This window comes from Streptomyces humicola (assembly GCF_024436035.1).
Lineage (GTDB): Bacteria > Actinomycetota > Actinomycetes > Streptomycetales > Streptomycetaceae > Streptantibioticus_B > Streptantibioticus_B humicola.
This window is the reverse complement of sequence record NZ_JANFNG010000016.1, coordinates 1-55,908: the sequence shown is the minus strand read 5'-3', so window position 1 is coordinate 55,908 and position 55,908 is coordinate 1. Positions and strand designations below refer to the sequence as shown.

52 protein-coding genes and 7 pseudogenes (1 of these 59 only partly in view) are annotated in these 55,908 nt (G+C 68.8%); 31 read left to right on the top strand and 28 right to left on the bottom strand.

Translation table 11 applies throughout. The features are described from left to right. Positions 1–326, top strand: the 3' end of a protein-coding gene (locus NGB36_RS20165) for a dihydrodipicolinate synthase family protein (RefSeq protein WP_269470380.1). The gene continues 868 nt to the left of window position 1, outside the view; the window shows 326 of its 1,194 coding nt (coding positions 869–1,194); its start codon lies beyond the left edge, outside the window; its stop codon occupies positions 324–326. Between the two features lie 74 nt (positions 327–400). Further along, positions 401–1,213: a sugar phosphate isomerase/epimerase family protein gene (locus NGB36_RS20160; protein ID WP_255921822.1), complete on the top strand. Its 813-nt coding sequence runs from the start codon at positions 401–403 to the stop codon at positions 1,211–1,213. A 237-nt stretch (positions 1,214–1,450) separates the two neighbouring features. On the opposite strand, the pseudogene NGB36_RS20155 reads toward NGB36_RS20160, so the two are convergent. The 3 genes and pseudogenes from NGB36_RS20155 to rbsK all read right to left on the bottom strand — a co-directional run. Continuing rightward, positions 1,451–1,600: pseudogene (locus NGB36_RS20155) on the bottom strand (MFS transporter); the annotation flags it as partial. An 11-nt stretch (positions 1,601–1,611) separates the two neighbouring features. Further along, positions 1,612–2,262, bottom strand: a complete 651-nt coding sequence (locus NGB36_RS20150; protein ID WP_255921745.1) for a class F sortase — start codon at positions 2,260–2,262, stop codon at positions 1,612–1,614. A gap of 199 nt (positions 2,263–2,461) precedes the next feature. Continuing rightward, entirely contained in the window at positions 2,462–3,373 is a 912-nt protein-coding gene (gene rbsK, locus NGB36_RS20145) for a ribokinase (RefSeq protein ID WP_255921744.1), read from the bottom strand. Positions 3,374–3,509: 136 nt separating this feature from the next. Between rbsK and recD2 the strand changes: the two genes are divergently transcribed. The 3 genes from recD2 to NGB36_RS20130 all read left to right on the top strand — a co-directional run bounded on the left by recD2 (position 3,510) and on the right by NGB36_RS20130 (position 8,435). Continuing rightward, positions 3,510–5,765, top strand: coding sequence for an SF1B family DNA helicase RecD2 (gene recD2, locus NGB36_RS20140; RefSeq protein WP_255921743.1), 2,256 nt, complete (start codon positions 3,510–3,512; stop codon positions 5,763–5,765). Between the two features lie 174 nt (positions 5,766–5,939). Next, positions 5,940–7,229, top strand: coding sequence for a citrate synthase (locus tag NGB36_RS20135; RefSeq protein WP_255921742.1), 1,290 nt, complete (start codon positions 5,940–5,942; stop codon positions 7,227–7,229). Positions 7,230–7,646: 417 nt separating this feature from the next. Next, positions 7,647–8,435 (top strand): SDR family NAD(P)-dependent oxidoreductase, encoded by a 789-nt coding sequence (locus NGB36_RS20130; RefSeq protein WP_255921741.1) that lies wholly within the window; start codon positions 7,647–7,649, stop codon positions 8,433–8,435. 14 nt (positions 8,436–8,449) lie between these two features. Here the strand turns inward: NGB36_RS20130 and NGB36_RS20125 are convergent, their stop codons facing one another. The 6 genes from NGB36_RS20125 to NGB36_RS20100 form a co-directional block, all read right to left on the bottom strand. After that, the gene (locus NGB36_RS20125; RefSeq protein WP_255921740.1) at positions 8,450–8,695 is read right to left on the bottom strand and encodes a heavy-metal-associated domain-containing protein; all 246 of its coding nucleotides are present in this window, start codon (positions 8,693–8,695) and stop codon (positions 8,450–8,452) included. 160 nt (positions 8,696–8,855) lie between these two features. Further along, complete coding sequence (locus NGB36_RS20120) at positions 8,856–9,062, bottom strand: MarR family transcriptional regulator (protein WP_255921739.1); 207 nt, start codon at positions 9,060–9,062, stop codon at positions 8,856–8,858. 98 nt (positions 9,063–9,160) lie between these two features. Then, entirely contained in the window at positions 9,161–9,808 is a 648-nt protein-coding gene (locus NGB36_RS20115) for a DUF4865 family protein (protein WP_255921738.1), read from the bottom strand. A gap of 15 nt (positions 9,809–9,823) precedes the next feature. Next, positions 9,824–10,387 carry a TetR/AcrR family transcriptional regulator gene (locus NGB36_RS20110; protein WP_255921737.1) on the bottom strand — a complete coding sequence of 188 codons (564 nt, stop codon included), beginning with the start codon at positions 10,385–10,387 and terminating at the stop codon, positions 9,824–9,826. An 88-nt stretch (positions 10,388–10,475) separates the two neighbouring features. Next, positions 10,476–10,883, bottom strand: coding sequence for a peptidase M23 (locus tag NGB36_RS20105; protein WP_255921736.1), 408 nt, complete (start codon positions 10,881–10,883; stop codon positions 10,476–10,478). Positions 10,884–11,161: 278 nt separating this feature from the next. Beyond that, positions 11,162–12,118: a helix-turn-helix domain-containing protein gene (locus NGB36_RS20100; protein WP_308288887.1), complete on the bottom strand. Its 957-nt coding sequence runs from the start codon at positions 12,116–12,118 to the stop codon at positions 11,162–11,164. A 477-nt stretch (positions 12,119–12,595) separates the two neighbouring features. Between NGB36_RS20100 and NGB36_RS33195 the strand changes: the two are divergent. Beyond that, positions 12,596–12,817: pseudogene (locus NGB36_RS33195) on the top strand (protein kinase domain-containing protein); the annotation flags it as partial. Between the two features lie 143 nt (positions 12,818–12,960). Here NGB36_RS33195 and NGB36_RS20090 read toward each other — a convergent pair. The 3 genes from NGB36_RS20090 to NGB36_RS20080 all read right to left on the bottom strand — a co-directional run bounded on the left by NGB36_RS20090 (position 12,961) and on the right by NGB36_RS20080 (position 16,746). After that, the gene (locus NGB36_RS20090) at positions 12,961–13,932 is read right to left on the bottom strand and encodes a 2-hydroxyacid dehydrogenase (protein WP_255921734.1); all 972 of its coding nucleotides are present in this window, start codon (positions 13,930–13,932) and stop codon (positions 12,961–12,963) included. Positions 13,933–13,961: 29 nt separating this feature from the next. After that, entirely contained in the window at positions 13,962–15,140 is a 1,179-nt protein-coding gene (locus NGB36_RS20085; RefSeq protein ID WP_255921733.1) for a lactate 2-monooxygenase, read from the bottom strand. A gap of 85 nt (positions 15,141–15,225) precedes the next feature. Beyond that, positions 15,226–16,746 (bottom strand): glutamate synthase subunit beta, encoded by a 1,521-nt coding sequence (locus NGB36_RS20080; protein WP_255921732.1) that lies wholly within the window; start codon positions 16,744–16,746, stop codon positions 15,226–15,228. 339 nt (positions 16,747–17,085) lie between these two features. On the opposite strand from NGB36_RS20080, the gene NGB36_RS20075 reads away from it, so the two are divergent. Together NGB36_RS20075 and NGB36_RS20070 are read left to right on the top strand one after the other, a co-directional pair. Next, on the top strand, positions 17,086–17,421 hold the full coding sequence (locus tag NGB36_RS20075; RefSeq protein ID WP_255921731.1) for an archease: 336 nt from the start codon (positions 17,086–17,088) through the stop codon (positions 17,419–17,421). 631 nt (positions 17,422–18,052) lie between these two features. Continuing rightward, entirely contained in the window at positions 18,053–19,516 is a 1,464-nt protein-coding gene (locus NGB36_RS20070; RefSeq protein WP_255921730.1) for an extracellular catalytic domain type 1 short-chain-length polyhydroxyalkanoate depolymerase, read from the top strand. Here NGB36_RS20070 and ftsH read toward each other — a convergent pair. Next, positions 19,483–21,429 (bottom strand): ATP-dependent zinc metalloprotease FtsH, encoded by a 1,947-nt coding sequence (ftsH, locus tag NGB36_RS20065; protein ID WP_255921729.1) that lies wholly within the window; start codon positions 21,427–21,429, stop codon positions 19,483–19,485. The genes NGB36_RS20070 and ftsH overlap by 34 nt on opposite strands. Before the next feature lie 489 nt (positions 21,430–21,918). Between ftsH and NGB36_RS20060 the strand changes: the two genes are divergently transcribed. The 3 genes from NGB36_RS20060 (at position 21,919) to NGB36_RS20050 (ending at position 23,377) form a co-directional block, all read left to right on the top strand. Further along, positions 21,919–22,293: a hypothetical protein gene (locus tag NGB36_RS20060; RefSeq protein ID WP_255921728.1), complete on the top strand. Its 375-nt coding sequence runs from the start codon at positions 21,919–21,921 to the stop codon at positions 22,291–22,293. After that, positions 22,293–22,868, top strand: coding sequence for a hypothetical protein (locus tag NGB36_RS20055; protein WP_255921727.1), 576 nt, complete (start codon positions 22,293–22,295; stop codon positions 22,866–22,868). Before NGB36_RS20060 ends, NGB36_RS20055 begins: the two co-directional genes overlap by 1 nt. A gap of 107 nt (positions 22,869–22,975) precedes the next feature. Next, on the top strand, positions 22,976–23,377 hold the full coding sequence (locus tag NGB36_RS20050; protein WP_255921726.1) for a VOC family protein: 402 nt from the start codon (positions 22,976–22,978) through the stop codon (positions 23,375–23,377). Between the two features lie 57 nt (positions 23,378–23,434). Here NGB36_RS20050 and NGB36_RS20045 read toward each other — a convergent pair whose 3' ends face one another. From NGB36_RS20045 to NGB36_RS20030, 4 genes and pseudogenes are all read right to left on the bottom strand, one after another. Then, positions 23,435–24,367, bottom strand: coding sequence for a glycoside hydrolase family 18 protein (locus NGB36_RS20045; RefSeq protein ID WP_255921725.1), 933 nt, complete (start codon positions 24,365–24,367; stop codon positions 23,435–23,437). 228 nt (positions 24,368–24,595) lie between these two features. Continuing rightward, positions 24,596–25,099 carry an LURP-one-related/scramblase family protein gene (locus tag NGB36_RS20040; protein ID WP_255921724.1) on the bottom strand — a complete coding sequence of 168 codons (504 nt, stop codon included), beginning with the start codon at positions 25,097–25,099 and terminating at the stop codon, positions 24,596–24,598. A gap of 146 nt (positions 25,100–25,245) precedes the next feature. Continuing rightward, positions 25,246–25,443: pseudogene (locus tag NGB36_RS20035) on the bottom strand (hypothetical protein); the annotation flags it as partial. Continuing rightward, positions 25,440–26,210, bottom strand: coding sequence for an alpha/beta hydrolase (locus NGB36_RS20030; protein ID WP_255921723.1), 771 nt, complete (start codon positions 26,208–26,210; stop codon positions 25,440–25,442). The gene NGB36_RS20030 and the pseudogene NGB36_RS20035, both read right to left, overlap by 4 nt. 183 nt (positions 26,211–26,393) lie before the next feature. On the opposite strand from NGB36_RS20030, the gene NGB36_RS20025 reads away from it, so the two are divergent. Beyond that, positions 26,394–27,926: a class I adenylate-forming enzyme family protein gene (locus tag NGB36_RS20025; protein ID WP_255921722.1), complete on the top strand. Its 1,533-nt coding sequence runs from the start codon at positions 26,394–26,396 to the stop codon at positions 27,924–27,926. On the opposite strand, the gene NGB36_RS20020 is transcribed toward NGB36_RS20025, so the two are convergent. Continuing rightward, on the bottom strand, positions 27,927–28,469 hold the full coding sequence (locus NGB36_RS20020) for a M23 family metallopeptidase (RefSeq protein WP_255921721.1): 543 nt from the start codon (positions 28,467–28,469) through the stop codon (positions 27,927–27,929). 393 nt (positions 28,470–28,862) lie between these two features. Between NGB36_RS20020 and NGB36_RS20015 the strand changes: the two genes are divergently transcribed. After that, on the top strand, positions 28,863–29,567 hold the full coding sequence (locus NGB36_RS20015; RefSeq protein ID WP_255921720.1) for a TetR/AcrR family transcriptional regulator: 705 nt from the start codon (positions 28,863–28,865) through the stop codon (positions 29,565–29,567). 55 nt (positions 29,568–29,622) lie between these two features. Next, a pseudogene (locus tag NGB36_RS20010) lies at positions 29,623–29,835 on the top strand (SUMF1/EgtB/PvdO family nonheme iron enzyme); the annotation flags it as partial. Positions 29,836–30,088: 253 nt separating this feature from the next. Here NGB36_RS20010 and NGB36_RS20005 read toward each other — a convergent pair. Further along, the gene (locus NGB36_RS20005) at positions 30,089–30,337 is read right to left on the bottom strand and encodes a hypothetical protein (RefSeq protein ID WP_255921719.1); all 249 of its coding nucleotides are present in this window, start codon (positions 30,335–30,337) and stop codon (positions 30,089–30,091) included. A 705-nt stretch (positions 30,338–31,042) separates the two neighbouring features. Here NGB36_RS20005 and NGB36_RS20000 point away from each other — a divergent pair. The 5 genes and pseudogenes from NGB36_RS20000 to NGB36_RS34065 all read left to right on the top strand — a co-directional run. Next, on the top strand, positions 31,043–31,924 hold the full coding sequence (locus NGB36_RS20000) for a COG4705 family protein (RefSeq protein WP_255921718.1): 882 nt from the start codon (positions 31,043–31,045) through the stop codon (positions 31,922–31,924). 755 nt (positions 31,925–32,679) lie between these two features. Continuing rightward, the gene (locus NGB36_RS19995; RefSeq protein ID WP_255921717.1) at positions 32,680–33,651 is read left to right on the top strand and encodes a potassium channel family protein; all 972 of its coding nucleotides are present in this window, start codon (positions 32,680–32,682) and stop codon (positions 33,649–33,651) included. A 527-nt stretch (positions 33,652–34,178) separates the two neighbouring features. After that, positions 34,179–34,715, top strand: coding sequence for a tetratricopeptide repeat protein (locus tag NGB36_RS19990; RefSeq protein ID WP_255921716.1), 537 nt, complete (start codon positions 34,179–34,181; stop codon positions 34,713–34,715). Positions 34,716–34,784: 69 nt separating this feature from the next. After that, positions 34,785–34,901 (top strand): annotated as a pseudogene (locus NGB36_RS34070) (IS982 family transposase); the annotation flags it as partial. A 49-nt stretch (positions 34,902–34,950) separates the two neighbouring features. Further along, positions 34,951–35,058: pseudogene (locus NGB36_RS34065) on the top strand (IS982 family transposase); the annotation flags it as partial. A gap of 83 nt (positions 35,059–35,141) precedes the next feature. On the opposite strand, the gene NGB36_RS19980 reads toward NGB36_RS34065, so the two are convergent. From NGB36_RS19980 to NGB36_RS19965, 4 genes are all read right to left on the bottom strand, one after another. Then, the gene (locus tag NGB36_RS19980) at positions 35,142–35,492 is read right to left on the bottom strand and encodes a DUF202 domain-containing protein (protein ID WP_255921715.1); all 351 of its coding nucleotides are present in this window, start codon (positions 35,490–35,492) and stop codon (positions 35,142–35,144) included. Next, a complete protein-coding gene (locus tag NGB36_RS19975; protein WP_255921714.1) occupies positions 35,489–35,905 on the bottom strand; it encodes a YidH family protein in 417 nt (138 codons plus the stop codon). The genes NGB36_RS19980 and NGB36_RS19975 overlap by 4 nt, the downstream gene beginning before the upstream one ends. Positions 35,906–36,152: 247 nt before the next feature. After that, complete coding sequence (locus NGB36_RS19970; RefSeq protein WP_255921713.1) at positions 36,153–36,380, bottom strand: hypothetical protein; 228 nt, start codon at positions 36,378–36,380, stop codon at positions 36,153–36,155. Continuing rightward, entirely contained in the window at positions 36,377–37,171 is a 795-nt protein-coding gene (locus tag NGB36_RS19965; protein WP_255921712.1) for a multicopper oxidase domain-containing protein, read from the bottom strand. Before NGB36_RS19965 ends, NGB36_RS19970 begins: the two co-directional genes overlap by 4 nt. Before the next feature lie 477 nt (positions 37,172–37,648). Here NGB36_RS19965 and NGB36_RS19960 point away from each other — a divergent pair, with 477 nt between their 5' ends. Further along, positions 37,649–39,112 carry an MmgE/PrpD family protein gene (locus NGB36_RS19960; protein ID WP_255921711.1) on the top strand — a complete coding sequence of 488 codons (1,464 nt, stop codon included), beginning with the start codon at positions 37,649–37,651 and terminating at the stop codon, positions 39,110–39,112. Positions 39,113–39,198: 86 nt separating this feature from the next. Here NGB36_RS19960 and NGB36_RS19955 read toward each other — a convergent pair whose 3' ends face one another. Beyond that, positions 39,199–41,583 carry an FUSC family protein gene (locus tag NGB36_RS19955; protein ID WP_255921710.1) on the bottom strand — a complete coding sequence of 795 codons (2,385 nt, stop codon included), beginning with the start codon at positions 41,581–41,583 and terminating at the stop codon, positions 39,199–39,201. Between the two features lie 956 nt (positions 41,584–42,539). Here NGB36_RS19955 and NGB36_RS33845 point away from each other — a divergent pair. Further along, positions 42,540–42,749, top strand: a pseudogene (locus NGB36_RS33845) (helix-turn-helix domain-containing protein); the annotation flags it as partial. 186 nt (positions 42,750–42,935) lie between these two features. Next, a complete protein-coding gene (locus NGB36_RS19950; RefSeq protein WP_255921709.1) occupies positions 42,936–43,673 on the top strand; it encodes an alpha/beta hydrolase in 738 nt (245 codons plus the stop codon). Positions 43,674–43,787: 114 nt separating this feature from the next. On the opposite strand, the gene NGB36_RS19945 is transcribed toward NGB36_RS19950, so the two are convergent. Next, positions 43,788–44,369, bottom strand: coding sequence for a TetR/AcrR family transcriptional regulator (locus NGB36_RS19945; protein WP_255921708.1), 582 nt, complete (start codon positions 44,367–44,369; stop codon positions 43,788–43,790). Then, positions 44,366–44,755, bottom strand: a complete 390-nt coding sequence (locus NGB36_RS19940) for a hypothetical protein (protein ID WP_255921707.1) — start codon at positions 44,753–44,755, stop codon at positions 44,366–44,368. Before NGB36_RS19940 ends, NGB36_RS19945 begins: the two co-directional genes overlap by 4 nt. Positions 44,756–45,225: 470 nt before the next feature. Here NGB36_RS19940 and NGB36_RS19935 point away from each other — a divergent pair, with 470 nt between their 5' ends. Next, positions 45,226–45,549 (top strand): thioesterase II family protein, encoded by a 324-nt coding sequence (locus tag NGB36_RS19935; RefSeq protein WP_255921706.1) that lies wholly within the window; start codon positions 45,226–45,228, stop codon positions 45,547–45,549. A gap of 145 nt (positions 45,550–45,694) precedes the next feature. On the opposite strand, the gene NGB36_RS19930 is transcribed toward NGB36_RS19935, so the two are convergent. After that, complete coding sequence (locus tag NGB36_RS19930) at positions 45,695–46,066, bottom strand: cupin domain-containing protein (RefSeq protein ID WP_255921705.1); 372 nt, start codon at positions 46,064–46,066, stop codon at positions 45,695–45,697. 232 nt (positions 46,067–46,298) lie between these two features. Beyond that, positions 46,299–47,780, bottom strand: a complete 1,482-nt coding sequence (locus NGB36_RS19925) for an MFS transporter (protein ID WP_255921704.1) — start codon at positions 47,778–47,780, stop codon at positions 46,299–46,301. Positions 47,781–47,878: 98 nt separating this feature from the next. Here NGB36_RS19925 and NGB36_RS19920 point away from each other — a divergent pair, with 98 nt between their 5' ends. The 8 genes from NGB36_RS19920 to NGB36_RS19885 all read left to right on the top strand — a co-directional run bounded on the left by NGB36_RS19920 (position 47,879) and on the right by NGB36_RS19885 (position 55,439). After that, positions 47,879–48,736 carry a helix-turn-helix transcriptional regulator gene (locus NGB36_RS19920; RefSeq protein ID WP_255921703.1) on the top strand — a complete coding sequence of 286 codons (858 nt, stop codon included), beginning with the start codon at positions 47,879–47,881 and terminating at the stop codon, positions 48,734–48,736. Positions 48,737–49,097: 361 nt separating this feature from the next. Beyond that, on the top strand, positions 49,098–49,601 hold the full coding sequence (locus tag NGB36_RS19915; RefSeq protein ID WP_255921702.1) for an FAS1-like dehydratase domain-containing protein: 504 nt from the start codon (positions 49,098–49,100) through the stop codon (positions 49,599–49,601). Further along, positions 49,598–50,035 carry a MaoC/PaaZ C-terminal domain-containing protein gene (locus NGB36_RS19910; protein ID WP_255921701.1) on the top strand — a complete coding sequence of 146 codons (438 nt, stop codon included), beginning with the start codon at positions 49,598–49,600 and terminating at the stop codon, positions 50,033–50,035. Before NGB36_RS19915 ends, NGB36_RS19910 begins: the two co-directional genes overlap by 4 nt. A 31-nt stretch (positions 50,036–50,066) precedes the next feature. Next, complete coding sequence (gene pabB, locus NGB36_RS19905) at positions 50,067–52,160, top strand: aminodeoxychorismate synthase component I (RefSeq protein ID WP_255921700.1); 2,094 nt, start codon at positions 50,067–50,069, stop codon at positions 52,158–52,160. After that, positions 52,157–52,960, top strand: a complete 804-nt coding sequence (locus tag NGB36_RS33470) for an aminotransferase class IV (protein ID WP_255921699.1) — start codon at positions 52,157–52,159, stop codon at positions 52,958–52,960. Before pabB ends, NGB36_RS33470 begins: the two co-directional genes overlap by 4 nt. Further along, the gene (locus tag NGB36_RS19895) at positions 52,960–53,934 is read left to right on the top strand and encodes an AurF N-oxygenase family protein (RefSeq protein ID WP_255921698.1); all 975 of its coding nucleotides are present in this window, start codon (positions 52,960–52,962) and stop codon (positions 53,932–53,934) included. Before NGB36_RS33470 ends, NGB36_RS19895 begins: the two co-directional genes overlap by 1 nt. A gap of 14 nt (positions 53,935–53,948) precedes the next feature. Then, positions 53,949–55,079: an acyl-CoA dehydrogenase family protein gene (locus NGB36_RS19890; RefSeq protein ID WP_255921820.1), complete on the top strand. Its 1,131-nt coding sequence runs from the start codon at positions 53,949–53,951 to the stop codon at positions 55,077–55,079. Between the two features lie 6 nt (positions 55,080–55,085). Next, positions 55,086–55,439, top strand: a complete 354-nt coding sequence (locus NGB36_RS19885) for a hypothetical protein (protein WP_255921697.1) — start codon at positions 55,086–55,088, stop codon at positions 55,437–55,439. Positions 55,440–55,908: the final 469 nt, after the last annotated feature.

The window sequence follows — 55,908 nt, the reverse complement described above, 5'->3', positions numbered from 1 at the left end:
TGGCGGCCATCGCCTCAGCGGCCGTCCGCACCCTGGACACCGGCGATATCGAAGGCTTCCGTGCGCTGCTCGACCCGACCGTGGAACTCTCCCGTCACCTCTTCTCCACCCCGACCCGCTTCTACAAGACGGGAGTCGTCTTCCTCGCCTGGCTCTCCGGCCACCAGTCGCACTTCACCATGGTGGGCGGCCTGCAGTCCGCCCGCTCCTTGCCCCACCTCGCGCGTGCGTACGAACTCGCCGACACCCTCGGGCTCTTCCCCGATCCCAGCCTCGCAGCCTTCCGAATGGCATCCCTCCTCTCTCTCCACGGAGTGTCTCAGTGACCACTGACAACTGCGGCGACTCCGACACCGGCTCCGGCTCCGGCTCCGACGCCGGACGGGCGGTCCTCGCGCGGCTGAGCATCAACCAGGAGACCGTCAGGCAGCTGCCGATCCCCGAACTCGCCCGGCACTGCGCCGAGCTGGGGATCGGCGGCGTCGGCCTGTGGCGCGCCCCCGTCCAGGACTACGGGGTCGAGCGCGCCGCGAAGACCGTGCACGATGCCGGACTCACCGTCACCTCGCTGTGCCGCGGGGGGTTCTTCACGGTTGCCGACCCCGATGCCCGGGCGGCAGCCCTCGCCGACAACCGGGCCGCGATCAACGAAGCAGCAGCCCTGTCCACCGGCACTCTCGTCCTGGTCTCCGGTGGCCTCCCGGCCGGCAGCCGCGATCTGCACGGCGCCCGGGAGCGGATCGCCGACGCCCTCGCCGAGCTCGCCCCCTACGCGGCGGAGCGGGGGGTGCGCCTGGCGATCGAGCCGCTGCACCCGATGTACGCCTCCGACCGCTGCGTTGTCTCCACCCTCGGCCAGGCGCTCGACCTCGCCGAGCGCTTCCCGGCCGACCAGGTCGGCGTGGTGGTGGACACTTATCACGTGTGGTGGGACGACACGGTGTCCGCCGGGATCGCACGGGCCGGGGCAGGGGGACGGATCGCGGCCTTCCAACTCGCCGACTGGGTCACACCGTTGCCCGAAGGCGTGCTGCTCGGCCGCGGCCAGCTCGGCGACGGCTGTGTGGAGCTGCGCTGGTTCCGGCAACGCGTCGATGCGGTGGGCTACCCGGGAGCCGTGGAGGTGGAGATCTTCAACCCGGCGCTGTGGGCGCGAGACGGCCGTGAGGTGATCGCCGAGGTCGCCGACCGTTATCGCACTCACGTCGCCTAGTCCCGCCATCGAGCTAATTACGGCTCCCGACTGCAACCATCCGGCCGCGTACGGTGTCGTACTCGGCATCAGGTTCCCAAGGGGGGCTCGGGGAACCGGAGGGGGCAGGGGGGATATGAGGGGGCCCGGCAACGGCCGGGCCCCCTCGCCGCTCCCGTTCGTTACCGCTGCTGCCTCGTTCGCGCCGGCGACGCACCCGAGACCGCCGGCCGTCCCTGCGCCCCGCCCGCGCTCCGTTATCCGCGTCCAGGTGTGGACACCCCCCGCAAGGGCGGGGTCGGACAGCAATATGAAGCCGATCGCGTGCGAGTGTCTGCTGCCGTAGATCGCCCCCGTCACCAATGGCGGGACGAAGCCGCCGAGACCGCCCGTCGCACCGACGATCCCCTTCGTACGGATCAGCGCTGTACTCCGTAGACGATCAGGTTGTCCACGGGGTGCCCGTTCGCGTCGAGGACGCCGTCACAGGTGATCAGGCGCAGGACGTGGCCGGAAGCCGGCCCGTAGACCTGTTCGGTCGGGAAGGCGCTCTTGCTGACGCGCTGGAGGCTGGTGACGGTGTAGTGCACGGTCCTGCCGTCCGACAGACGGATCGCCACGTCGGCGCCGGGCTTGACGGTGCGCAGGTCGTGGAAGACGGCCCTGCCGTAGCGGGTGTCGTTGTGGCCGATGATCACGGACGGGCCTGGTTGCCCGGGGACGGCGCTTCCGGCGTACCAGCCGGCCGTCATGCCCTTGTCGGCGGGCGGGACTTCGACGGTGCTGTCGCTGTTCAGGCCGAGCTGCATCAGGGGGCTGTCGACGCCGACGGACGCGATGGTCACCCGTGCGGGGGATATGGAGGAGTCGCCGTCGTCGGTTGATATGTCGCCGCCGGAGGAACTGGACGCCGACGTGGAGGGGGCCGACCGCTTCGACGACGGCGACGAGATGACGCCCGAACAGGCAGTGAGGGCGGTGAGCGCGGCGAGGAGCAGCGCGGCGAGCGGTGCGATCAGCAGGGGCCGCAGAGGGCGGGCTCCGTCCCTGCGCGGGAGGGTGCGGGTCATAGTGGGCCTCCTGGGCGGGACGCCGCCCGTCCGTCCACGGGCGGCGCCCCGAGCCGCTGGGTCGTCGGTGGTCGTCGGGGGCGCCGGGCGGGCCACGTCATCGGGGCCGCGCACCGGTCGTCTTCGACGCTACGTCGAGTTCCCAGGTCAGGCCCTCAAAAGAATGGCCAGACGGGTTTCGTCCAAAAGGAGGACGACGCTACCGCCCGGTCACTTCCGCCGCCGTCGGGTACGACTCCTGGGCTCCTGCCCTGGTGACGGCGGCGGCACCCACCCGTACGGCGTACCGCACGGCGGCCTCGAGGTCGTCTCCCGCGCCGAGCCGCCAGGCGAGGGCGCCGGTGAACGCGTCGCCGGCGCCCGTGGTGTCGACCGCCTCGACCGGCACTCCGGGGACGCGGACCATGCCGGTACGGTCGGCGGCGAGCGCGCCTGCGGCGCCCAGGGTCACCACAACCGACCGAGGGCCCAGTGCAAGCAGGCCCTCGGCCCAACTCTCGGGGGCGCCGGGCGGGCCGTCCGGCAGCCGGCGCAGCAGTAGCTTCGCCTCGTGCTCATTGGCCACCAGCGGGTCGCAGGCCACGAGGACATCGGCGGGCAGCGAGGCGGGCGGCGAGGGGTTCAGCACCACGCGGGTACCGGCGGCGGCCGCGGTGCGCACCGCCGCGGCGACCGTGTCCAGCGGGATCTCCAGCTGCACTGACACCACCTTCGCGGCGGCGAGCAGCGGCTCGGCGGCGCGCACGTCACGGGCAGAGAGCTGGGCGTTGGCGCCGGGGGAGACCACGATGCTGTTCTCGCCGGACCGATCCACGGTGATCAGCGCGACGCCGGTGGGCCCGTCGTCGGTGAGGACGGCATCGGTGTCGACGCCCGAGGCGCGCTGGGTGTCGAGGAGGAGCCGGCCGTACGGATCGTCGCCGACGCGGGCGAGCAGCGCAGTGCGGGCGCCGAGCCGGGCGGCGGCGACCGCCTGGTTGGCGCCCTTGCCGCCGGGGTGGGTGGCCAGGTCGGAGCCGAGGACTGTCTCGCCGGCGGCCGGCCGGTGGTCGACGCGGATCACCAGGTCGGCGTTGGCGGATCCGACGACCAGCAGGTCGTAGCGGTGCATCCGGTGACTTCCTTCGGTGAGTTGTCCACAGGCAGGTTATCCACAGCCTGATGCGCTGTCGGTGAGGGGCGGTACCGTCGATCACATCGCGGTCGGTGCGGCTATTGCGGAACGTGGTGCGGAGGGAGGCCTGGCCATGGGGGTCCGGGGTGCCGGGGGGCGTTCCCCGGGGGAGCAGCAGGTCAGGCTCGCCGTCCTCGAAGGCGTCCTGGAGCGGATCACGTATGCCAACGAGGAGAACGGCTACACGGTCGCCCGTGTCGACACCGGTCGTGGCTCGGGCGATCTGCTGACGGTGGTCGGGGCGCTGCTGGGCGCCCAGCCCGGTGAGTCGCTGCGCATGGAGGGCCGTTGGGGCTCCCATCCCCAGTACGGCAAGCAGTTCACGGTGGAGAACTACACGACGGTGCTGCCGGCCACCATTCAGGGGATTCGGCGCTATCTCGGCTCCGGCCTGATCAAAGGCGTGGGCCCGAAGATCGCCGAGCGGATCGTCGAGCACTTCGGCACCGGCACCCTGGAGATCATCGAGATGGAGCCGGAACGCCTCATCGAGGTGCCGGGTCTGGGCCCCAAACGCACGAAGAAGATCGCCGCCGCGTGGGAGGAGCAGAAGGCGATCAAGGAGGTGATGGTCTTCCTCCAGGGCGTCGGCGTCTCGACCTCGATCGCGGTGCGGATCTACAAGCAGTACGGGGACGCCTCGATCTCGGTGGTGAAGAACGAGCCGTACCGGCTGGCGGCGGATGTGTGGGGGATCGGCTTTCTGACGGCCGACCGGATCGCCCAGGCCGTCGGCATCCCGTTCGACAGCCCGGAGCGGGCCAAGGCGGGTCTGCAGTACGCGCTCTCCCAGGCCACCGACAACGGGAACTGCTTCCTGCCGGAGGAGCGGCTGATCGCCGACGCCGTCAAGCTGCTCCAGGTCGACACCGGGCTGGTGATCGACTGCCTGGCGGAGCTGGTGGCCGAGGAAGGCGTGGTGCGGGAGCGGGTGCCGGACGCGGAGGGCGGCGAGCCGCTCTCGGCGGTCTACCTTGTGCCGTTCCACCGTGCCGAGCTGTCGCTCGCGGCCCAGGTGATACGACTGCTGAGGGGGCCGGAGGACCGGATGCCGGCCTTCCATGACGTGGCCTGGGACAAGGCGCTGGCCTGGCTGAAGGACCGTACGGGGGCCGACCTGGCGCCCGAGCAGGAGCAGGCGGTGAGGCTCGCCCTCACCGAGAAGGTCGCGGTGCTCACAGGCGGGCCCGGCTGCGGCAAGTCGTTCACGGTGAAGTCGGTGGTGACGCTGGCGCAGGCCAAGCGCGCCAAGGTGGTGCTGGCCGCGCCGACCGGACGGGCCGCCAAGCGCCTGGCGGAGCTGACCGGCGCCGAGGCCTCCACCGTGCACCGGCTGCTGGAGCTGAAACCGGGCGGGGATGCCGCGTATGACAAGGAGCGGCCGCTCGACGCGGATCTCGTGGTGGTCGACGAGGCCTCCATGCTCGATCTGATTCTGGCGAACAAGCTGGTCAAGGCGGTGCCGCCCGGGGCACACCTGCTGTTTGTGGGCGACGTCGACCAGTTGCCGAGCGTGGGTGCAGGCGAGGTGCTGCGGGATCTGCTCGCGGAGGGCAGTCCGGTGCCCGCGGTGCGGCTGACAAGGATCTTCCGCCAGGCGCAGCAGTCCGGTGTGGTGACCAATGCTCACCGGATCAACTCGGGCGTTCCGCCGATCACCCAGGGGCTGCCGGACTTCTTCCTCTTCACCGAGGACGACACGGAGGAGGCGGGGCGGCTGACGGTGGATGTGGCATCCCGTCGCGTTCCCGCGCGCTTCGGCCTCGATCCGCGGCGGGACGTGCAGGTGCTGGCGCCGATGCACAGGGGGCCGGCCGGAGCCGGGACACTCAACGGCCTGCTGCAGCAGGCGATCACCCCCGGACGCCCCGATCTGCCGGAGCGCCGTTTCGGCGGCCGGATCTTCCGCGTCGGCGACAAAGTCACGCAAATCAGAAACAATTACGAAAAGGGAGTGAATGGCGTCTTCAATGGCACGGTCGGCGTCGTGACCTCACTGAACAGCGAGGAGCAGCGGCTGACCGTACTGACCGACGAGGACGAGGAGGTCGGCTACGACTTCGACGAACTGGACGAGCTGGCGCACGCCTACGCGGTGACCATCCACCGCTCCCAGGGCAGCGAGTATCCGGCGGTGGTGATTCCGGTCACCACGGGCGCCTGGATGATGCTTCAGCGAAATCTGCTCTACACCGCCGTGACGCGGGCGAAACGCCTGGTCGTCCTGGTGGGGTCGAAGCGGGCGCTGGGGCAGGCGGTGCGGACTGTTTCGGCAGGCAGACGCTTCACGGCTCTGGATCACCGGCTCATGGGTGCCATACGTGACTGAGGCCGCGGGCGAGTCACCAGGGTGTGGAACCGGCCATCCGGGAGAGAAGATGGGCACTGCGTGCCATTCCTGGCCGTCTGGGTGACCCCGGGTGCACGTGTGTGCGGCAAATGGGGGAAGGTAGAAGCAGTCAGGGCACCTCGAAGAAGAGGCACAACGTCGGTGAGGGATGACGTGAGCGACAACTCTGTAGTACTGCGGTACGGGGACGACGAGTACAGCTACCCGGTGGTCGAGAGCACCGTCGGTGACAAGGGCTTCGACATCGGCAAGCTGCGTGCCCAGACCGGGCTGGTCACCCTGGACAGCGGTTACGGGAACACCGCGGCGTACAAGTCCGCGATCACGTACCTCGACGGTGAGCGTGGGATACTCCGCTACCGCGGATACCCCATCGAGCAGATCGCAGAGCGCGGGACGTTCCTCGAGACGGCCTACCTGCTCATCAACGGTGAACTGCCGACCGTCGACGAGCTCAGCGCCTTCAAGGGCGACATCACACAGCACACCCTGTTGCACGAGGACGTCAAACGCTTCTACGACGGCTTCCCGCGCGACGCGCATCCGATGGCGATCCTGTCCTCCGTGGTCAGCGCGCTGTCGACGTTCTACCAGGACAGCCACAACCCGTTCGACGAGGAGCAGCGCTACCTCTCGACGATCCGTCTGCTCGCCAAGCTCCCCACGATCGCCGCGTACGCCTACAAGAAGTCCGTCGGCCACCCGTTCGTCTATCCGCGCAACGACCTCGGCTACGTCGAGAACTTCCTGCGGATGACCTTCGCCGTACCGGCCCAGGAGTACGAGCTCGACCCTGTCGTGGTCAGCGCCCTCGACAAGCTGCTGATCCTCCATGCCGACCACGAGCAGAACTGCTCCACCTCCACGGTGCGCCTCGTCGGCTCCTCGCAGGCGAACCTCTTCGCCTCCATCTCGGCCGGGATCAACGCGCTGTGGGGTCCCCTGCACGGCGGCGCCAACCAGGCCGTGCTGGAGATGCTGGAGAGCATCCAGGCGAGCGGCGGCGACGTCGACTCCTTCATCCGCAAGGTGAAGAACAAGGAAGACGGCGTGCGCCTGATGGGCTTCGGGCACCGCGTCTACAAGAGCTTCGACCCCCGCGCGAAGATCATCAAGGCGGCGGCGCACGACGTGCTCTCCGCGCTCGGCAAGTCCGACGAACTCCTCGACATCGCCCTGAAGCTGGAAGAACACGCCCTCAGCGACGACTACTTCGTCTCGCGCAACCTCTACCCGAACGTGGACTTCTACACCGGCCTGATCTACCGGGCCATGGGCTTCCCGACCACCATGTTCACGGTGCTGTTCGCGCTGGGCCGGCTGCCTGGCTGGATCGCCCAGTGGCACGAGATGATCAAGGAGCCGGGCTCCCGCATCGGCCGCCCCCGCCAGATCTACACCGGCGTTGAGCTGCGCGACTACGTCCCGGTGGAGAGCCGCTGACATAGCGCCCGCCCGGCATAGCCAGGACGCCCCGCACCGGATCCCCCCACGGGTCCGGTCGCGGGGCGCCTGTCCTCCCGGAAGCGGATCCCCCCACGGGTCCGTACCGGGCGCTTGTGCGCCGACGGCGTCTTGCCGGGACGAAACGGTCCGGGAGGGCCGCTCAAAGCTCCCCGGGTACTTCGCCCCGGCCGCGCGACAGACCGTCCCCCAAGACGGCCCGCCCATCGCCACACCAGGTCCGCCGGGAGCCCGGTGTTCGATACCTAGACCAACAACAGGGGCCGATGGTTACGTTCCCGATCGTGTGATCTGGGTCTCCTTGATCGCGGCCCACCCCTGGTCGGGGTAGTGAATGCGCCATCCCGTAGCGTTAAACGCCCAGTCAGAACCGGTGTGTCGGGGTGGGCGGAGCGTATGGCAGAGATCGGGCACGGACAGGGCGGCGATGTCGAGGGCGGGACGGTGGCGCCGCGAGGCCGCACCGTCGTGGTCACCGGAGGCGGTACAGGCATCGGGCGGGCGATCGCCGATCGTTTCGCCGGATCCGGTGATCATGTGGTGATCGTCGGGCGGCGCCGCGAGGTGCTGCGGAAGGCGGCTGCCGAGCTGAGCGCGGCCCACGGTCTCGACGTGACGCCGATCGCCTGCGACCTCGCCGATCCCGACGACGTCGAGGCCGCGCTCGACCGTCTGCCCGACCGTATCGACGTCCTCGTCAACAATGCGGGCAGCCGCGAACTCGCCGTCGGGGCCGGGCCGCACGGCGTGCTGGCCCGCTGGCGCGGCGACTTCGAGCGCAATGTGCTGACGGCCGTCCTGCTCACCGAGTCCGTACGCGACCGGCTCACCCCGGACGGGGGCCGGGTGATCACGGTGACCTCGCTCGCCGCGCTGCGCGGCGGCGGCTCGTACGGTGCCTCCAAGGCCGCGCTGCACGCCTGGAACCACTCGCTCGCCGCCCAGCTGGGCCCCCAGGGCATCACATGCAACGTGGTCGCGCCGGGCACGGTCGCCGGCACCGAGTTCTTCGGCGGCCGCCTCAACGAAGCGGAGCTGACGCGCCGGGCCGGCCGCACCCTCATCGGCCGGGTGGGACGTCCCGGGGATGTCGCCACGGCGGTGGTCTTCCTCGCCTCGCCCGAGGCGGGATTCATCACCGGCGAGATCCTGCAGTGCAACGGCGGCGAGCTGCTGGGCCGCTGAGACTGCGAGGGCGGTCAGGCGCGGCCGACGAGCTTGTAACCCGCCTCGTCGACGGCGGCGCGCACCACGTCGTCGTCCAGCGGCTCGACGGAGCTCACGGCTACGCGGCCGGAGGCGGCGTCGGCCCGGACGTCGATCACGCCCGGCAGTGCGGTGAGCTCGGCGCCCACGGCCTTCTCGCAGTGCCCGCAGCTCATGCCGGAGACGGCGTAAACCACGGTGGTGGCATTGCCGGGGGCGGTGGCGGTGTTGTCGGTCATGGTTCCCTCCGGTGGTGCGGTGCCTCGTCGGCTCCGAGTACGGCGATTATACCCCCCAGGGGTATGGCGCCTGCGACCCCGGGCGGCTCGGCGTGTCCGCGGCATGGCAGCGGCGCCACAGCGTCGGCGTCGCCGCACCGCCGACCGCCCTCGTGATCCGTCACCGGTCGAGGTCACGCCGTCCGCGGTTGCCCGGCCGGCGTGAGCTCCATAGGCGGATGGTGTCCGCATACCAGAACGGTTTGCCGCCCTCCACGACATCCGGCGTGGGCAGCAGGCCGTGTTTTCGGTAGGAACGGACAGTGTCGGTGCGCACCTTGATGTGCGCGGCGATCTCGGCGTACGACCACAGCGAGCAATCGGGCATCTCGTACCTCTTCCACAAGGCCCACAAGGCGGTGACTGGTGATCAGCCACCCTGTGTCCGGACAACGAGAACGCCCGCGCACCGAAAGGGCTTGTGGATCACTTGTGACGCAGACCCGGCGTAACGGTGACATTAGTGTCGAGGGTGAGAAGGTCGTCCAGGTGCGGGGAGCTCAGGTGGAGCACCTGGTACCGGACGACGTCCTCTTCCCCGTCCCGCTCGCCGTCCTGCTCGGCCCGGGCGGCGGTGGCCTGTTCCCAGAGCGTGAAGCGGACCAGCTCCCACCGGTGCGGATCGACGGCGAGTGAAACCGAGTGCGCGCCGGGCGCGATGGCGTGCAGCCGCAGCTCGCCGAGTTCGCGCTCGACGACCTCGGCGGGGTCGGCGTCCGCCGGAAGGCGCCAGGTGCGGCGCGTGGCGGCGCGCGGAGTCGTCCGCACGGACGGTCCCGAAGTGAACCCGGCGCCGGTCCAGTGCCGCACCGCCGGGCGCCCGAAATCGCTCACGATGCCGTGGAATCCGGCCCTGCCCCACAGGAACCGGCTCATGCCGGAGACGTCGTGCCAGATGTAGAACGGTGCGTATTCGTTGACGGGCGATCCCGATGCGCGGTCGCGGACAAGGTAGGCCTTGATCCCGAGGCCGGAGAAGCCGTCGGTCAGGCCGCCGCGCGCCGCGACCCGGTGACGGATGATCCCCATGTCGTAGTCGGCGGGCAGGGCGATCTGGTACTGCATGGTGTACATGGAGCGTGAACTCCCTCAGGTGGCCGGGCAGGTGAGGAGGGCGAGGATGCCGTCGACGGCGTGGTCGAACGGTTCGGGCGAGCCGGCGGCCCTGGCCAGGACGTAACCGCCCTGCAGCGTCGCGGCGACGGCCGCGGCGGTCGCCTCCGGATCGAGGCCGGGATCGAGTTCGGCGCGCGCCTGCCCCTCCGCGACCACGTCGGCGAGCCGCCGCCGCAGCCAGCCGAAGAGCTCGTCAACGGGCTGGCGAAGCCGCGAGTTTGCGATGATCTCCGGGTCCATGGTCAGTCGGCCGACGGGGCAGCCGCGCAGCACGTCGCGCTCGCGCCGCAGGTACGACGTGATGCGCTCGGGCGCTGCGCCGGGAGCGGAGAGCAGGACGTCGGCCGTGGCGCGCATCTGGTCGATAGTGCGGCGCACGGCTGCGAGCGCAAGGTCCTCCTTGCCGCTGAAGTGGTGGTACATGCTGCCTTGCCCGGCGCCTGCGCGCTGCAGGATCGCCCGTGGGCTGGTGCCGACGTATCCGCGCTCCCACAGGAGCTCCCGGGTGCTCTCGATCAGCCGTTCCGCGGTATCCATGCCGCCATCGTACATACCGGTAGGTACAGCAGATGAGGCCGCCGTACCGCGCACGCCGCTCGGCGCGCGCGGTACGGCGGTGGGCGGCTCAGCAGTCCGGGACGCCGGCGATCTTCCTGCCGCCCTGCAGGAAGACGTTGCTCACCCACGCGTCGTCGCTGCCTGTGGTCAGCGTGACCTTGCTCCACCACGGGTTGGTGCCGCCGCTCGGGTCGGCGACGGGCGTGGTGTTCTTGTCGGTCTGACACCAGTCGGAGAGATGGATGTGCGAGACGGTGGCGAGGATGACGGACTGCGTGTTCGGCCACTCGCGCAGGTGGACGTCGGTCGCGTAGACGTACACCGTCGTCGGTGTCGCATGTGTGACATGTGCCACGGGTGTCCGTGGTGCCGCTGCCGTGGCGGAGGCGGGGGCGGCGAGCGCGCCGCCCCCGGCCAGGAGCGCGGCGGCGGCCGCGGGCACGAGTATGCGCTGGTACGTGTTCATGGGTTTCATGGCTCTCCCGTCGCGGATGAAATATGCCGGTCGCATATCGCGTACGGGGGGAACGCGGCCCCGCGGACCACCGGAGCGTGGATCCGCGGCGCCGCGCGGTGCCGGGAGCGCGGAGCGTCCCGGATGAAGCACACGTCGCGGCCGAGGCGGCGATCAGGGTCCGGGATCGCAGGCAGCCATGAGTTCTCCCGTGCCCCACGGCCGCCGCACACCTCGCGCGCACGGCGTCGCTGGTCCTCCCCCCAGAACCATCGGACGCTTGCTTCGAAGCAACGATGTCACGACAAGAGCGCCCCGGTCTTGGAAGAATCCGCACTCATGAATCCGCACTCGTGAATCCGTGCTCCGGGAGCTTCGGACAGCAGCACGCTGGTGACCGCGCCGCTGAGCCGGTCCACCATCGGCCGGCCCGCCTTCATGCTGTCCATCCCGTTCCGCTCGGAGGTGAACTCCGATGGGGTGCGGCCCGTCATTGCCTTGAACTCGCCACTGAAGTGCGCCTGGTCGTAGAAGCCGCACACGCCCGCGACCTGTGCGGGCGGGCGCCCGGCATCCAGCAGCTTCATCGCGCGCTGCAGGCGCACCACCCGGGCCGCGGCCTTCGGGCGCAGCCCGATCTGGTCCCGGAAGCGGTTCTCCAACTGCCGTTCGCCCCACCCCACATCGGCGGCGAGACGTGCGATGGGCAGCGCGCCGCCGGTACGGGCGAGCTTGCTCCAGGCGCGTACGACGGGTGCGGAGACCACCGGTCCCTCGGCCGTCCAGCGCTCCAGTGCGGCGTCGAGCAGCGCGAAACGCGTGGCCCAGCCCGCCGCCGTCGCGAGGGCATCGACGAGAGCGTCGATGCGCCGTCCCATCACCTCGTGCGGATCCACGGCCCGTTCCGACAACTCGTGCATGGGGATGCCGAAGAGCGCGAAGGCCGCCCAGGGGGCGAGCATCACCTCGACCCCCTCCAGACGCCCGTCGTGCTCGCCGAGCGACGCACGGGTCTGCAGCCCGGCGAGGCAGCAGTCGAACCAGGCGGAGGGCCCGGCCGACCGCGTCACCCGCACCCGCCGGCCGAAACCCAGCCACAGCGCCACCGCTCCGATCGGCGCCTCCAACCGGCGCCGTGGCCGCCCGAGTTCCAACCGCAAACCGCGATAGGAGATCACGCCCTGCCGCAGCCGCGGCTGCGGCAGGGTCCGGGCTGTCTCCCAGGTCCCGTCGGGACACCTCTGATAGAGCATCATGCACACCTTCCCGGCTTTCACCGGCCCCCGTCGGCCCCCGTGCGGTGCCGTTCGTCCCAAGCCTGCTGCCGGTGGAACCCCGTCGTGACCGCTCTTTTCGGTCAGCCGTGGCGCGTCGGCGGCGTGCCGCGTAAGGGTGCGCGGGTGGGCGCGCATGCTGAGCACATTCTTAGGGACAGCTGCCATGCGGCGTCGACGACCCGCACCCGCCGGAAGTACTCCCACGCGGGCTCGTGCGGCGATGCGCCGGAGCGCAGATACGCCGACAGGCACGAACATGCAGAACTGCCGCCGTCATCCCCTGACCGTAGATCGGTTTGAAGGACGCGACGGCGTCACCGGCCGCCACCAGGCCCCCGGGAAAGCGCGTGAGCCCGGTGAACTCCCTGCGGCGGCTGTCCGGCATACGGTACGTCGTGACGCCGCCGAGCAGCGTGGCGTTCTCGGCGACGGCGCCGAACTGCGGTGCGGCGACGTCCTTGCGAGGCCGCCGCGATCGGCGCGAAGGTGGCCGACGCGCTCGGCGCGGCGCATGCGGTGGGCGTCCTGCACCGTGATGTGAAGCCCGGCAACGTGCTGCTGGAGCGCGGAGGCCGGGTGGTGCTCACCGACTTCGGCGTCGCGACGATGGAGGATCCAGGGGACGGATCGACCTCGAATCTGACACAGAGCGGCCAACCGGTCGGGTCGCTGGGCTACCGGGAGACCTACGGCCAGTGGACCAACATCTGGTGGGCGAAGACCGACGACGACCACCACACCAACGTCTACGTGAGCGATGTCTACATCAGGGGCGGCGCCAACGATGTCCCAGTCCCCGGCCTCCCCACCTGCTAAACCGGCTAGGCGACGACATCGCGCGGCGGCTTGCCCTCCAGGAAGTCGGCGACGTTCTGCACGGCCGCCAGGGCGATGCGCACCAGCGTCTCCCTCGTCACCCCGGCGACGTGCGGCGACAACACCACGTTCGGGGCGCGCAGCAACCGCAGTGCCGCCGTGGGCGGTTCGGGATCGAAGACATCGATGCCGGCCCCGGCGATGGTGCCCGCCGCGAGCGCATCGGCGAGCGCGTCCTGGTCGATGAGGGCGCCACGGGCGGTGTTGATGACGAACGCGGTGGGCTTGAGCAGGGCAAGCCGCTCGGCGTCGAGCAGATGCCGGGTCGCGTCGTTGAGCGGCGCGTGCAAGGAGACGTAGTCGGCGGTGCGAAGCAGCTCCGTCAACTCCACGCGCCGGGCGCTCAGTCGCTGCTCGACCTCGGGTGGCGCGGGGCGCGGTGCCGCATACACCACGTTCATGTCGAAGGCGGCCGCGCGCCGGGCCACCTCCTCGCCGATGTGGCCGAGGCCGATGATGCCGAGCGTCTTGCCGGACAGCTCGGTGATCGACTGCTGCAGGCGTGGCAGTGCCCAGTCGGCGTCGACGAGGGCGGTGTGCGCCGGGATCAGTTGCTTCGCCAGCGCCAGCATCAGGGCGAAGGTCTGCTCGGCGACGTTCTGCTTCTCTGCGCCGCTGGAACCGATGGAGCAGACGGGAATCCCCCGTTCGCGCGCGGCGTCGACGTTGACGTAGTCGAAGCCGTGGCTGGCGCACTGGATCAGCTGCAGATCCGGGGCGGCGCCGATGTGCTCGCTGGTGACGGGGCCCAGCCCCGTGATGATCACGTGGGCGTCGTGCAGTGCACCCGGATCCTCGTCGGACGACTCGACGACGGTCACGCGCGCCTGATCGGCGAAGATCCCGGCCAGCGCGGCGCCCGCACCCCGGCCGCCGACGTGCGGAGAGACGACGGCGAGAACGTTTTTGAGGGCCATACCGTTATTCGTCCTTATATGTCGATTGCTTAGATCGGGGCGAGGGCGTCGGGGGTGAGTTCCCCGGGCGTGCTGTGGCCGGAGAGCGCGAGGGTGAGGTCGAACTCCGCGAGCAGGCAGCGGATCACATGCTCGACGCCCGCCTGCCCGTCGAGCCCGAGCCCGTACGCGTAGGGGCGGCCGAGCAGCACCGCTCGGGCGCCGAGCGCGAGCGCCTTGAAGATGTCGTCGCCCGTGCGGATGCCGCTGTCGAAGAGCACGGTAAGACGGTCGCCGACGGCTTCGACGACACCGGGCAGCGCGTCGGCGGAGCCGATCGCGCCGTTCACCTGCCGCCCGCCGTGGTTGGAGACCACGATCCCGTCCACACCGAAGTCTGCCGCCCTGCGCGCGTCGTCGGGATGCTGGATGCCCTTGAGCACGATCGGCCCGTCCCAGTTCTCGCGCAGGAACGCCAGGTCCGGCCAGGTCTTCGAAGGGTCGGAGAACATCTGCACCCAGTGCAGAACGGCCGCGTTGAGGTCCTCATGCACCGGCTTGGCGAGTCCGGCCTGGAACGCCGGGTCGGTGAAATAGTTAGCGGTGCCGACGCCGTGCAGGAAGGGCAGGTAGGCCTGGTCGAGGTCGCGCGGACGCCAGGCGAGCAGCGGGGTGTCGAGGGTGACGAAGAGCGCGCTGAAGCCGCATTTCTTGGCCCTGCTCAGGAAACTGAGCGTCACATCGCGGTCCTTCGGCCAGTAGAGCTGGAACCAGCGCTCGGAGTCGCCCATGGCCTCGGCGACCTTCTCCATCGGTGTGCTCGATGCCGACGAGAGGATGAACGGCACGCCCTGCGCGGCGGCGGCCCGAGCCGCTGCCGGCTCGGCCCCCGGATGCATGATCGACAGCACTCCGACCGGGGCGAGCGCGAACGGCGCCGGCAGCCGCGCGCCCAGCACCTCGACCGACAGGTCACGCTTACTGATGTCCCGCAGCACGCGCGGGACGATCCGGAGACGGTCGAGTGCCGCCCGGTTGGCGTGCGCCGTGCGGCCGTTGCCCGCACTGCCCGCCACATAGCCGACGGGACCCGTCCCGAGCCGCTGCTCGGTCACCTCTTCCAGCAGCGTCAGATCGGTGGGCAGCCGCGGCACGGCACCCGTCATGCCGTTCAGGTAGATCTCGTACTGGAAGGCCGCCCAGTCCCTGGGCGGCTCCGCCTCGCTCATCGTCTGCCTTGCCTCTCGTCCCGCCGCTCACGTTCCCCCGATCTTCGTCGGATCAGCGGCGTCCGTCCATGCCTGCGCGGTGGTGTCAGGCCGTCAGCGGACGGTCGGTGGGGCTGACCGGGGCGGGCAGCTCCGTCGATCCGGTCAGATAGCGGTCGACCGCGGCCGCGGCGGAGCGGCCCTCCGCGATCGCCCAGACGATCAGTGACTGGCCGCGCCCCGCGTCACCCGCCACGAAGATACCCGGTGTGCCGGTGGCGTAGTTCTCGTCTCGTGCGAAGGCACCGCGCCCGTCGAAGTGGAGGCCGAGCTGGTCGACGATGCCGCTGTCGCGCTCGGGCCCGGAGAACCCGAGGGCGAGCAGTACCAGATCCGCCGGGATGCACCGTTCGGTGCCGGGCACGGGCCGCCGCGTCCCCGGTTCGGCCTCGGCGAGATGAAGCGCCCGGACATGCCCGTCCGCGTCGCCTTCGAAGCGCACGGTGGAGGCGGAGAAGACCCGTACGTCCTCGTCGTCCTCCGGCAGCGGAAGGCCGGCGACGGCCTCGCTGCCGGCCCGGCGGGCGAGCTCCCGGCCCTCCTCGTGCGCGGGCGACACCCGGTGGATGCGCGGATGGACGGGCCACGGCTCATAGGGGGAGCGCTCGTCGCCCGGCCGGGGGTTGATGTCCAATTGGACTACGGAGGCGGCCCGTTGGCGCAGCACGGTGCCCAGGCAGTCGGCGGCGGTGTCCCCGCCTCCGATGATGACGACGTGCTTGCCCTCGGCGGTCACCGGCGACTCGGGCAGATCGCCTTCCTGTACCCGGTTGGCCAGCGGCAGATACACCATCGCCTGATGTATTCCGGCCAGCTCCCGCCCCGGCAGCGGAAGATCACGCCAGGCGTGCGCCCCCACCGCGATCACCAGTGCGTCGTAGCGTGCTTTCAGCTCGGCGGCGTCGACATCGGTGCCGACGGCCACATTCGTACGGAACTTGGTCCCTTCGGCGCGCATCTGATCGAGACGGCGGTCGAGATGGTGCTTCTCCATCTTGAACTCGGGGATGCCGTAGCGCAGGAGGCCGCCGATGCGGTCCTCGCGCTCGTAGACCGCGACCGTGTGGCCGGCGCGGGTGAGCTGCTGTGCGCACGCCAGGCCGGCCGGCCCCGAGCCGACGATCGCGACCGTCTTGCCGGAGAGCCGCTGCGGAGGCAGGGGTTGGACGCGCCCGTGCTGCCACGCGCGGTCGGCGATGGACATCTCGATGTCCTTGATCGTCACGGGGTCCGCGTTGATGGCGAGCACGCAGCCGCTCTCGCACGGTGCGGGGCAGAGGCGGCCGGTGAACTCGGGGAAGTTGTTGGTGGCGTGCAGCCGTTCGCTCGCCACGTCCCAGGCGTCCCGCGAGACCAGCGTGTTCCATTCAGGAATCAGGTTTCCCAGCGGACAGCTGCTGTGGCAGAAGGGGATGCCGCAGTCCATGCAGCGCCCTGCCTGCGCGTTGATGATCGGCAGCAAGCTCTGGCCGTCGTAGACCTCGTTCCAGTCCTGCACCCGCTCGTGCACGGGGCGGCGGTCGCAGGAATGGCGTGGTGTGGTGAGAAAGCCCTTCGGGCCGGCCATGGGAGCCTCCCCCAGTGCTGGAGGTGCGCGGCACCTTTTCGCCACCATACGGCCGCTTTGTCGCTTTTATGAAGGTGCGCCGTCTATGAAGACGTGCCGTCGAAGGTGTTGGCGTCGTGAACGCGGTGTGTAGACGCCCGACGACACAGCGGAACCGTCCGCATCGGGCCCATCGGCGCGACGATGGAGACGGGGGCACCAGGACCGGGGGTAGGAGGAGGCGGTTGGCGATGGTGGCGACGGGACCGGCACGTACCGCTTCACCGGCCGGTCACCGCGGCGTACCGCACACCGCGGACCTGCGGGTCGAGGCATGGGCCCCCGACCCGTGAGGAGTGCATGGCCCAGGCGGTGCACGGCGTCGTCGACGCGTTCGTCGACACCACCGACGCGCAGGCGCTGCGCAGACACGAGGTCGTGCTCGGCGGGGAACGCGACGAGGACCTGCTCGTGGCGCTGCTCGACGAGGTCGTCTACCGCCTCGATGTCGCCGACGAGATACCCGTCGACGTCGAGCTCGCCCCGTTGCTTGGCGGTCTGAGGGCCGTATTCCACATGGCCGATGCCCTCTCGCTCCCGGTCACGGGGGCGGCACCGAAGGCGGTGACACTCCACGGCCTTTCATTCGCCCACGGCACCGATGGATGGAGCTGCTCGGTGACCTTGGACGTGTGAGCGGTCGAACGCAAACCGTCGGAGGCACGCGCGAAGGAGGCGGTCGTGATGCGCGTGATGGACAAGGGCCATCAGCCGACCCCGTCGGCGGGCCCGGAGATCGTCGAGGAAACGCCGTTCAGGTTCCGGATCCCCCAGCACGGCGGTATGCGGGTGCCGGGCGTCGTGTTCGCCAGCCGTGCGCTGCTCCCCGAGGCCGCCGGTGGCCAGGCTCAAGGGGTGAGCGTTCGGGGGCGAGGGGTGTGCGCGGGCGCGCCGCGGGGCGGCATCGTGCATCACCGGGTGCGGCTGTCGTCTCGCGCCCTCCGGGCGCAAAGACGGCGGCCTGACCGCTCGGGGCGGTTGCGGCGGTGTCGGTCGCTCGGTGCGAGGGCGGCTGCCGCGCCGGCCGCACCCCGGGCGCGTCCGGCATATCCATCTCCCGGTGACTGGGACTCGCCGTTCTCCTGGCGGGGTTCTGCGGCTGGTGGATCCGGCGCCGTCTGACCTGATGGCCTGACGCCGCCATGGCGGCTCGCCCTATGACGGACTGGTAAAAACTGGATGACGGGCACATGCCCAGCCGCCCGGGTGGGTCCCACGCTACAGACGCGACGTCCACGTCCACGTCCCACCCACCCGGGAGCCAGCCATGTCCCTTCTGCCGACATCGCCGCAACGCCGGCGGTGGATCGCCACCGTCACAGGAGTGCTCGCACTCCTCGCCGGAGTTCTCACCGTGGGGTCACCGACCGCGTCTGCCGCAGGACTGACGCAGGTGACCGGCTTCGGCTCCAACCCCGGCAATCTCAACATGTACAGCTACCTGCCGGCCAACCTGCCCACCAATGCGCCGCTGGTGGTGGCGCTGCACGGCTGCACCCAGTCGGCGAACGACTACTACACCAACTCCGGCTGGCCCAAGTATGCGGACATGTACGGCTTCGCGGTGGTGTTCGCGGAGCAGCCGTCCACCAGCAACCCGATCCTCAACTGCTTCGACTGGGGCACGCCATCCGACGACGGCCGTGGCCAGGGCGAAGCCCTGTCGATCTATCAGATGGTCCAGTACGCCGAGAGTAACTACCACGTCAACCCGAGCCGGATCTATATCACCGGACTGTCGGCGGGCGCGGGGATGACGGCCGACATGCTCGCCGACTACCCGGACGTCTTCGCCGGAGGATCGGTCGACTCCGGGCCCGCCGCACAGTGCTCCACCAGCGGCATCACCAACACCAACTGCACCTCCGGGACCACCAACAACACCGTGCAGCAGTGGGGCGACCTCATCCGCAACTCCGACCCGGGGTACACCGGGCCGTGGCCGCGCGTGGCGATCTGGCAGGGCAGTTCCGACACCACCGTCAACCCCGCTGAGCTGACCTACAACATGGACGGGTGGACCAACGTCTGGGGCATCAGCCAGACACCCTCGAGCACCCAGTCGCTGCCCGGCGGCACCACCGAGTCGGTCTACAACGACTCCTTCGGCAAACCTGCCGTGGAGACGTACTCGATCTCCGGAATGGGACACGGCCTCGCCGTCAATCCCGGCTCCGCCACCGATCAGTGCGGCAGTACCGGCACGTACTACCTGAACTACATCTGCTCCAGCTACTACACCGCCCAGTTCTGGGGGCTGACCGGCTCCTCGGGCGGCAGCGGCACCCTGCCCGCGCCCACCGGTGTCATCGCCACCGGGACCACCGGCACCTCTGCCTCGCTCTCGTGGAACGCGGTCTCCGGCGCCGCCTCCTACGACGTCCGCCGCAACGGCACCGAGGCGGGCTCGACCACCTCGACCTCGTACACCGACACGGGCCTGGCGAGCGGCACCACGTACAGCTACACCGTCGCGGCCGTCGACTCCTCCGGCGCCGTGGGCACGCCGTCGGCGGCCGTCAGCGCGACCACCACGGGCTACATGCCGCAGTGCTTCACCGACGACAACTACAACCAGGTCGCCGCGGGCCGTGCCACGAACAACCTCGGGGAGGTCTATGCGGACGGCTCCCGCCAGGACATGGGCCTGTACAACACGTACGTCACCCACACTCTCGAGGAGACCTCACCGGGCTACTACGTGATCGCCGACTCAGGCTGTCCCACGTGACCTCCTGCGGGTTCCTGGCGCAGGACGTCGAGTACGACCGATCCGTCGACGGTCTCGTGGGCGATCAGGAGGTCGGCGAGCCGGTCCAGGGCGGGGCGGTGCTCGCGGAGCAGGGCCACGGCGCGTTGCTCGGCCTGGCGCAGCAGGCGGGCGACCTCCTGGTCGACGACGCGCTGGGTCTGTTCCGAGTACGGGGGCCGTGTGAGCTCTTCGCCGGTCTCGCCGAGGTAGTGCGGTTGCGGGGAGGCGTAGCCGATCGGGCCGAGTTCGGGGGAGAGGCCGAACTCGCGGACCATGCGGGTGGCGATCTGCGTAGCGCCGGCCAGGTCGTTGGCGGCGCCGGTCGACCCCTCGCCGAAGACGAGGAGTTCTGCGGCCCGGCCGCCGAGCCGTACCGCGAGCAGGTCGGTGAGGTAGGCCTCGCTGTACAGGTGGCGTTCTGCTTCCGGGAGTTGCTCGGTGACGCCGAGGGTGACACCGGCGGGCAGGATGGTGACCTTGGCGACCGGGTCGGCGTGCTCGCACAGCGCCGCGACGAGTGCGTGGCCGGATTCATGGACGGCGACCGAGCGGCGTTCCTCGGGCAGCAGGGCGTTGGAGCTCTCCCTGCGGCCGAGCAGGACCCGGTCGCGGGCGGCCTCCAGGTCGTTCCGCCGGATCCGGGTGCGGTTGTCGCGTACGGCGTTGATGGCGCCCTCGTTGATCAGATTGGCCAGGTCGGCGCCGGAGAAGCCGGGGGTGGCGCGGGCGACGGCGTCGAGGTCGACGTCGTCGGCGAGGGTCTTGCCGCGGGCGTGGACGGCGAGGATCGCGGCCCGCTCGGCCTGGTTGGGCAGCGGCACGGTGACCTGACGGTCGAAGCGCCCGGGGCGGAGCAGGGCCGGGTCGAGGGCTTCGGGGCGGTTGGTGGCGGCCAGGACGACGATGCCACTGGACTGGTCGAAGCCGTCCATCTCGGCGAGGAGTTGGTTGAGGGTCTGCTCGCGCTCGTCGTTGCCGCCCAGCCGCTGCCCGCCGCTGCGACGCGACCCGACGGCGTCGAGCTCGTCGATGAAGATGATGGAGGGGGCGCGTTTGCGGGCCTCCTCGAACAGGTCGCGGACCCGGGAGGCGCCGACGCCGACGAACATCTCGACGAACGCGGAGCCGGTCACCGACAGGAACGGCACGTCGGCCTCGCCTGCCACGGCGCGGGCGAAGAGCGTCTTTCCGGTGCCGGGCGGCCCGACCATGATCACGCCGCGTGGGCCCTTGGCGCCGGCGGCGGTGTAGCGGGCGGGGTTGCGCAGGAAATCGACGACCTCGCTGATCTCCTGCTTGACCCCGTCGTACCCGGCGACGTCGTCGAACCGGGTGGTCGGCCGCTCCGCCTCGATGATCTTCGCTCGCGAGCGGCCGATGGCGCTCAGCCCGCCCGTCATCGCACCGGCGGCCCGGCGCCCCATCCACAGGAAGAAGCCGATCAGGAGCAGGAACGGCAGGAAGGACAGGACGACCGTCAGCAGGGAGGAGCCGCCGCTGCTCTGGCTCGCGGTGATCTGCACGTGGTGCGAGGTCAGCTGCTGCTGCAGCTGGGCCCCGGTGCCCAGCGCGGTCGGGATCTGGGTGGTGAATTTCGTGCCGTCCCTGAGGGTGCCGCTGACCGACCCCTTGTCGTTGATGTCCACCATCTGCACCTGGCCGGCGCCGACCTTGCCGACGAAGTCGCTGTAGGAAAGCGGTGTCGTGTGCGGTGCGGACGGTGCCCGTGCGAGCAGCAGGACGATCGCCATCGCGGCCAGGATCCACAGCACGATCCACCGCCCGCCGCGCGGCTGGGCCGGCCCGCTCGGCGGTCTGGGCGGCTCACGCGGGGGCCCCGACTTGGCAGGCGGCGTCAGATGCCGGTACGGCATCCGCACTCGTGTGATCACGCAAACCCGCCTCCTCAAGCGGCGGTGGTGGTGCCCTCATCTCCCAGTATCGTCACCTCCGGCCGGCCCGGGCAGGTCCGGACGGTCCAGGCCAGGGCCGTGCGGGGTGAGACGGGCACACCGGACGGGGAACGGGAGAGGCAGTACGGGCGAGCCGGTGCGGGTGAGCCATGACGGGCAAGGAGCACCGTCGACGAAGCACCCGGCGAGGCAGTGCCGTCCGCTCGGGCATCGGCGTTCGGGCGCCGGGATTCAGGCACCGGCGTTCGGCCATCGGGTCCGGCCATCGGGTCCGGCCATCCGGAGTGCGCGCGGCAGGTGTTCATCGGGGCCGTTCATAACGTGCCGGGAGCATAGGACATATCCGTTCTCCGGCGATTGCGGTAACCGACATCGATGTCGTCCTGGGTGGTTTGCCGTGGGTGTTCGTCCACCATGACCCGGACGGGGCGTTACCGCTTCAACCAGCGTGGTCTACCCTGTCGGGCCATGGAAGCGACAACGCAGTTTGCCGATATAGAAAATGTGCGCAGCTATGCCGCGGACCTGCCGGCGAAGTGGCTGCAGTGCCGGGAACTCGGCCACAACTGGGGCCCGCACAAGGCGAGTCTGAACGAGGAGGGCGGCTTCGACCGCACCCTGGCCTGCAGGCGCTGCACCGCCAAGCGCCATCAGGTTCTTGACAGTTATGGCCGCATCGTCAGCAACTCCTACGAGTACCCGGAGGGCTACCAGATGCCGCCAGGCCAGGGACGCATCTCCGGTGACGCCAGGGGAGTGCTGCGCCTGGCCAGCATCCAGCACACCATGGAGGCCCAGGAGATCAGGGCGGCGGCCCGTGTCTCGTCGAGGAAGGCCCGGTGATGGCGCAGACCATCAGCTTGGTGTGCGACTGGTGCGACATGCTCGGCATGCCGAACGTACCCGCGGTGCGCACCCGGATCATCGCCCTGGACGGACCGCAGCGCCGGATCGACGTGTGCGGGCGCTGCGATGTGAGCCTGGAGTCATTCGCGGAGCTGTACACCAGGGGCCAGGACCTGCCCACCGAACCCGCCACGACGTCGAAGAGGCCCGTCGCACGGAACAGGGCCGGACAGCTGGCCGCGAACGGGCAACCAGCGCAACCAGCGCAACCGGTGCCGCCGGAGGAAGAGGACGGGGCGGCACGCAAGGAGCTGTTCGTCGTCTGCCCCCTTCCGCACGGGCAGGCGGGCGACCCCAAACGTGTGCGCTACGAGCACCGGGGCAACCACGCGGACATGGTCCATCACGCCAAGATCTGGGACATCCTCTGGGAGGACCCGGACGAGATCCTGACCGAACCCTGCGAAGCCCACAAGGAGTGCCTCGCCAACGGCTTGAAGTTCACCACCGTCCGCGGCAGGAACGCCCACGTCAACACCGCCCCCCTCGACAAGGCCGCCACAGCCGTCTGACGCCGCCGTCTGACGCGGCCGGCCGTCACCGCTGCCGTCCGGGCCCGGGCGGGACCGATGTACCGTGAATGATGTGGCTCCTGGGATTCAGGCTTGGAGGTGCACTCATGACCGAGCAGGAAGACCTGGCCAACATCCGGTACATCGTCGACGACGTGGAAGCCGCCGTGGACTTCTACACCGCGCACCTCGGATTCACGCTGCGCCGCAGCGCTGCGCCCGCCTTTGCCGACGTGGTCCGCGGTCACCTGAGGCTGCTGCTCTCGGGCCCGACGAGCTCCGGCGCACGTCCCATGCCCGACGGCGCCACCCCGAGCCCGGGCGGATGGAACCGGATCTACCTCACCGTCGACGATCTCGATGCGGAGGTGGCCCGGCTGCGCGCAGCCGGAGTTCCATTCCGCAACGAGATCGTCACGGGCCCGGGCGGCCGCCAGGTCCTGGTCAAGGATCCTGCGGGGAATCTCGTCGAGCTCTTCCAGCCCGCCCAGCACCACCGCGACCACTGACCGGCTGCTGGCGCCGCCGACGCCACCACCGGATTCCGGCACCGGGCCGGCAAGACTTCAGATCTTGTTGAAGATCTTGGAGTAGGCGTAGCCGGAGGCTTTGTCGTAGCCGTCGACCTCCCAGAAGGAGAGCTCCTGCACGCCCTTGGAGGCCGCGAAGCGCTCCAGCGTGCCGGCGTTCGACTGGGTGAAGTCCTCGTTGTCGTCATTCCGGCCCGCGATGGGCGTCAGGCCCAGCATCCCCCAGGCCTGGCCGGAGGAGACGCCGAAGACGTGGGCCAGCTGCGGGGCGGAGCCGTCCGCCGCGGATTCGGCGTCCGCGAGAGCGTTCTGACCGTCTCCGAAGTCCATCGTCATGATGTTGACGAGGTTCACCTTGACGCCCTTGCTCCGTGCATCGGCGAGCATGGTCGTGGCGTTCGACTCCATGCCGCCCGGGTCCACCGGCACCGTGAAGTCGATCTGGACACCGGGGTTCTGCGCCTGGAGCGCGGCAAGCGCCTTGTCGCGGCGGGAGTTGGCGGAGGTGTCGTCCAGCACGCTGCCCTCGATGTCGAAGTCGAGCCGGGTGACCCCGTAGGTGTGCACGACGTTGGCATAGGCGGCCGTCAGCGCGGAGACAGAGGTACAGGTCTGGGCCAGCTCGCCTCCGGACTCGCCGCCGAACGAGAGGATGACGTCACCGCCCGCCGACTTCAGGGCGTTGATCTGTGAACGGAAAGCGCCCACCGAGGAGTTGTCGTCCTCCCACTTCGGCGTACAGCCCGACTTCGGTATCAGGAAGGCCAGCGAGTAGTACTTGTCACCGCTGGCGCGCATGTCCGCGGCCATGTCGCTGGCGTCACCGCCGCTGATCTGCAGATACGGTGCCGCGTAGCGCGAGGGGAAGGCACCGGCGGCGTGCGCGGCGGGTGCCAGGAGCGCGATCAGGGCGGACGGTAACAGGGCTGATGCCGCCACGGCGGCGGTGAGACGAGGGTGTCTGAACATGACAATCCTCCCGGTCGGGATGTCACGGAATCTGTTAGGAAAGACTCCTAACCGTCACTGGTCCGCAGGACCGTACTGCGGCCGAGCGGCGCCGTCAATGGACTGGACCAGCCCTGCTGGTGAGGTGGGCTGCCGCTCAGCCGGGTGCACGGTTCCGGCCGTAGTCGTGGCATTCGAGGCGGGGACAGGATTTGGCGTTCGGAACCGAAGTCAAGCGATTGCCCGATATCAGAGGTTGGTGAACTTCTCGCCCTTCATGTCCTGAAGCGTGTGGTCCACGCAGACCGCAAGGATGATCAGCAGGGTCGCGTCCTGGTCGCTCAGCACGTCGACCGCGTAGGCGTCCCGGATGCTGAACCAGCGCCGGGAGACATGCGCCAGCGTGGTGCCGTCCTGCTGGATGTCGAACTCACGGTCCCAGAAGTTGCCGTTTATCCGCAGTTGCTGCCCGTCCCGCAGGGTGACCTTGAAGCGATCGCCGAAGAGTTTGAACACCCGCTTGCTGAACCGGGCCTCCAGCTCGCCGTTCCGCTTGATCAGGATGGTGTGGTGGAAGGTGAGCGCCTTCCTGACGATGCTGGCCACATGGTTGCCCTGGGTGTCCACGAAGTCGAAGGTGCGCCGCAGCCGGAACAGCTTCCGGTTGACCTTGAAGACCTTCTCCCGGTGTTCGGTCTCGATCCAGGCTTCCTCGTGGAAGGCCAACATGCGGTCGCGTACCAGGTAGCGCATCGGAATCCCGTCCAGATCGTTGCGTCATTGCTGCCAGGCCAGTGGCGTTCTGCCGCCCCAGAGCGTAGTGGCGGCGCGCCGACCGGACGGGAGCGGGGCACGCACCGTCCCGCTACCGTTGATCCGTGCGGACGACGAGGGGGTGCGATCCCGGATCTGACCGCCGACGATTCCGGGCAGGCCGCGAGCAGTTGAATCCGCAGGTCGTCATGGAACAGCGGGAGCACGTCCAGCAGCCGGGTTGCCGACGTGACGTTGTGGGCGACGAGCACAACCTTGCGGCGCCGCCTGCGGGTCGCCCACCGCGCGGCATCGTCGCCGACCGGAACGCGTACGCGGATCACGTCGCCCGTCCGCCGGCCGCTTCACGGGCGGCGCGTGCGATGACGCCTGCGGTTGCCCGGCCGGCGCGCATCGCATGGTCGGTTCGGGCGGGACGGCAGCGGCCCTGCTCGGGGTCGTACTCGGTCATGACGACGCCGGCGTGGTCGGTGGCGGGTGACACAAGGTGCGCCGGCCATCCGTTGGCCTGCAGCGCGATGTGGAAGTCATGGGAGTGCCGACTGCTCAGGACTGCATCCTCGACCCCGTGGACCAGGTGGATGGGCACCGGGGGCAGCCCGCAGCGTTCCAGATCGGAGAGCGGGGCGGATCCGGTGCTGCGTGCAGGCATGTCGTAGCGGCCGGAGATACCGACCGCAGCCGAGGGACGCCAGCCGCCGTCCGGCTCGGGTGCCAGTGCCATTCCCACCGCCGCGCCGGCGCCGGCCGACCAGCCGGCGAGCGCGATCCGAGCCGGGTCGCCACCGAACGATGCGGCGTGATCACGGACGTAGCGCAGGGAGGCCAGCAGATCAGCTCGCCCCCTGTCCTGCGCATCGGGTCGCCAGTCGGGAACGAACACCAGCACGCCGTACCGCGCCACGTCCTGTGCCAGAGGAACGAGCACGTCCTTCTCATTGCGACCGCTGCCGTGCCAGAGAAGAACGACGGGCGTGGCGGACGGGGCAGGCGCGGGCATGTGCACATCCAGCCACTGTCCCCGGTCGCCCGGCTCGGCCTTGTAGAGCACGTCGAGCACGTCGAGTACGTCGCGCTTCACGGTCGTCATCCGGGGAAGTCTAGACGGCACAGGTCAGCAGGAGGTCAGCAGGATTGGTCCGGGTGTTGGAGGGTGCGCAGCCGCTCAGGTCACGCATCGCGAACACATTGGCCGTGACGCCGTCCTGGCCGGTGGCGGCCGATGGTGCCTATCGTGCGGTGGTCGCCATCGTTCGAGGGATGGGAACTCGTTGTGGCTGAACGGAATCTGGCCAGGCAGGCAGAGCGCCAACTGGAGCTGCATGGCAGCTATGACTCGCTGCACTTCGAGGGCACCTGGTGGTCCAGCGCCGCACTGGCCGACCGGGCGTCCCGGCTGGCAGCCGGGCTGGCCGGGCTGGGAGTGCGACCCGGCGACCGCGTGGTCGTGGTGATGGCCAACTGCCCCGAGGTGCTGATCACCTACCAGGCGGCCTGGCGCGCGGGTGTCGTGGTGACACCGGTGCTCTTCCTCGTCACCGAGGATGAGCTGCGCCACGTGCTGGCGGATTCAGGTGCGGTCGCGGTGGTCACCACGGCCGAGTTCCTGCCCAAGGTCAATGCGGCGGTCGGCTGCGTGGCGGGGGTGCGCTTCGTTCTGGCCCCCGGAGCCGAGGACGACCCCGCCGCCCCGGTGCCGGTGCTGGACTTCGCCGAGGTGTCGGCCACCGAGCCGGGCGCGATCGCAGACCGGGGCGACGACGACCTGGCCGCTCTGCTGTACACCGGCGGCACGACGGGCCGCTCCAAGGGCGTGCCCCTGACCCACGCCAACCTGCTGTGGTGCGGCTCGGCGAGCCAACAGGCCTCCTCGGGCGAGGGGTTGACCCGGACGCTGCTGCCGTTGCCCCTCGCGCACGCCTACGGACTGCTGGTCACCTGCACCGGCCTGCACCAGAGGGAGCCGCATCGGACGATCCTGATGCGCTGGTTCGACCCGGCCGGCTGGCTGGAGCTGGTCCAGAGCCACAAGGTGCACCGCAGCACGCTGGTGCCCTCGATGATCCAGATGCTGCTCGCCCAGCCGTTGGAGGAGTGGGACCTGTCCGCCCTGGTCGCGGTCTCCTCCGGCGCGTCCCCGCTGCCCGCCGAGAGCCGGAGGGAGTTCGAGGCCAGGGTGGAGAGCGTGACGGTCTACGAGGGGTACGGCTGCACCGAGTCGGGGTCCCTCATCTCGACCAACCCCCTGGGCATGCGCCGGGCGGGAAGCGTCGGCCGGCCGGTGGCCGGGTGCGAGGTGAGCATCCGCGACGAGGCCGGCCGGCCCCTGCCGTCCGGACACGACGGGGAGATCTGCGTACGCTCGCCCGGCGTGATGTCCGGGTACTGGCGTGCGCCGGAGGTCACCGAGTCGGCGCTGGCCGACGGCTGGCTGCACACCGGAGACATCGGCCACCTGGACGCCGACGGCTACCTCTACGTGGTGGACCGCAAGAAGGACCTGATCATCCGCGGCGGGTTCAACGTCTTCCCGCGCGACGTCGAGGACGTGCTCATGGACCACCCGGCGGTCGCCATGGCCGGAGTAGTCGGCCGGCCCGACCCCCGGCTCGGCGAGGAGGTGATGGCTTTCGTCTCGCTGCGCCCCGGCGCGCATGCGACCGCGGACGACCTGATCGAGCATGCGAAGGCGCGCCTGGCCGCGAACAAGTATCCGCGCGAGGTGCGGATCGTCCCGCAGATACCGCTGACCAGCGTCGGCAAGCTCGACCGGAAGCGACTGCGCGCGGCCGTACGCGCCGAGTGATCAGTCGAGCAGGTCGACGCCGTGCCGGGCGAGGTAGCTCACCGGGTTGACGTCGGAGCCGTAGCCGCGCCGGGCACGGACCTCGAAGTGGAGGTGGGGGCCGGACGCCCGGCCGGTGGCTCCGGAGTAGCCGATGCGGGTGTCCGCGGTGACCCGCTGCCCGCGGCGGACCCGGATCCGCGAGAGATGGGCGTACAGGGTGTAGTAGCCGTCGCGCATGTGGATGGTGACCGCATTGCCGTAGTCGCCGGAGTATCCGGCGAAGACCACGGTGCCCGAACCCACGGAGTACACGGGCGTCCCCGACGGGACTGCGAGGTCGATGCCCGTGTGGTGGCCTGACATCCAACCGCCGGATACGCCGTACGGGAGGGAGACGCGGTACGCGTCCTCCGTGGGAGCCAGCCAGAGCCCCGAGCCGGCGGCCTGCTGGGGCACCGCGGTGAGCTGGTCACCGGTGGCCGCCGTCGAGGCCGGAGCGGCGCCGAGCAACAGTGTGATCGCCGTGGCCGCCACCCCGAGGATCCGTATGCGTCCGTTCATGTCGTGTGCCCTTCGCCCAGTGACCGTGTGGAGCCGTTGATCTGAGGACACGACATATGACGGTTGCTTGCATCCGGGACGGCACCGCTGGAGTGAACCCGGCCCGCGACGCGCGGGGCCGGTCAGCCATTCGGCGGGATGGTGCGTGTGCGCGCCAACGATGACAGGTGTGCGTCACCCGCGCGGCCCTTTCACCGGGACCAGACCAACTCCCCGCCGACGTAGGTCCATACCACCTCGGTTGCGGCGGTCTCCTCCGCATGCCCGAGCACCACCTTCCCGAACATGGGGAAGGCGCAGTTCCGGGCCCTACTCGTCCCGTAGCGCTCCCGGGTCCTGGCGGCGGGGCCACGCGGTTATCGATGATAACGGTTGTCGTGTAACATTGATTCCATGTCGGCCGAGGAGAATCTGGACACCCGTGAACGCATCCTCATCGCCGCGGCGGACCTGCTCGCCGAGGGCGGTGCCGACGCCGTCTCCACCCGCGCGGTCAGCGCCGCGGCCGGTGTACAGGCTCCCACGCTCTACCGGCTCTTCGGAGACAAGAAGGGCCTGCTGGACGCCGTCACCGCATACGGCTTCGAGCGGTACCTGGCGGACAAGCAGGCGATGGCGGTCACCGAGGATCCCGTCGAGGATCTGCGGCGCGGCTGGGACCTGCATGTCGAGTTCGGCCTGACGCACCCCTCGTTCTATGTGCTGATGTACGGAGCGGTGCGTCCCGGTGAGCGCCCCACCGCGGCCGAGGACACCCACCGGATCCTGCTGGCCATGCTCGGGCGCGCGGCGCGGGCAGGCCGCTTGCGCGTCCCCGTCGAGCAGGCGGCGCAGATGATCCAGGCCACAAGTACCGGCGTCGCCCTCGCCCTGATCTCTGCACCCTCCGACGCCCGCGACCTCGGACTGTCGACCCGCACCCGGGACGCCGTCCTCGCCACCTTGACCACTCAGGCCGCACCCGCCGACGGTGCGGACTCGGTGGCCTCCCGCGCCATCGCCCTCGACGCCGTGCTCCCACGCTCGCCCGGCTCCTTCACGGCGGCCGAGGCGGCGCTGCTGCGCGAATGGCTCGGCCGGCTCGCCTCCGCGCCGTAGAGCCAGTCGGTGTGCCGGTAGTCGCCGGTGGCGCGCTGGGCGAACCGTTCATTGCGCCGCATTCCTCCCCGCCGCTCTGCGCCGCGGCGCTCCACGTCCCGAGCGCGCCCTCTGGTGGTGCGGGGTCCAGTGCGCCGCCGGGAACCGGCCGGAGAGCCCGGGCCGCACCCTCGCCGACCGCGGCGACCGTCCCGTGGCGCACGTCTCCCGGAACGATGCCGCGGCATACGCGGCTTGGGCGGGCCGGCGGCTGCCGACCGAGGCGGAACGGGCTGCGATGAGCGCCGAGAACCGGCTCGGCGCGAACGAATCACCACCGCCGCATGGGTGAGCGCGGCGCGGGCACCCGGCGGACCGGGCCAGGGCGGGCGACCCGGCCCGTCCGGGGCCGGGCCCCGGTTCGGGTACGTCGTCCGGCATGTCGGACTCGGGCTCGTCGGGCAGTCAGTCGTCCCTGGCCCCGGTCATGACCGTCGAGAGCGAGCGCCGGGCGTTTGACGGCCCGGCGCCCATGGCGGCTCCTACTTCTTGGAGCAGACCTTGTAGGGCTTGACCCAGACCTTCTTGGTCTTGCCGTGGGAGGTAACTGTCCTGTAATGGCCCTTGACGGTCCTGCAGTGTTTCGTCGTGAGGGTGTGCTGGCTGGTGGTCACACTGGCGTGCGCCGCCGGCGTCGCGAAGGCCGGCCCCGTGGTGGCCACGGCCGCCCCAGCGGCAAGCATGGCCGCGGCGGCGCTGGTGGCCAGAGCGCGTACGGTTCGACTCCGCATAGTCGTCACCTTTCTGATCGTCTGATCGGCGACTGTCCACTGCTCTCTTCGATTTTTGGCGTCCCTCGCGCAACACGCATCTCGATCTTCACTGGACGGTCAGGAGCCGTCGGTCCCGGGCAGGTCATCGGTGGTGGTGAGGGTCAGCCGACGCCGGGGCGCACGAAGGTGCGCGTCCCGCGCTACCGCGTGCAGCCCACTGTCCCGTCCACGGCCAGGTCGGCTCGGCCGGCTCGGCCAGGGACCTCCCTCATGAGACCTCACGCTGCAGTCCTGCGTGGGGCTGGACACGGGGACTCAGCTACCCCGAACGATTCAGACGAACAGTCAGGTCGCTGCGACGCGCACTCTCGCCTTGGCTTCGGGGCTGAGCATCAATCCGTCAGCGGTTCAGTTCACTCCTTCGGGTGGCGATGACGTGCGGCGGCCAGGAAATGAGATCGTCGGGCACGCCGTAGGGGGCACGATGGTGATCACGAAGCTCTGTGCCACGTGGCGAAAAAATGACACTTTCGCGAAGAGACCAGTGTTTTGTGTGTCACGGTCTCCCGCTCAGCCGATCAGGGTCGATCGCAAGAGCTCCGTCGAAGCCGGAAGCAGCCCCGTGCGCTACATCGCGCGGACCCGGTCATCGAGAAACTGATGGATCGGAGAGGGATGGCCACAGAGAGGTTCAGTGTCGCAGCGCCCGGCCGGGCCGGTCATGTGCTGCGCAAGCTGCCCCATGTGACGGTGTTGTTCTGGGCGTTGAAGACCGTCGCGGTGACCCTGGGGGAAACGTCCGGCGATTTGTTGGGAATCACCTTCAAGCTCGGCTATGTCGTCACCGCGTTGGTCTTCCTGGTCTTCTTTCTGGTCGTTGTGGTGGCTCAGCTGCGGGCCAAGCGGTTCCATTCGGCCCTGTTCTGGGCGGTGGTCCTGGGCACCAGCATGGTCGGCACTGAGATCTCCGACTTCATGAACCGCGGGTTCGGCCACGGTAGTGCCCCGAATGGCATCGGCTACGCCTGGGGCGCGGTGATCCTCACCAGTGTTCTGGCCGTTGTCTTCCTCGTGTGGTGGCGGACCGGGCAGACCTGTGACGTGGAGAACATCGCCAGCCGTAAGGGCGAGATCCTTTACTGGATCGCGATCCTGACCTCGAACACGTTGGGCACGTCCAGCGGGGACTGGCTGTCCGACGACACCGGCCTGGGGTTCCGCAACGCATTCCTCGTCATCGCCGGCATCATGCTGTTGATCGTTGCTGCGCACTACTTGACCAGCATCAACGGCACCGCCTTGTTCTGGCTGGCGTTCGTCCTCACGCGCCCGCTGGGCGCGGCCGGCGGCGACTCGTTGACCAAACCTGCGGACGAAGGTGGCCTGGGCTGGGGCACCCTATGGGGTTCCGCGGCACTGTTTGCCCTGCTCGTGGTCCTGGTCGTCTACCAGACCCGGCTCGTCCACCGGCACCCTCTCGCCCCCTTGCCCGCCCCGGTGAACCGGCGCACGGGAGCACCTCAACGGCCCAACGGGGCACTGGTCGACGTGACCGGGCACGACACATCCGCGCGCCGACCGGCAAGGTCGAAGGCAGGTCTGTGAACGTCGCGTGCGGCGCGGGATGCACGACAGCTCCGTCGGCCGACTCGACCTGCGCGTGAGCGGTGTCTCAGCAGTGCCCTGCCGAACCGGCCCTTCGACAGTGCGAGGCGTGATCACAACCTGCGGTTGCGGATCCCTGTGCCGGATCGCGATCGCCGGGCGAATGATCGATCTGGGATGGTTACCTGCCGGGCGGGGCCGGTGCCAGATCCGCGTAGTGTCCAACAGCACGGGCCGCTGGGACCTGCTCGTCGTGCCCCATGAATGCGAATTCGGCGAGTTCGACATGCCGAAGTCGCCGCCGGGTCCTTATCGCCAGCGGGCGTACCCGGATTGGGCAGGTGGTAGTGGTAGAGGGATGAACGCAGCCATCACTGTGGCCGTGATCCTTGCGCTTGCGCTGCTCGCCGTGGGTGTGTGGATCGACTGCAGACGCAACAGCACGACGACATCGCGAGTTTCCTCTTCGGCCGCAGTCAGCACAAAGAGATCCCTACGGTCCTGAAGACGCCGTAGGGACCGTCGACCGTCCACCGTCCACCGGCCGGCGGCTCGCCGCGCAGGCCGCCGAGGAGCGGCGGACACTGGCAACGGAGCCGTCCGATGCCGGGACGTGCTGATCGAGAGCGCCTCGGTGACGCAGGGTGACGGACGGCGGTACGGAGGCGCCCATGCGGCTGCGAGGCTGGACAAAGCCGCCTGGGAGAGTGCCTTGGCGCCCGTTCCGGACGAGACCGCCGCGACTCGGGGGAGGGATGTTCGGACGCTTCAAGCTGCCCATCACGCTGGTCGTGGTGGCGCTCATCTACGGAACACTGGGGTACTGGCTTGTCGAGGGCAAGGACCTGCTGGACGCCTTCTACACGACCGTGCTCACCCTCAGCACCGTGGGCGTGGGCCAGGGCCCAGCACAGGGTTCCGGCGGCAAGGTTTTCACGATCTCCCTGATCTTCTTCGGCGTCATGGCACTTTTCACCGCCATTGGCGTGGGGACCGAGGTGGTCGCCTCCGGGGAGGTCGCACGATGGATGCGGAGGAGCCGGATGATCAAACGCGTGGACCGGCTCAGCGGGCACTATGTGGTGTGCGCCTTCGGACGGGTGGGCCGGGCCGTGGTGGAAGAGCTGCGACGGCAAGAGCGCACCGGGGTGGTGATCGAGCCCAAGCCCGAGCTGGCGGGGACGATTGCAGAGCACGCGATTCTTCACGTCGCCGGAGACCCGACCGACGAGGCGGTCCTGCGGCGGGCCGGCATCCAGCGTGCCCAGGGCCTGATCTGTGCGGTGGACTCCGACGCGGCCAACGTGTTCATCACACTCACCGCACGGGCGCTCAATCCGGACCTGCGCATCATCGCCCGCGCCGCTGAGAGCGCGTCCGTGGACAAACTGATCCGTGCAGGTGCCGACGAAGTGGTCTCCCCCTACCGACTCAGCGGTCGGCGTATGGCTCTGCTCGCCGTGCAGCCTTCCATGCGCGAGGTCGTGGACCTGCTCGATCTCGGCCCGGACATCCGGCTTGAAGAGGTGGCGGTCCGGCCGGGCTCGCGACTGGACGGCCTGACGGTCATGGAGGCGAGAACCCGCTACGCAGGCGTGGCGATCCTTGCGCTGAGAAAGCCGAGCAGCACGGTCGCAGCGAACCCCGAACCCGGTGTGCGGCTCGCCCCCGGCGATCTGATCATCGTCCTGGGTCCGGTGGGAATCCTCGACCGCATGGCGGACTGAAGCGTGGGAGCGCGACGCTTCGTGATGTTGCAGCACACCTTCCGTACCTTCTACCAGCAGGGAAAGCGAACCTCCACGCTGTGGACGCACTCGGACACCGGAGCGCTGTCGTTTTACGAGCGGATTGGGATGACGGTGCGTTGAAGTTCGACGGTCTACAGCAAGGCGCTCGCCGCTGGGTAACGTGGCCAGCACATTGCACTGGTTCGCCCCGATCGAGGCAGCACCTGAGCGAGCGGCCGGTGGAGTCCCGATAGCCCGGTCAAGCCAACCGCGGAAGAGCGACCAGCGCGCACCGCCCCCAGTTCGGAAGAGTGCAACTTCGGTTGAGCGCTCAGCTGCACAGATGCTGACCTCGGCGAAGGGGATGGCTGCGCGAGACAGTGCGCGAGGGGTCAACTGCAGTTTGTGACGTCCGAGACAGCCTCGCGCAGGTCGACGATCTGCTGCAGTATTCGCGGCATCGCGACTCTCCCAGCGCCGAGAGTCCGTAGACGGAAGGGTACGTCCGTGCGACGCTGCACCGCATGGACCAGAAGATCGACATGAACGACTGGGAGCGCCGGAGTGCGCAGGCATGGGCCGAGATCGACGAATACTACGCGCGTGGTGAGGCCGGCGAGGCCGACTTCCGCGCGCGGATCTGCGAGCTTGCCGGCGAACTGCCGAAGGAAAGCCCGATCGCCGCCTTCGAGCGCGCCTGCGCCTGGGACTCCACCGGCCACTCCGACAGAGCCGTTCCGCTGTACGAGGAGGCGCTGGAGGGTGGCTTGGCAGGGATACGACGCCGCCGCGCGGTTATCCAGATGTCGAGCTCGCTGCGGAACATCGGCCGGGTGGAGGAGTCGGTGGTGCTGCTCACGGCGGAGGCCGAGAATTACGACCCGGACGCCGCAGTGCTGGCTGATGCCGTTTCGGCCGTTTTGGCCCTGTGCCTGGTCGACGTCGGCCGCGAGCGCGAGGCGGTGTCGGTTGCCGTGCGCGCTCTGGCCCCGCACCTTCCGCGCTACCAGCGCTCGATGGCGAACTACGCGCGGCTTTTGGTGGAGCCGGACCCGGCCTAGCTGATCGATTCCAGGCGATTGCTATGGGCATGAGACCCGGGAGTCCAATGTCGTTGCGCGAATGGTGACTTGGACTGCCTGGCGATTGCACTGCAGAGGAAGACCGATGACCTGCTGAAGGCTTCTCCGCAGTTGGCCGCGCGACGGCCGGCCGTGGGCATCACGCCCAGGTTGAGTGACGCCGAAGACCTTGATCGGAGACCGCCACTACTACCGCCGCGTGTCGAGGCATGTTGGCGTCGCGGCCCGCGTACTTCAGCGCATCCTCGACATGACCGCAGCCATCCGGCGCAACGAGCACGCCGGTCAGCCAATCAAGCGCTCACTCACCACCCACGATCACCGACCCTTGGGTGGAGGCTGCGAAGGAGTCGCCGACTCACTGGAACCCCCACGTCGGCATAACGGCGCTGCTCGGCCCAGTGGCTAGGACGGCCGGCCCTCGGCGAACACCGCGACGAGGAGCGAGATCAGGGCGGTGAGCCCGGTGATGAGGGCGATCGTGCGCACAGCCCGGCCTCGCGCCCAGGCGCCCGTGCAGTCAGGTCGCCATGCGGCATGGCGCGTCGCGATGGTCCACACTCCGGCGGCCATCACCAGCAGTGCCACTCCGCCGGCCGGGTCGAACTTCGCCACGGCCGCACTGACCGCGGTGAAGGAGCTGGCCGTACGGCGCCAGGCCAGGTGGGTGCGCTCACGGGCCCGGCCCGGGTCGAGATCCTCGACGTCCTCGGGTGCTCGCCGCCGAGCGCGCTCGGGGCGCTCGGGGCCCGTCACCGGGCCGCCCTCCCGGAGGACAGCACGAGAACTGCAGCCAGCACGCACTCGGCGGCTACGACCAGGGTGAGGATCAGCGGCAGGACTGTTCGGGGCAGCGGCCTGCCCAGACGCAGGGCGTGCTGGTTACGCCCCCAGTCCACGTAGCCGACCGCAGCCACGAGGGCACCCAGCGCGATGAGCGGCACGCCGATGGCGCGCCGACCCCAGGGGGTCCCTGCAAAGGGAGGCAGGAGTTGCGTGATGGCGAGCCCGGCGGCCACCAGGGCGAGGGCTGTGCGGCACCACGCGAGGAAGGTGCGCTCGTTGGCGAAGGTGAACCGTGGATCCGGCTCGGTGCCCTCCTCGACCGCCGGTCCGCGCGGCTCCAGCGCCCTCACGCCGCGGCGGCCGGGCCGACGGCTGTGTCGCATACGCCAGAAGTCCCTCAACCGCCTTCCCCTTCCGAGTGGGGGCCGTTCCGTGCTGTTCCTTCCTTGGGCAGGCCGCGTCCCGCCTGGGCGCGTGACCGCGGGTCGCCACTGCGCCAGCCCGCGGCGGCCGACCTACCGGGTGTCCCTTCCGGGCGTCGCGCGATGCTGTCGTCGAAGAAATTTTCATCCCCAACATGGTGGTTCTCATGCCCACCTCCAAAGAAGAACCTGAACGTCTGGTTTCGTATCAGGGCGACGGAAGAGCCCTCGTCACCCCTGCCCGCGGGAATTTCTCGTTCTGCGGTCCAAGAACGCATGGCGCGGCCGGCGGCCGGGTCAGCAGGCCAGGCCGCCGCAGCACGTTCCGCACGATCTCGACTGCCGGTTCCTCAAGGCGCTCCAGTGTGCGGCGGTATTCGTCGTGCTGCTCCTCCAGATGGGACTCTTCGCTGATGACCTGCACGAAACCGGTCATTTGACGATCTCCAGCACGGCCATCATGCCCGCGTCTTCGTGGTTGAGGATGTGGCAGTGCAAGACGGTCTTGCCGACGAAGGTGTTGAAGCGGATCCGGATGACGAACTGCCCCTTGGCGGGAACGCTCGCGGTGTCCTGCAGGCCGTGACCCTGGTGCGGTTTTCCGTTGATGCTCATCAGCTGGAAATGGTTGACGTGCACGTGGAACGAATGTTCCTCGTTACTGTCGTTGCGGACGGTCCACTCCTCCACAGTGTTCAGCTTGGACCGGAAATCAACACGGTTCATGTCGAACTGCTTGCCGTTGATGAAGAAACGGGTCCCTGCCGAGTTCTCGGAGAACACGAGGGTGCGCCGCGCGGCGACGGCGGCGCGGCTCAGGTCCACCGTCGGCGCGAAGGAGAAGATGTTGTCGGAGTTGCCGCTCGGCGACACGTGCAGCCCGTGGACGTGCAAGTTCGTGTACTGCCCCAGCCGGTTCTCCATCGCCAGTTCCACCCTGTCTCCGGGCCGGATCCGTAGCGTGGGTGGCATATAGCGACCGTTGTATGTCAGAGCCCACAGCGTGCGGTCGGCCACCTGCACCCGGCGCCGCTCTACGACGAGCCGCACCTGCAGGAACCCGTTATGGCTCACCAACTGCTGCGGTTCCTGCAGCGGGGATCCCTCCCGCACGGACGGGGACTGCGACGCTGACGTCGAGGCGCTGGCGGCACAGCCGCTCACCGCGGCGACGATGGCAAGCACCAGCGCCGCGGCGAGGCGAGCCTGGGTGAATCCAAGCCGCATGACACCTCCACATACCGGATGCCGTAGCCACGTGCCGCGGCGCCGCAGGTCTTGCTCGGCCCGCGAGACCCGAAAACCGCGTTACGTCGTTCGGAAGAGGACCCGTCTCACGAACAGCAAGCACCGGATGCAGCCGCAGTGCGACCGGGGTGGGCCATCCGCGTGACGCGCCCCAGACTGCATGGTGGCGACCCAGCGCAGCCGTTGCTGCTTCGCCGCCTCGATGTCTGCGTGTCGGGGCTGCGCGGTCCCGGATGCATGATGGCCATGCTGCGCTCGGACGACAGGGGTCGCCTGTCTGCGGCCGCTCAGCCGGGCAGCCCTTCCCGATCCTGCGGGCTCTGTTGAGGCCCGTGAAGAACGACCGCAGGCCGCTTCGGGACCGGAGCGGTGAGGGAGCCCACTGTGCATCATGTGTAACCGCGCGAGATCACGCACGAAAGACGACACTGGAACTGACGGAAGAGGGGAGAAGCCATGAGCAGCCCCGGACAACCCGCACAGGCGGCCCGCAAGACAGGCAGAGCCCCCACCGATCCCTCCGGTCCCACCGGAAGGTTGGCCACCTGGCTCGCCGCCACCACACTGGATGACGTTCCGTCCTCTGTCCGCGAGCGTGCCAAACATCTGCTGCTCGACGGCGTCGCCTGCGCCCTGGTCGGCGCCAAGCTTCCCGTCTCCCGCAAGGGCGTCGAGGGGGTCACCGCGCTGGACAACGCCGGGAGCGCCGTGCTCATCGGCTGGGGCAGCCGCACCACCGGCGCCCCGTCGGCGGCGATGCTCAACTCCAGCTTCATCCAAGGGTTCGAACTCGACGACTACCACCCGCTCGCCCCGTTGCACAGCAACGCGCTGGTCCTGCCCGCCATGCTCGCGGCCGCCCCGCATGTCGGTGAGGTTTCAGGATCTCGCGTCCTGCTCGGAGCGATCCTCGGCTACGAGACGGGGCCGCGCGTCGGCATGGCGCTGGGGGGCCTCGAAATGATCTCCCGCGGCTGGCACTCAGGTGTGGTCTTCGGCACCCACTCGGCCGCCGCGTCCGCCGGAAAGCTCTACGGACTGGACGCCGCCGGATTCGAAGACGCCCTCGGGATCGCCGCCACCCAGTCCTGCGGCCTGATGGCCGCGCAGTTCGAGTCGATGGTCAAGCGTATGCAGCACGGCTTCGCCTCCCGCAACGGCTTGACCGCGGCCGCGCTCGCCGCATCCGGCTATGTGGGAATCAAGCGCGTCTTCGAGCGTGACTACGGCGGCTTCCTTTCGACCTTTGGCGAGGGCCACAAACCCGACGCCAGCCAGATCACGGCGGGCCTGGGCTCGATCTGGGAGGTCGAACGTATCGCGGTGAAGGCATACGCCGCCATGGGACTCCTGCACGCCGCCATCGACGCGGCCCTCCAGCTGCGGTCCGAGCACAAGGTGGCGGCCGGGCAGATCGAGCGAATCGAGATCGACATACCGGAGGCCGCCTACGGCCACGGAGGATGGCAGGCGGTCCGCCCCCTGGAGCCGATCGGCGCCCAGATGAACGTCGCCTACGCCGTGGCGGTGGCGCTCATCGACGGGGATGTGCTCATCAGGCAGTTCGCCGAGGAGCGGATCAACCGCGACGACGTGTGGGCCTTGATCGACCGCACGGAGACGCACCACGAGCAGTCCTACGACCAGCTCCCGGTCGACGAGAGGCTTACCACCCGTTTGCGCCTGACGTTGAAGGACGGCAGTACCCGCGAAGCGGTCGTCGCCCACCCCCGCGGCACCGGCGATCGGCTGCTGACCAATGCCGAGATCGTCGACAAGTACCGCAGCCTGGCCCAATCAGTGGTCTCTCCCGGCCGCCGAACCGCCATTGAGAACGCCGTCCTCGGTCTCGACGCCCTTGACGACATCTGCGAGTTGACTGCCCTGCTGACCCCCACGGTGCAGTCCGCCCTGGACTGAGACCGTCTGACACAGGCCCGACCTTGTGGCGCTGCAGGAGTTGTCAGCGCCGGGACCGACCTGTAGGGGGCACTGGAGGCGGCGGCTCACCCTGGAGTGGGTGAGGTCCGGCGTCCGGCAAGCCATGCGTGAGGCACGTGCTGCTCGGAGACCGCTCGCGCGGGCTCCAGGATCTCCGTTTGAAGATGTCGGACCGCGTCGATGTGGTCTGCGGTCCAGATCATCTTGACCGCTGTGGCTGCTCCCTGCCCGTCCTCTTCCGCGAGGTCCCGGCGCATGGCCTCGATGAGGCAGCCGGCTGCGAGCGTGCTGTTGAGTTGGTCGGGAACCGTGCCCGTCCCCCCAAGTGCTCGCGCGGTCTTCTCATACCAATCGACAAGCGGCGCTGCGGCATGAAGGATCTCCGTGCGTGCCGCGGCTCGGTCCCCTTCGGGCGCACGATCGTCGCCTCCCCAGAGTTCGAGTACGGCGTCGGCCGTGAGTCGCAGCACGACGACTGCGTTGATCAATGTCGTCACGCCTGCCAGGGGGATGTGCTTGGTGCCGCGTTCGGCGAGGAAGCCGCGGAAGGCATCGTCGAGCCGGCGGGCCGCCGAAGCTGCCCGACGGCTGTCTTCGCGTGGTGTGGGTGCACTCGGCACGAGTGCATCGCAAGGGGTGAGACCGAATTCGATCGCGCGGTGCAGGTAACGAGCGCTGTCGGAGAATGCCTCGGCCAGTGCCTGGCCCAGTGCCGGGCCCGCTCCGCGTGGCCAGAACAACGCCCCGACGACGAGGCTCACCGCGCAGCCGATGGCCACGTCCTCGATGCGGACGAGCCCGGTTCTCCACCCTGCGGGAGCGATGATGTTGTACAGGATCAGCAGCGCGGTGGTGAAGCCGGCTTGGCCGGCGGCGAACGAGACAGCGGCAGGCGCAAGACCGGCGAAGACCACAGCGGGCGGAAGCAGCAGCCAGCAGACTGTGGTGTTCGTGCCCAGAACGAAGATGAGCCCGCCACCGATAAGGAATCCGACGGCGGTTCCCAGTAGACCGCGCAGGGCGTTCTGGCCGGTGTTCAGCGCGTTGGAGCGCAGTACGGCCAGCGTGCCCAAGACGACCCAGAACAAGTGTTGCACGCCGGTCATTTCGGCGATGAGCACGGCCAGGCCCAGGGCCATCGCCCCGCGCACGCTGTTGTGGAGCCACACCGAGTGACGTTCGACGTGCGCTCCGAGGCGCTCTTGTGCGGAGGACAGCGGGGAGGTCTCCCCGACGGGACGGCGTCCCAGAAGGTGTTGCCACCAACTGCGCTGGCGGGCGGCCACGCTGAGTTCGATGTTCATGGCGATCGCCGAGATCGCGAAAGCCATCTCCTGGGCGCGAAAGCTCGGCGCCAGTGAGCTGACAAAGTCTGTCACTGCCTTGTCGGACACCCCATGCGAAGGTCTCCGGGCGCCGTGCACCGGGAGAGCGGATGTGACGGCGCGCCCCATGGCCTCCCGCGCCCGTTGCAGGCGTCTCAGATCGGACTCCAGCTGGTGGGGATCGCCACTGACCGATTCAAGCAACGCCGCGCCACGTTCCAGCAGCGTCGCGGCTTCCAACTTGACTTCACAGACTGCCGCTGCGGTCGAACCGGGCCGCACGTCCAGGGGCGTTCGCGCGAGGATCGCATCGAGCCACACCACCTGGTCGATCAGGCGAATGAGGGCGCGCGCCGACGTGGTGAGTCCAGTCGGGCAGTAGGACGTGCCGAAGAACGACGTGCGCAGCGCTGTGACCGCACCGGCCGCCCGTTCGGCCAGCACGTTGAAGTCCGCGCTGTTCGCCGGCACCAAGTCCCCGCGAACACAGTCGACCTCTGCGCGCAGCCGCTGAGCCAACAACGCGCAAGCCTGAGCCGTCGAAAGCCGCAATGGCTCGCGGACCGGTGCGGGCCACAGTACGGCGACGGCAACCAGTGATGCCACGCCGGCCAGTAGCCAGCCCCCGAGCCGCTCCGGGATCGAACTCACCGAGCCGGACAGCGTGACCGGCAGGACGAAACTGATGAGGAGCGCGGTCGCCGACCCGGCCAGCGCAGAGCTGACGACGCCCACGAACAGCACGAAAAAGGCGATGATGAAAGTGGCAACGACAGCCACCCAGACCACTTGGGACGCCAGGGTTCCCAGGCAGACGAAGACCGCTTCGGCAAGCACCAGGCCGGTCTGCGCCGACAGCCGCTCGCGCATGGGACCGCTGAAGTCGACGTACAGCAGGGTCGCAAACCCGCCGAAGGCCGCGAAAGTGGCAACGGTCGGATCACCGATGAGCTCCACGGCGACGGCGAAGACCGCTGGTATGACGACTCCGGCTCGGCCTGCTCGGCGTAGCGCAGACAGCCCCGTGTCGCGCGCACGCAGCCACTGGAAGATCTGCACGCGCGCGGGGCTGCCGCGACGCCTCGGGTCGTCCGCAGGGTCGAAGCGCTGCGAGATCTCGCTCACGCCTCCCATTGTCGGCGCAGTGGCAGCGCCCCGCATGAAGCAACAGGACCGCCACGACGCGGACCCGGTCGGGCGGCCCGGCTAGTTGCGTTGACACGCGGAGGAACGCCTTTCGGAGGTTGCAGGTTCGTGCGGCTGCCGTAGTCACGGAAGGTGACGGACTGCTTCGGAGCGCATATCCGGGCGTTCAGCGAGGCCGTGTCACGGCAGATCCCGATCGTCGGACGTGCGCCTGGACGTGCGCCTGAGCGGTCACACGCGAGCGCCTGGCGGCTCGTCGGCAGGCAGCCGCCAGTGGGGCATGTGCAGGACATCGGCGTCAAGACTGTGGTTCGTGGTACCCATGTTCGCTCCCGTTTCCATATGGGTGGGGAGATCAACTCGTCGAGGCCGCAGCCTGCCCCAATGTGCCTTCTTAGCGTGAGCGGGAGACACCGAGGCGGACTCGTACGCCGCGTAGGCCATACAAGCGCGCAGAGGGCCACCATCCGAAGCACCCTGGCGGCTGCGGCGTGGCGGGAAGCCACGTGCTGCTCTTGTCCTTGCCCGGGCATGGGTGGCCCGGGCAAGGACAAGAGCAGCGATTCTTCCGGGATTATGGTGGTTCAGGTTTTGTTGTCTGCCGTATTCCGCCGGTGATTCGGCCGTGGCATGGCCCGCCGGTCGGCTGGCGGCGGTGGCCGCCGTCGCGGGCGTCGCCCCCGTGATCGCCATACCCAACGCCGCCATCGACGCGAGCATGCCGACACTCTTCGTTCGCAGGTCCATCTCCCTGCCCCTCCATCTCTCTTGCTCCGCCGCCCCCGTGGTCAGGCGAAGACTGTGCGACGAGCCTTACCGGTACGGTTGGCGTGGACAACTCCTGTAGTGCTTGACGGGATTTTTTGGCGGCCGCTACCACCGTGACCAGCCGGGACATCCATCCCGGGACGAGATGAAGCAACAACAGGGGGACGATGAAGCAGCCTGGGGAAGCACGATCCGGTGCGTCCGCCCGACTCGCCCTGGGACAGGCATTGCGGGCGATGCACACCAGGTCGGGCAGGACGCTGCGCGCTCTCGAACGGGACGTCTCGATCAGCGATTCGACGTTGTCGCGGTACTTTCGAGCCCGGGCTACACCGACTTGGCCGACGGTCCAGAAGCTCTGCGCCGCACTCGGCGGCGAACCGGCAGCACTCCGCGGGCTGTGGGAAGCGGCGATCGCCGAGAAGAGCCGGATGGACGGGCACCCCGGGCCAGTCCCGGACGTGAACCACGATGCTGCGCCGTCTCCCGGCACCCTGCAGCGACGACGGCTCCCAGTGGCCCTGCGGCCGTCCACTCACAGAGCAGGAGCCGCAGTCGGCCTCATGGCGGGCCTTGCCGTAGGGCTGATCGCCGGTTATCTACTCGGCTCCGGGACGGCCGACCCGGCACCCAGGAACGCGACCGCCACACCGGTCTCCAGCGCCACCGCCGATCAGAGCGCGGCCGCACAGCCGTATCCCTCCGCCACCGGCACCCTGTGCTCGTGGAAATACGTCGTCACAGATGGCAACCCCAGCGATCTGCGGGTTTTCGACGACCCGCAGCGGGCGGCGATGCTCGCCGCAGGACGACGGCCCGAACGGGTACGGTCGCTGGCACTGATCCAACCCTCGGCCTTCTCGGCGGCCGCAGACCATCCCGTCGTACGGGCCATGCTGGAGCGAGTAGACAACAGCACCGCCGCCGTGCCGGACACGGTCACGCCAGAGCAGTACCTGCGCGCCTCGACCGAAGGCCTTCAGATGGCCATGCCGGAACCCACCCCGCAACGGCTGCGGGCCGTGGCGACCTCGATGCGCGAACGCCCGGTGTGGGAGGCGAACGTACCACTGGAGCCCCTACGGAACGCTCCCTGGCCGACCCTGGTCATCTGCGGCACTTGGAAGGACGCGCCTGACCTCTACCGCACCTACGTGGGCGAGCCGCTGATGGCTTGTGCTGAGGCCGTGGCCGACGCTGTCGGCGGACACCTGCTTCGCGTCCCGGGCTACTACCCGCACACACAACAACCCGCAGCCTTCAACCGCGCCTTGCAAGACCTATGGGGACGGCAGGGATAGCGCAATGACGCTGCGGGGTGCCGGAAAGTGCATCCGTGGCGGCGCTGATCTGCATCAAAGCCGGTCACCGGTCGAGGCTGTGCTCGGTGATCTGCGGGGGCCGGTCGCGTGCGTTTATGCGGGCCGGGTGGCGCGGTCGAAGAGCTCGACCAGTTCGCTGGCGCATCGTTGTGTGCCGAGGCCCGCGGACAGCAGTCCGTACGTGCTGTCGAGCGACGCTCGCAGCGCCGCCGCCATGATCTGCGAGTTGCAGGGCCGGAAAGCGCCGGTGCGCTGGCCGTTGTCGAACAGGCCGGCCAGTCGGTTCAGCGATTCGAGGTGGTGCCGGTCCCAGGCGCGGCCGCCGTTGAGGATGATCTGCTGGAGCGCTCGCATCTGTTCGAGATGGCCTGCAATGAATGCCACGTTCGCCCGGATGAGGGCGGCCAGGAGTTCACGAGCGTCGGTTGCGGCGCCGAGGGCGGGTTGCATGTGCGCTTCGGCGTCGGTGACGATCTGGTCGGCGACGGCTGCGAACAACTCGTCCTTGCTGGAGAAGTGGTAGGTGATCAGTCGCTTGCTGCTGAGTCCGGCCTTGTCGCAGATGGCCTCGAAGGTGGTGGCCTGGTAGCCGCGCTCGGCCAGCAAGGCGATTGCAGCGCGGATGATCTGGTCCTTGCGGGCTGCGGTCGCCGCCTGACGGGTGGTCGTACTCATCGGACCTGCTGACCGGCCTTGGGGTAGGCCTGGCGTACGGCCTTGCGACCCACCATGACCGCGACCGCCAGCAGCAAGACGCCGACGACGGCCTGCTCGACCTTCATCCAGACCGGGAAGCCGTCGTGTGGCAGGGCGACGATGATCACAATCGCGAGCGGCGCGGCCGTGGACATCAACCGCATCCGCAGGTAAGCGGCGCGGCTGCCACGGAAGGCCCGCCTGGCCAGTGCGATGAGCACAGCGGCGATCGCGGCGACGATGGTGCCGCGGACCCACACGGTGGCATTGCCGCCGATGAGAGCGGCAATGCCGAGGGTGGCGAAGGAGAGGACGAGCACGGTGGCGAACAGGGCGCGGACACGCCTATAGAGTTCGTTATCCATGCGGATAAGATTATCCGCATGGATAAGATGACGCAACCTAGTTCTTGCGCGAGGGTGCCGGCATCCGGCCGGTGCGCCAACTGCGGGGTTGAGCAGCAGAAGTACAGCGGTTAACGCCCGGCGCCTTGGCCTTGCTCCTGCGGGCCGCCCTGCCGCTTGATCCTGCAGCGTGGCACCTGCGCGTGATCATCACGGTCCATCGCGTGCACGATGACGGTGTCGCCGTGGCAGGCGAACGCCAGTTCTCGTCTGATGCATTCCATTGGCGCGGCGTCGTGTGGTGTTGGGGTGTACGCCAACGGTGTGGCTCGCGTCGGGTCTGCAGGTGGCAGCCGTCCAGCCCGGGGGTGTTCGGTGGTGTGGTCTGCGAAGTACGCTGCGGGCACCAGGCCATGCCGCGCACCATCCTCCTCAAGGAGGGCCGATGGGCGAGCCACTCGGGGTCGTACGGGGAGAAGGGGGAGTGCTTCATGTCCGGGACGACGTTTCTGTTTCCACCGCTGCACGCGCAGGATCCGGACGCCCTCGGAGATTTCAGCTTCCGGGCGGTGAAGAACTACCGGCATAGCCCGGGGCCGAAGTTGAGCTGTCCTGTCGTCGCGATGGCTGGTGACGCTGCCCCCAGGGTGCCGGTCGGTGAGTCGCGACGGTGGGCCTTGGAGACCACCGGCCCGTTCGAGCTGGTGGTCCACCCGGGCGGGCACTTCTACCTGGCTTCACGGCAGCAAGCCGTGAGTGCCCAGGTCTCGGCTTGCTTGCGCCGGTTCGGCCTGCTGGCGGGTCCCGTTATGTGAGATGCGCTGTCGGCTGCGTGACCTCGGGGGCGTCGCCGATGGTCGCGGCATGTCCGGTTGATGCCACCGGTTCGCTCGGACGTTGGAGCAGCTCGGCCCCGTGGACGGGGGTCCCAGGGGGCCGAGCTGCGGTCTGTGGTGGGGCTCACTCAGCCCAGGGAAGAGCGACCTTCTCGTCGTTGCCCGGAACCATGGCCCTTCCGCCGGCAACCATCGCGACAAGGGTCTGGGTGTCCTCCAGCGCCTTGAGGTGACGTGTGGCGCCGGCCGGGATGATGACGGCCTGGCCGGCCTTCACTGTCTCGGTCTCGTTGTCGACGGTCACCTCGAAGGCACTGGCGATCGGCATCCAGACCTGCTCGCGATCGATCGGGTGCACCGGGGTGGCGTGGTTGGCGCCGAATTCGACTCGCCAGGTGCTCAGTTCGGCGCTGCCCTGGCTGGGCGCGGCCAGGCTGAACATGGCCCCGGCGGCGGTGCGGGTGGTGCGCTCATCGGTCTCGGTGATCACGTACATACCAAGGGGGCGGAGGTCTGGGCGGTATGCCGGACGGAGTCGCGTATCGCTGGGGTCCTCCATCGGCGGTGCGCGAGGTGCCGCTGCGGATGGCCACCGGCCCCGACCGGCCTTGCCGTGATGCCCCGTCAAGAGATGCCCGCAGAGGCCGGGCCACCACCCGTGACGCGGCGCCCCGATGCCGCGGTCGGGGCGCCGCCGAACGCCGACGAAGCGTCTCGCCCGACCTGCGTCAGGAAGCCGCCTTCTTGGCCCGTGGCAGTACCGGCAGCAGGGCGGAGATCGCCACGGCGAGGGTCACGTTGAAGAGCGCGGCCATGGCGAAGGCATGGCCGAACTCTGCCACCGACGGGTGAGCTGCGGTCCCCAGGTAGTTGTAGTAAATGACTCCGATCGCGGCCACGCCGAGTGCCCCACCTACCTGCTGCCCGGTGGACAGCACCCCTGATGCCATGCCGACCTCGCCCGGGCCGATCTGGGAGAGGACGGCGTTCAGCAGCGGGGTGACCAGCAGGCCGTTGCCGGCGCCGATCAGCAGCAGCCCGGGGGTGAGAGCCCATGCGCTCAGCGAGTGGCCGGCAAGTAGCGCGATGCAGATCGTGACGACGTAGCCGACGCCGCCCGCCAGGGCGCCGACCTGGAGTACCGTCCGGCCGTGCCGGGCCAGCCGGCCGGCGGAGATGCTGGCGGCGAAGAAGGCAAGCGCCAGCGGCGTGTAGACCAGGCCCGCCCCGAGCGCGCTCTGACCGAGCCCGTCCTGGAGCGTCAACGAAAGTACGAGGAAGAAGGAGTTGATGCCGGCGTAGGCAATGATGACCAACGTCATGCCCACCGCGAACGGGCGCTGCTTCAGCAGGCGCAACTGCAGCAACGGAGAGCCGCCCCGTCCGTCAACACCACGCTCCACCGCGGCGAAGACCACGAAGAGCAGGAGACTGCCTGCCAGGCTCAGCCAGGTCCACAGCGGCCAACCCGCCTGCCGCCCCTCGATCAGGGGGACGACCAGCATGGCGAGGGCGACGGTCAGCACGGAGGCGCCGCGAAGGTCGAGTCCCCGGGCCTCAGCAGCTCGGGACTCCGGAACCCAGCGCGCGACCAGGAGCAGCGTGACCAGCCCGATCGGGACGTTGACCCAGAACACCGGGCGCCAGGAGGAGCCGAAGAGGTTCGCTTGGATCAGCGCACCGCCCAGGAGCTGACCGATGATGGTGGAAGAGCCGATCACGGCCCCGAGGGCGGAGAAGGCTTTGGGTCGCTGCTGCGCGGGGACCAGGACTTGGATCATCGCGAACACCTGCGGGAACATCGCTGCCGCGCTCAGGCCCTGCACCAGGCGCGCCGCGATCAGCATGTCGGCGTTGGGTGCTGCGGCGCAGGCCACGGAGGAGAGCGTGAACAGCCCCATCCCAATCGCGAACAGCCGTCGGCGGCCGAAGAGGTCGCCAAGGCGGGCGCCGGTGATGAGGGCCACGGCATAGGTGAGCTGGTAGCCCGCCATGATCAGCTGGATGTCGGCATCGCTGGCATGCAGGCCTGACTGGATCGCGGGGGCCGCCACCAGCACGATGAACGTGTCCAGGATCGCCATGAAGGCGCCGATCAGTACAACGGACAGTGCGCGCCACGGTGATGTCGGCTCACCCGCTCCAGAGGATGCTGACCGCGCGTTGTCAAGGGCGCGGGCAGGAGAGTCTGGGGGCTGAGTCTGAGTCATGGGCCGAGTTTCGCCCAGTCCCTCGTTGGGGAACAGACAGGGATTATGCTGGTGTCCTGACCACCACCCTGAGCGTTGGAGAGACGCGGAGGAAGGACATGGCGCACGAGGACCGTCGCCGCGCGCTTGCACAGTTCCTCCGCTCGCGCCGGAACAGGTTGACCCCGGCCGACGTCGGCATCATCGCCGGGCCCCGGCGCAGGGCTCCAGGGCTGAGGCGAGAGGAAGTGGCGCAGCTCTCCGGGGTCAGCATGACCTGGTACACGTGGCTTGAGCAGGCTCGGGACATCACCGTCAGCCGTCAGGTGCTGGAGAGCCTTGCCAACACGTTGAAGCTGGACCAGGCCGAGCGCCGGCACCTGCTGTGGCTCGGTGGCGAACAGCCGTCGACCGAGACGGATCTGCCCGTCGGCGTCGGCCCTACCCTGCAGCGCTTGGTGGACGCGCTCGACCCCAACCCGGCCTACATTCTGAATGCTGCGTGGGACCTTCTGGCCTGGAACCGGTCCGAAGCGGGTTTGATCGGCGACCCCTCGGCACGCGACGAGGATGAGCGCAACATCATCTGGCTGGTCTTCACCGAGCCTCACATGCGAGAGTTGCTGGTTGACTGGCCAGCGCAGGCGCGGAGCCTGCTTGCGCAGTACCGTGCCGACGCCGAACGCAACATCGGAGACCCGCGCTTCGACCATCTAACCGCGGCTCTGCGCGAGGCGAGCGCCGAATTCCGCACCTGGTGGGACGGTCATGACATCCGCGACTTCAGGGCCGCTCGGCGACAATTCATGCACCCTCGGCTGGGTCTGCTCACCGTGGACTACGTGAAGCTCGCCGTGGTGGACGCGCCCAGTACCAAGCTCTTCACCGCGCTGTCGGCGGACGACGCGACCACCCGCAAGCTGCCGCGGCTGGCTGCCCAGCTTTCGGACATCCTTCCAGCGACCAAGGGCGCCTGACCCTCCCTTAAGTTTGCTGTTGGGCTGCAACTCCCTTCAGGACGGGGCTTGGTGACGCCGCGACGTCGACCCGTCGAGGATGTGTGACCTGAGCCACACACCCTTGACGGGTTCTCCCGTCCCAGGTTTCGATGAGGCCGCACGGAATCATGATTACCGCGCCAGATGTTCACGGGGGATCTACACGGGGGGATCTACACGGGGGTTCCATGCAGGAGCTCCGGCTGGATTTTTGGTCGATATGGTCACGTCGCGTCCAGCCTGTCCAAACTCCTGCCATTCATTGCGCCTGCCTGCGTGACACGCCGCGCTTGAGTCACTCCTTTCCTGCTGCAAGTGTGTAACGACGCACTGCTACCGGATGCTGTTCGGCCACAAAGAGGAAAAGGAAAATACGAGAATGCCATTCAATCGAGAATTCATCGGCCGTTCATGGAAGGCTGACCATGTCTACGAGGTCGGCCGAGAAAAGATCCGTGAATATGCGGTGGCCATCGGCGAGACGCATCCCGCTTACCTCGACGAGGAGGCCGCCGCGGATCTCGGGCATCCCGCCCCGTACGCGCCGCCGACCTTCGCCACCACCCTGTGGTTCCGCATGGGGACCTGGCCGCTGACCGATCCCGCGCTGGGCAAGGCGAAGAAGCCGGTGTGCCTTCTTGGGGATCAGCGGGTCCTGCACCACCGCCCGATCTACGTAGGCGACCGGCTCTGGTTCAGGACCACGGTCAAGGAGATCCGTGATATCGGCCGCCACGAACTGCTGCACATGGAGCACCGCATCGAGGCAGAATCCGGTGAACCAGTCACCACGATCAACGACAAGATGATCTCGCGCGGGACAGCGGCGGGGGTGGCGGCGTGACGACAACGTCAGCTGCGCCCTCCTATGCGGAGGTTGAAGTCGGCACCGCCATTCCCGGGCGTGATTTCCAGATCCGGCTGGTCGACGAGATCCGGTACTGCGGGGCTGGGCTCGATTTTGTCGGCGTCCATTGGAACGAGCGGGTGGCTCGGAGCGTCGGTATGCCGCATGTCGTTGCGCACGGCCCGCTGACCGAGGCAAAGGCGCTCACGGTCGTCAACGAATGGACGGGCGATCCCGCGGCTGTTGTGGAGCAACAGGCCCGGTTTCTGGCACCGGTGCTGCTGCCGGACGACGACGTCGGGGCCCGATTCCACGTCTCGGGGTCTGTCACCGAGAAACTCGCGGGAAACCAGGTGGTGATCGCAATGTCGGTGACGTCGCAAGAAGGAGCGGAACTTGCGGCCGTGCGTGTCGTGGTGCGCCTCAGATAGATCGGCTTCCAATACACGAGGGGGAATTGCAATGCGGACCCTGCTGATAGACAACCACGACTCCTATACGTTCAACCTCTTCCAGCTGATCGCGGAGGTGAACGGGCTTGAACCGGTCGTGGTCAAGAACAACGACGCTCTGCTCACCTCGTCCTACTTCGGCGGCTTCGACAACATCGTCATCTCTGCGGGGCCGGGCCGCCCGCAGAAGCGGGAGGACCTCGGCCACGTCGCCGACGTCCTGGCCCGCACGCATCTTCCCATCCTGGGGGTGTGCCTTGGCCATCAGGCCATAGCGCACCTGGCGGGGGCGCGGGTCGGACTCGCGCCGCAGGCCCGGCACGGCTACTTGTCGCGGATCACGCACGACGGCAGAGAGCTCTTCGCGGGAGTCCCACAGGAGTTCACCGCGGTGCGATACCACTCCCTGTGCGCTGAGGAACCACTCCCCCCGGAGCTCGAGGCCACGGCCTGGGCAGAGGACGGCGTGATCATGGGCCTGCGCCACCGCGAACTCGCTCGGTGGGGAGTTCAGTTCCACCCCGAGTCGATCGCATCCGAGCACGGCCGCCTGCTCCTTGCCAACTTCCGCGACCTCACCCGCGAGGCCGGAACCAACGCCGCGTCGGTCTTGTCGACATCAGCACGCGCACGTGACCCCCGTCCGCCGCTATCGAACGACGAGGAACAATCGGCGTACTACCTGGAGACCGCCGTCCTGCCGTTCGCGGTACCCACCGACGCCGCCTTCAGCCAGCTCTTCGCCTCTTCGTCCACCTCTTTCTGGCTCGACAGCAGCCGGGTTGAGGAGGGGCTCTCCCGCTTCTCCTTCATGGGGAACGCCGACGGGCCCCTCAGCGAGACCCTCACCTACCAAGCCGGCTCGAAGGTCGTCACGGTCCGCGACACCGGCGGTGTGCGGGTGGAGAGCGGCGACATCTTCGAGGTGCTGGACCGCCGCCTGGCCGAGCGCCGTGTCGACGCACCGGATCTGCCTTTCGACTTCACCGGGGGCTACGTCGGGTACCTCGGATACGAGATCAAGGCCGACTGCGGTGCGCAGCAGGCCCACCAGGCGGAGACCGCCGACGCGATGTGGACCTTCGCTGACCGGCTGATAGCGGTCGACCACCAAGAGAGCAAGACCTACGTCCTAGCCGTGCACCAAGACGACGAGGACAGCGCACTCCACGCCAAGGAGTGGCTTGGGACGCTCACCACCCAGTTGCTGACCGTCCAGGAGGAGTCGGCGCGGCAGCGGACGGCAGCCAACGGCGTGCAGCCGCTGGCGCACAGCGCCGAGCCCTATTTCGTGCGCGACGCGGCCGGATACCGGGAGAGCGTCGACGAATGCCAGCGGCAGCTGATCCGCGGCGAAAGCTACGAGATATGCCTCACCAACAAGGCACATCTGCCGTTCGACGACGATGACCTCGCCTTCTACCTACGTCTGCGCCAGGTGAACCCGGCGCCGTACGCGGCACTGTTCCGCAACGGGCCAACCGCGGTCTTCTGCTCCTCGCCCGAGCGGTTTCTGCGCATCGGCCGCGACGGTTGGGCGGAGAGCAAGCCGATCAAGGGCACCGCGCCCCGGGACAGCGATCCTGAGCGTGATGCCGCGCTCGCGGCCGAGCTGTCCTCCAACGACAAGACGCGGGCCGAGAACCTGATGATTGTCGACCTCCTGCGCAACGACCTGGGTCAGGTGTGCGAGATCGGCACGGTGACGGTGGATCGGTTCATGGCCGTGGAGTCCTACGCCACTGTCCACCAGCTCGTCTCCACCATCCGCGGCAGGTTGAACCCCAGATGCACCCCGGTCGCCGCGGTCCGCCACTGCTTCCCCGGCGGATCGATGACGGGAGCGCCCAAGAAGCGGACGATGGAGATCATCGACCGCCTGGAGACCGAGGCCCGCGGCATCTACTCGGGTTCGCTCGGTTACTTCGGGCTCTCCGGCGGCGCGGACCTCAATATCGTCATCCGGACCGCGGTCCGGCATGGTGACCGGCTCAGCATCGGGGCCGGCGGCGCGATCGTCCTGGACTCCGACCGCGAAGAGGAGTACCAGGAGATGCTGTTGAAGGCCGCCGCGCCACTGCGCGCCTGGAGTCCGACCACGTGATCGCCGAGCGTCTGCGCTGGTCGTCACAGGACAAGCAGCTCGAGCCGCTCCCTGAGCATGAGTCGGCCGCCGCGCCCCTCCGGGTCGCCGACTCCTGGCTCGCCGATGCCGGCCGCGTCCGCAGGATCGAGTGGCACGCCGAACGGTTCCTGCGCGCGGTTGTCGATGGACCGGGCCCAGCCCGGTTCGACGCGGCCCGCTTCTTCGAAGCCGCGGTCGCCGCCATACCCGAGCAGGGCCGCTGGTTCCCCCGGGTCGAGCTGGTGGAGCCCGCACAGGGCTCGTTCAGCCTGCGCCTGTGGCTGCGGCCGGCCCCGGAACCCGGCTCAGCCCTGCGGATGTGGGCCAGCCCCCGCCCCGACCGGAGGCTCCACCCCACGCGCAAGGGACCGGACCTGGACCTACTGGCAACGCTGCGAGCCGAGGCGGTCGCCGCCGGAGCGGACGAGGCGCTGCTCCTGGACGACCAGGGCAGGGTCCTGGAGGGGACGACAACCAGCCTCCTGTGGTGGCGAGGTGATGTCCTGTGCGCTCCGGTGCTGACCCCATCGATCCTGCCCGGGGTCACCCGGCGGATCCTGCTGGACGAGGCGGCCCGCGCCGGCATCAGGACGGTGCTGGAGTCGCCCGCGCCCGAGCTGCGGCAGTTGGACGGCCTGGAGGTTTGGGCGGTGAACGCCCTGCACGGCATCCGCCCGGTAGCGGGCTGGGTCGGTAAGGCGATGACGGCGGGCGAAGCCGTCAAGGCGCCCTTTTGGAGGGCGCAGCTGGACCTCTTCTGCTCGTCGCCCCTGTACTGATGACGAAGGAAACCATGCCCGAGAACAGCAGCACCCCAGGGAAGCCCGCCTTCGAACGAGATCTCCTGGTCCAGCTGTCGCGCCGGTGGGGAAAGCGCGTTGCCGTCAAGAAGGACGAACTCGACCTCGACGGTCACTTCGACCCGGATCGCCCCGACTTTCCGGAGCGCCTGGTGCCCTTCCGTGATATCGACGCCTTCGCCGAGGCCGACGTGGATGCCAGGCAGAGGATTCTGTCGGCGTCCTGGATCGCCTACAACATGAAGACTACGGCTATCGAGAACGAGATCATCCTCCCCGCCTGCCGGCTGATGCTGGATGAGCGGGTGCCGGTACGGCATGACGAGGCAGCCGTCTCGGCAATACACCAGACCATAATCGACGAGCACTACCACATCCTGATGTGCCACAACGCGGTGGGCGTGACCCGGCGCCGCCGCGACCTCGGTTCGCTCCACTTCGACCCGTGTGACTGGTCCGTGGTGACCCGACGCGAGGAGTACCTCGCCGGGCTCACCGGCCTGCGCCGCGACCTGTCCGACGTCGCCTTCGCCCTCGCGGCCGAGACCACCATCAACGCCTTCCTCTCCGGCCTGTCATCGGACTCCGGCATTCAGCCCATGAACAGGATCACGGTCGACATGCACCGCCGTGACGAGAGCGGACACGCCGTTATCTTCCGTGAGCTGACGGTCGAGCTCTACCGCGGACTGGCTCCGGGCGAGCGTGACTTCTTCCGGGAGGCGCTGGCTGCCGGCCTCAGGGCCTTCGGCGCGCCGGATCTCGCGCCATGGGTGGCGGTCGCCGCCGAAGGGGAGCTGCGGGTGACCCCGGAAGAGCTCGTTGGAGCCGGTCGCCGCTCTCCTGGCCCCGGCAGGGACACGGGTCCGCTGCAGGTCCTGCTCGACGACCTCGGACTCGACCAGGGCGAGGCAGAGGGCATTTTGTCCACCATCGCAGGCTCGGGGAGGTGATCGCCGTGTTCTCCATGACAGACGATCAGGAAGTCATCTATAGAACGGTGCTGGACTTCGCTGCGGAGTACCTCACGCCGAATGCCGTGGACTGGGACCTCGACCGGCACTTTCCGGTCGACATCCTGCGCAAGGCGGCCGACCTGGGCATGGCCGGCGTCACCGTCTCCGAGGAGTCCGGCGGGTCCGGGCTCTCCCGGGCCGACGCGATCCTGGTGTTCGAGGCACTGGCCGGAGGATGCCCTTCGATCGCCGCCTATCTGTCCATCCACAACATGGTCGCGACGGTGATCGACACCGAAGGCGACCAGGCGCAGCGCGATCGCTGGGTCGGCAGGCTCTGCCGCACGGACGATCTCGCCAGCTACTGCCTGACAGAGCCTGGCGCTGGCTCGGACGCCGCCGCTATTCGCACCCGGGCGGTCCGCGACGGCGATGCGTACGTGCTCACCGGCACCAAGCAGTTCATTTCCGGCGCGGGCTCCTCCCAGGTGTACCTGGTCATGGCCAGGACCGGGGAGCCAGGCCCTCGAGGCATCTCCGCCTTCGTCGTGGAGAAGGACATGGAGGGGCTCTCCTTCGGCCCCGAGGAACGCAAGATGGGGTGGAGAGCACAGCCCACCCGCCAGGTCATCCTGGACGGCGTGCGGGTTCCCGTGCGCAACCGCCTCGGTGCCGAAGGCACCGGTTTCCGCATCGCGATGAACGCTCTCAACGGCGGACGCCTCAGCATCGCCGCCTGCTCGCTGGGCGGCGCACGCAGCGCGTTCGAGCGCACCGTCCGCTATCTGCGGGACCGCGCGGCCTTCGGCCGCCGGCTGATGGACCAGCCTACGATCCAGTTCCAACTGGCCGACATGGCGACAGAGCTTGAGGCGGCACAGGCGCTCCTCCAGCGCGCCGCTGCCGCACTGGACGAGGGCGCCGCGAACGCGGTCGACCTGTGCGCCATGGCCAAGCGCTACTGCACCGACGCGGGCTTCTCGGTCGCCAACCAGGCGCTGCAGCTGCACGGGGGCTACGGCTACCTGTCCGACTACGGCCTGGAGAAGATCGTCCGGGATTTGAGGGTCCACCAGATCCTTGAAGGGACCAACGAGATCATGCGGCTCATCATCGGGCGCAGCCTCACCTCGCAGCCGTGACCGACGATGTATTCACTGTCCATGTCGAGAGAAAGCTGCTTTTTCCACACGGCAACGCCGGAGGTCGGCAAGCAGTGGAACCGACAGCAGGAAGATCCACGATGGAAGAAGGCCCGCGCGGAGGTGCTGAGCGAGCAGGAGCAGAAAACGCCGCTGGACAGGCATGTCTATGACCTGCGCCACACCGGCCTGACAACCTGGAACAACGGCGCTGCTAAGGTTCAACCGTCGCCCACACCCTGGGCACAGCGTCTCGAATGCCCGCGCCCCGTCACCGAGGCGACCACGTACGACGATGCTGTCCCCGCCCTCGACCGCTACGCCGCCTTCGCGAACACGCCGCGCGCTCCGGTCGCGTGACTTGCCATCGTCGGGGTAGCCGCAGGAGGCCGGGTAGGCGCACGCGTCTCCATGGTTCGTTCTTTGTGCTGAGGGGCGCTCATTGGAACCGAACCGTCCTACCATCGGGGGACTGTGATGCTGAGCGTGGCGGAGCACCGTGGAGTCCATGAGCGTCGAGCACAGCGACGAGTCGCGGGGCAACGCCCGCGAGGTTGGCAGCGAACCCCGCCGGAAGGACCAAGCACTCGCGGTCACGTTCCAGTTCGTGGTCGTTGATGGGCCGGACGGCGACGTGCTTCAGCAACGGCGGTCACGTGCGATCCTCAACGCGCTGAGATGGTTGGTCGATCACACCCGGGAGGGGGGACGACTCGGACGCCAGGCCACCGGGGGTTGCCGTAGTACTCGCCGAAAATCGGGCGGATATGACTCCTCGACTTTCGACGTTCTCGTTGATCGTTGTTGGGGTCGCTCGGGCGGGTGATGT

Coding starts and splice junctions, on each gene's coding strand:
- NGB36_RS20060 (WP_255921728.1), top strand. CDS start 21,919: ATGGAAGCGACAACGCAGTTTGCCGATATAGAAAATGTGCGCAGCTAT.
- NGB36_RS19920 (WP_255921703.1), top strand. CDS start 47,879: ATGGCGCACGAGGACCGTCGCCGCGCGCTTGCACAGTTCCTCCGCTCG.
- NGB36_RS20015 (WP_255921720.1), top strand. CDS start 28,863: ATGTCGGCCGAGGAGAATCTGGACACCCGTGAACGCATCCTCATCGCC.
- NGB36_RS19990 (WP_255921716.1), top strand. CDS start 34,179: ATGGACCAGAAGATCGACATGAACGACTGGGAGCGCCGGAGTGCGCAG.
- NGB36_RS20080 (WP_255921732.1), bottom strand. CDS start 16,746: ATGGCCGGCCCGAAGGGCTTTCTCACCACACCACGCCATTCCTGCGAC.
- NGB36_RS20030 (WP_255921723.1), bottom strand. CDS start 26,210: ATGACGACCGTGAAGCGCGACGTACTCGACGTGCTCGACGTGCTCTAC.
- NGB36_RS20125 (WP_255921740.1), bottom strand. CDS start 8,695: ATGACCGACAACACCGCCACCGCCCCCGGCAATGCCACCACCGTGGTT.
- NGB36_RS20005 (WP_255921719.1), bottom strand. CDS start 30,337: ATGCGGAGTCGAACCGTACGCGCTCTGGCCACCAGCGCCGCCGCGGCC.
- recD2 (WP_255921743.1), top strand. CDS start 3,510: ATGGGGGTCCGGGGTGCCGGGGGGCGTTCCCCGGGGGAGCAGCAGGTC.
- NGB36_RS20090 (WP_255921734.1), bottom strand. CDS start 13,932: ATGGCCCTCAAAAACGTTCTCGCCGTCGTCTCTCCGCACGTCGGCGGC.
- NGB36_RS20110 (WP_255921737.1), bottom strand. CDS start 10,387: ATGGATACCGCGGAACGGCTGATCGAGAGCACCCGGGAGCTCCTGTGG.
- NGB36_RS19940 (WP_255921707.1), bottom strand. CDS start 44,755: ATGGATAACGAACTCTATAGGCGTGTCCGCGCCCTGTTCGCCACCGTG.
- NGB36_RS20085 (WP_255921733.1), bottom strand. CDS start 15,140: ATGAGCGAGGCGGAGCCGCCCAGGGACTGGGCGGCCTTCCAGTACGAG.
- NGB36_RS20130 (WP_255921741.1), top strand. CDS start 7,647: ATGGCAGAGATCGGGCACGGACAGGGCGGCGATGTCGAGGGCGGGACG.
- NGB36_RS20150 (WP_255921745.1), bottom strand. CDS start 2,262: ATGACCCGCACCCTCCCGCGCAGGGACGGAGCCCGCCCTCTGCGGCCC.
- NGB36_RS19970 (WP_255921713.1), bottom strand. CDS start 36,380: ATGACCGGTTTCGTGCAGGTCATCAGCGAAGAGTCCCATCTGGAGGAG.
- NGB36_RS20075 (WP_255921731.1), top strand. CDS start 17,086: ATGGCCCAGGCGGTGCACGGCGTCGTCGACGCGTTCGTCGACACCACC.
- NGB36_RS19965 (WP_255921712.1), bottom strand. CDS start 37,171: ATGCGGCTTGGATTCACCCAGGCTCGCCTCGCCGCGGCGCTGGTGCTT.
- NGB36_RS20120 (WP_255921739.1), bottom strand. CDS start 9,062: ATGCCCGATTGCTCGCTGTGGTCGTACGCCGAGATCGCCGCGCACATC.
- rbsK (WP_255921744.1), bottom strand. CDS start 3,373: ATGCACCGCTACGACCTGCTGGTCGTCGGATCCGCCAACGCCGACCTG.
- NGB36_RS19930 (WP_255921705.1), bottom strand. CDS start 46,066: ATGTACGTGATCACCGAGACCGATGAGCGCACCACCCGCACCGCCGCC.
- NGB36_RS19960 (WP_255921711.1), top strand. CDS start 37,649: ATGAGCAGCCCCGGACAACCCGCACAGGCGGCCCGCAAGACAGGCAGA.
- NGB36_RS19885 (WP_255921697.1), top strand. CDS start 55,086: ATGTATTCACTGTCCATGTCGAGAGAAAGCTGCTTTTTCCACACGGCA.
- NGB36_RS20070 (WP_255921730.1), top strand. CDS start 18,053: ATGTCCCTTCTGCCGACATCGCCGCAACGCCGGCGGTGGATCGCCACC.
- NGB36_RS20105 (WP_255921736.1), bottom strand. CDS start 10,883: ATGAAACCCATGAACACGTACCAGCGCATACTCGTGCCCGCGGCCGCC.
- NGB36_RS19975 (WP_255921714.1), bottom strand. CDS start 35,905: ATGCGACACAGCCGTCGGCCCGGCCGCCGCGGCGTGAGGGCGCTGGAG.
- NGB36_RS20050 (WP_255921726.1), top strand. CDS start 22,976: ATGACCGAGCAGGAAGACCTGGCCAACATCCGGTACATCGTCGACGAC.
- NGB36_RS19995 (WP_255921717.1), top strand. CDS start 32,680: ATGTTCGGACGCTTCAAGCTGCCCATCACGCTGGTCGTGGTGGCGCTC.
- NGB36_RS19945 (WP_255921708.1), bottom strand. CDS start 44,369: ATGAGTACGACCACCCGTCAGGCGGCGACCGCAGCCCGCAAGGACCAG.
- pabB (WP_255921700.1), top strand. CDS start 50,067: ATGCGGACCCTGCTGATAGACAACCACGACTCCTATACGTTCAACCTC.
- NGB36_RS19925 (WP_255921704.1), bottom strand. CDS start 47,780: ATGACTCAGACTCAGCCCCCAGACTCTCCTGCCCGCGCCCTTGACAAC.
- NGB36_RS20040 (WP_255921724.1), bottom strand. CDS start 25,099: ATGCGCTACCTGGTACGCGACCGCATGTTGGCCTTCCACGAGGAAGCC.
- NGB36_RS20020 (WP_255921721.1), bottom strand. CDS start 28,469: ATGAACGGACGCATACGGATCCTCGGGGTGGCGGCCACGGCGATCACA.
- NGB36_RS19915 (WP_255921702.1), top strand. CDS start 49,098: ATGCTGTTCGGCCACAAAGAGGAAAAGGAAAATACGAGAATGCCATTC.
- NGB36_RS19895 (WP_255921698.1), top strand. CDS start 52,960: ATGACGAAGGAAACCATGCCCGAGAACAGCAGCACCCCAGGGAAGCCC.
- NGB36_RS19890 (WP_255921820.1), top strand. CDS start 53,949: ATGACAGACGATCAGGAAGTCATCTATAGAACGGTGCTGGACTTCGCT.
- NGB36_RS20045 (WP_255921725.1), bottom strand. CDS start 24,367: ATGTTCAGACACCCTCGTCTCACCGCCGCCGTGGCGGCATCAGCCCTG.
- NGB36_RS19950 (WP_255921709.1), top strand. CDS start 42,936: ATGGCGGGCCTTGCCGTAGGGCTGATCGCCGGTTATCTACTCGGCTCC.
- NGB36_RS20100 (WP_308288887.1), bottom strand. CDS start 12,118: ATGATGCTCTATCAGAGGTGTCCCGACGGGACCTGGGAGACAGCCCGG.
- NGB36_RS19935 (WP_255921706.1), top strand. CDS start 45,226: ATGTCCGGGACGACGTTTCTGTTTCCACCGCTGCACGCGCAGGATCCG.
- NGB36_RS20055 (WP_255921727.1), top strand. CDS start 22,293: ATGGCGCAGACCATCAGCTTGGTGTGCGACTGGTGCGACATGCTCGGC.
- NGB36_RS20115 (WP_255921738.1), bottom strand. CDS start 9,808: ATGTACACCATGCAGTACCAGATCGCCCTGCCCGCCGACTACGACATG.